This is a genomic window from Kineosporia babensis, from assembly GCF_021129305.1.
GTDB lineage: Bacteria > Actinomycetota > Actinomycetes > Actinomycetales > Kineosporiaceae > Kineosporia > Kineosporia babensis.
On record NZ_JAJOMB010000002.1, the window covers coordinates 516,779 to 574,449 of the forward strand.

The following is a 57,671-nucleotide window of genomic DNA, read 5'->3' on the forward strand; positions in this document are numbered from 1 at the left end:
GGACCGGCGCGGGGTGGCTGAGGAGGACCGCCCGCAGTTCAGCGACCGGGAGTTGACGGTTGCGGCGCTGACGGTGGCCGAACCGGGCTCCAGCATGGCCGGTCTCGCCGAGCGGGTGCTCGATCACCATCAGCCGATGACCCCCGAACCCGCAGTAGAGGCGGAATCCGTTGCGCCGGCATCCGGGACCGATCCGGCCGATCGGGGTCGCTGGCTGAACCGCTGGAACTGGGAGAGGGACTTCGCCGCGCTGGACAACCCGATGATGAGGGACGCCTGGCTCGCCGAGAACTCCCAGGAGAGCGAAGGGTCCGGTTCGGAGGCCGAGGCTGGGTCTTCAACCGCGCCGACCCCGGAGCAGATCCGGCGGCGGACGGCCGAGCGGGTGCTGGCGGCGGTAGACCTGGAGCGGTTGACCGACGAGGTGCATCAGGAGCTGGGCGAACTCGAGCAGATCGGTTTCGCCGGCGCAGATCCGGTGCCGCTGCCGAGCGTGGCGCGGGTCGCCGAGCTGATCCGTAACCGATACTGGCCCAACGATCTTCCGCTGTCGGTGGCTCTGTCCGATCTGCCGCAGTACCTGGCCCAGGCGCAGATCCAGAGCCGGCCGGAGGCCGGGCCCGCCGCCGACCCGGAAGCTGCGGGTGTAGACCTGCCTGCGGAAACACCCGACCGGATCGACCTTTCCGCTACCGGTCCGGTCCGGACGGTTGAGGTGAGCGGCTGGGTCGCCCTGCCGTTCCAGCGGGCGGTGAACGACGACTGGCTGCAGCGGGTCCTGGACGGTCAGGCCCCGGTGACCACCCAGCTGCGCCCGATCCTGACCCGGATGCTCGAAGGCCTGGCGATGCGCGAGGGCACCCTGCCGCCCACCGACCTGCGCGAGTTCACCGACACCGCACTGCGCGACGAGCTGGCCGCCCGGCTGGCCGGCAGCGACCTGAGCTGGAGCGAGCTCGCCGCCTCGGCCCGGCGGGACAACGCCGATGTCCGGATCAGTCCCGCCGCCGTTCGTGAGTACCTGGCCGAGGACGCCCCCGAGCCCAGTCACGCCCAGGAGGAGACGCTCCGGCAGCTGCTTCAGCAGGTCATGCGCTCGCAGGAGCTGCTCCAGGTGCGGGAGCGGCACGAGAGCCAGACCCTGCAGGCGAACATCGACACGCTCTGGCAGCAGTTGCTCCAGCGCCGGCTGCAGGACCCTTCCCTGACTCCGGAGACGGCGGCGCAGATCGAGCGCTGGATGCTGGTTCCGGACCTGCTGGGCACGGCCCGCGATCGGGAAGCGGCCGACGACCTGGCCCACCTCCAGGCGCTGACCCGGCTGGACCTGCGCGAGATCGACGAGCTGGACGCGGAGTACCTACGGATATTCGTCGAGACCGGGGTGAACCTGCTGGACCGGGAGATCGAGGCGGCCCGGCAGACCCGGGGCGGGTTCGTCGGCCCCCGGCCCGACCCGCTGGCGACGCTGCTCGACCAGACCGTGTTCCGGACCCGGGAACGGCAGGTCACCGCCCCGTTCCGGTTCGAGGCGCAGGTCGCCGCGGACGGCGGCCAGGTGTTGCGCCCCAGCATCGAACTGCGGGCCGGGGCCGGGGTGAGCCGCAGCCGGATCGACGGGCTCGCCGAGCGCCTGCAGGAGGCGCTGACGGGCTTCGGCTCGGCCTCGGTACGGGTCGAGCCGGTGATCTACGGCGGTTCCGGTCCGCAGCCCGAGGGCCCGGCCGGTCTGACCCTGAACGTGCTGCCGGGCCCGAACAGCGTCTGGGCAGTGGACGATCAGGTGGCCCCGGACCCGGACGAGCCGGACTCGCTGCTGCTGCAGGCCGCCCAGGACTCGACAGTCCAGGAACTGGCGGCGCTGGTGCGCCCCGCGCTCGGTCTGCCTCCGTCGGGCACCCCGGACCCGCGTTCTGATGCCGAGATCCTGGCCGACCGGACCCGGGAAGCCCTGGAGGACAGCGATTCGCGCTGGCTGCGGGAGTTCGACCTGGAACGGCTGCGGGAGCAGGCCGTCCAGCGGATCGGCCGGATGCTGCGCGATCACGGGTATCAGGACCTGCAGCTGCCGGCTCCGGATGCCGACCCCTCGTCGCACCCGCTGCTGGCCGCCCTCAGCCCGGCCGAGCTGGCCCGCAGCATCGACGACCACCAGAACCAGCAGGGCACCGGGACTCTGGTGGTGCGACTGGACGCACCCTCGGGCCGGGACCAGGATGCCGTCCACGCGCTGCTGCGGATAGAGGCCGACCAGCGGCAGGGACTGGGGGACATGCCGGCGCTGAGCGTCACGATCGGGCGCCAGGGCGACCTGACCCTGGTCCAGGCCGCGGTCGACGGCCTGGTCCCGATCGCCGAGGCCCGGAAGATCTTCTTCCCCGGCAACAGCCGGATCGAGCTCGAGCACTTCGAGCAGGACTACGACCTGGACGACGACCATCCGTCGGTGCTGAACGAGATCGAGCAGCTCGAGGCCACGGTGCGGCTGCGCGGGCTGCTCAACGACCTGATCCGGCAGCCCGGGCACGACCGTCGGGCCTGGAGCGGGATCAGCGAGGGCGGGCTGCTGATGCTGGCCCGGACCGTGAACAGCCCGGCCCGGACCCTGCCGGAGTTCGCCCGGCAGGTGCTGGAGCAGTTCGACGCCCTGACCGCACCGCAGCCCCTGCCCCTCGCCCCTGCGCCACTGCCGCAGGAAATGCGGGGCGGCACCCTGGGGATCCCCGCGGACCAACGGATGGGGTGGCTGGACCGCTGGGACTGGGAAAGGGATTTCGCCTACATCGACAACCCGATCATGCGTGACGACTGGCTCGTCCAGAGTTCTGAGTCGGACGACACGGAGTTCGACGATGCCGGAGCTGTTCCGGTGGCCGGGCCGTCGCAGACCTTGTCACCGGAACAGGCTCGCCGCCGGATCGCCGAGCGCCTGCTGGCGGCCGGTGACCTGGACGACCTGACCGACCAGGTACACCAGGAGATCGAGGCGCTCGTGAGCATCGGCCACGACGGGACCGGCGGGCTGACCCGGCCGGTGCAACTGCCTGCTGCAGAACACATCGAGGCGATGATCCGGGCCGGGCAGTGGCGGGCGGAGGTGCCTCTGCCGGGGTACCTTCTGGATCTGCCGGGATACCTGGCCCAGGTGTACCTGGCCGGATTACGGCGCAGCGAGGACGGAACGAACTGAGATGGGCGAGATGACGGTCGAACCAGGCGCGGTACCAGGCTCCGGCCGGGCACCCGGGGAATGGCACCAGCTGCTGATGCGGCTGGCCGGGCTGCTGCCCGACGACGTGATCGCCGACGCCCGGACCTGGCTGGCCGAGGGCACGATCGATGAGATGGCCGCGCTGCTGGCGTTCACCGCGCTGGGCACCCGGACCCCGGTGTGGGAGCTGGACGCTCTGGTGATCCTGGACGAGCTGGCCCGGGCCGGGCACGAGCTCGAGCCGCTGGCCGACCTGGTGGTCAGCGAGGGGGCCGAGAACGACGACGGCCGGTGGGCGTTCGCGCCGGTACGGGTGGCGGACGCCGAAGCGGCGGCGGCCGCGCCCCTCGTCCTCAATCTTGGTTCTTCGGCCGAGGAGCACGAGGACCAGCTGGATCAGGCCGCGGTCCGCTCGATCTCCACCGAACCGGACGTGATCGCGTTGTTGCGGGCCTGGCGGGCGCCGGCCGACGCCCGGGCCCGGCTGGACCCGGACTCGGCCGAGCCGCGACGGGTCTACCTGGTCACCGTCCAGGCTCCCGGTGGCGGCGAATACGCCTTGGCCGCAAGGATTCAGGACGACCTGATCGATGCGGGGGAGGAGAGCCCGCAGGTGGAGGTCTGGGTCGAGGACAGTGCGCTGCCCGGCTACCAGAATGCGGCCTGGCTGCGTTCGGCCCTGCTCTGGGCCCGGGAACCGCTCACCCCGATCCGGGTGGCCCGCTCGTTCGACAGCGTCGATCCGCAGACCGGCCCGGCCTTTGACGCCGGCCACCCCAGGATCGAGGACCCGGCCGAGATCGAGCGTCTGCTGGACTATCTCGCCGGTGCCCCGCCGGTGCTGGCCACCGACACCACGATGCCTGACGTCATGCTGCCGGACGCCGGGTACGAGGTGTCGATGACGCTGCGCACCGACGGCGTCTGGGTCTGGTCCGACACCGTGCCGTACTACCTCGAGGAGTACGGCCTCAGTCCGGACCCGGAACTGCTGGAGCACCTGGCCGACGTGGAAGAGTCCTATCCCCGGGTGTCATCGGTTGCGCTGCACCGGGTCTGGTGCTTCATGCTGGGGTCGCAGTAGCTCAGGCGCAAGGGTCCAGCTGAGGCAGGCTGGGGGTACGGGCCTCGGGGATCAGGCCCGCCGTACTGGCCCAGGCCCGGTCGTAGCTGCCGTTGCGCGCAGTCTGGCTGAGGGTCTCGGCGATGAAGGTGCAGAACTCCCGGTCACCCTTGACGATCCCGATGCCGTAGGGCTCCTCGGTGAACGGGTCGCCGACGATCTTGAACTCGCCGTCGGAGGCGCTGATCAGGCCCAGCAGGATGGCGTTGTCGGTGGTGACCGCCTGCACCTCGCCCTCGCTCAGGGCCTGGGCGCAGTCGGCGTAGCCGTCCTTGGTGACCAGCTGGCCGGGCCGGATCAGATAGCGCTCGATCGCCGCGGCCGGGGTGGAACCGGTGGTGCTGCAGACCTTCAGCGACGGGTCGTTGTGCAGGTCGTCGGGGCCGGTGATGTCGGCGTCCGCGCTGCGCACCATGATCTGCTGCCCGGCGATGTAGTAGGGCCCGGCGAACCCCACCCGGTCCTGGCGCGCCTCGTTCATCGTGTAAGTGGCGATCACCAGGTCGGCCCGGCCCTGCTCGAGCAGCTCCTCCCGGTTGGACGAGGTGGCCCGGGCCCAGGTGATGTCCTGCGGCCCCAGCCCCAGACCGCCCGCGATCAGCTTGCCGATCTCCACGTCGAAGCCCTCCGGCGGCCCGGCCTCGCTCGCCGCCCCGAAGCCCGGCTGGTCGTACTTCACCGCGATGGTGATCTTCCCCGCCCCGGACAGGTCGGCCATCGTGGTGCCGGGGGCGAAACTGGGCTCCGAGGCAGCCTTCGGCTGGCCCTGGCAGGCGGCCAGGGCCAGCACCGTGACGGCGAGCAGGATCCCCGCGCGCAGCGGGGCCGGTCGGCGGGGGATCCTCATGTTCTCAATTTTCTCAAGCTCCTGTGCAGGTCAGAGGTGAGTGGTGCGGTAGTAGTCGGTGGCCGCCGGGTGCAGGTCCATCTCTCCGGTGAGGATCGCGGTGCGCCGGTCGGTGGCCACCGCGGCCGGTACCTGCTCGGTCATCTCGTCCTGCCGGCTGAAGATGGTCTCCAGCACCAGGTTCACCATCGCCGGGTCCGCGTCGGCCCGGCTGACCAGAATGTTCGGCGAGGCCACGGTGGTGATCTGCTCGGTGCTGCCGTAGACCCCGTCCGGCACCGCAGCCGGCCGGTAGCCCGGGCCGTACTCCTGGCGCAGCTGCTCGGCCAGCGGCCCGAGCGAGAGCAGCCGCAGCGGCTCGTCCTCGTTGGCGGACTCGATCGTGCGGGTGGGCAGGCCGCCCGACCAGAACACCGCGTCCACCGAGCCGGCGTTCAGCGCCTCGATCCCGGCGTCCAGGCCCAGCCGCTTGGACTCGACCTCGACGCCGGCGGTCTGCAGCACCCGGCAGGCCATCAGCGCCGAGCCGGAACCGGTCTGGCCCACCGCCACCGGCCGGCCGGCCAGATCGGCCACCGACTCGATCGGCGCCGTCCCGCGCACCAGGACCTGCAGGAAGTCCTCGTAGATCCGGCTGACCGCGCGCAACGGCACCCGGTTCTCGTCGATCGCCCCGGCCGAGACCTGCTCGGCGCACGAGTCCGGGGTCGGCGACAGGGTGTCCGCGGTCGCGATCGCCAGGTCGGCGGTGCCGATGGTGAGCCGGCGCAGGTTCGACACGCTGCCCGAGGAGTCGACCACGCCCAGGCTGGCCCCCGAACCCTGCCGGGCGATCTCGGTGGCCAGGCTGTCGCCCCAGGCGTGGTGTTCCTCGCCGAACGGGCCGGCGCTGATCACGAAGTGCCCCTGGGCCGGGCCGGCGGTCTGCGCCGCCCCGGCGTCCGAGGCCGTGCCGAAGCAGCCGGCCAGGGTCAGGAACACCCCCGCGGACAGCAGCGATCCCCGGCCCACCCTTTGTCGCACGCTCGCACGGTGGCCGAACAGGATTGCCGGAATGCTCCGGCTATTTTTCGTCTGGGTTAAATGGCGCACGCAGGCCACCACGGTTGGACGTCAGCGCGGTCACCGAGAGCAGTTCGTCGATCTGCGCCTGGCTGAGCAGCCCGCGCTCCAGCACCAGGTCCACCACCCCGCGTCCCGAGGCCAGTGCCTCCTGGGCCACCGAGCTGGCGTTCTCGTAGCCCAGGGCCGGGCTCAGCGCGGTGACCAGGCCGATCGAGTTCCAGACCCGCTCGTGCAGCAGCTCCCGGTTGGCGGTGATCCCGCTGACGCACTTGTCCGCCAGCGTCACCGCGGCCGCGCCCAGGTGGTCCAGCGAGGCGAACAGCGAGTGCGCGATGATCGGCTCGAACGCGTTCAGCTGCAGCTGGCCGCCCTCGGCGGCCAGGGTGATGGTGACGTCGTTGCCGATCACCTCGAACGCCACCTGGTTCACCACCTCGGGGATCACCGGGTTCACCTTGCCCGGCATGATGCTCGAGCCGGCCTGCCGGGCGGGCAGGTTGATCTCGTTCAGCCCGGCCCGCGGCCCGGAGGACAGCAGCCGCAGGTCGTTGGCGGTCTTCGAGAGCTTCACGGCGACCCGCTTCAGCACCCCGGACAGCTGCACGAACACGCCGACGTCGGAGGTCGCCTCGATCAGGTCGGTGGCCGAGACCAGGGTGGCGATCCCGGTGATCGTGGCCAGCTCGGCCACCACCCGCTCGCGGTACTGCGGGTGCGCGTTCAGCCCGGTGCCGATCGCGGTGCCGCCCAGGTTCAGCTCGTGCAGCAGCAGCCGGGCCTCCTCCAGCCGGGTCTGGTCCTCGCTCAGGGTGATCGCGAAGGCGGCGAACTCCTGGCCCAGCGTCATCGGCACCGCGTCCTGCAGCTGGGTGCGGCCCATCTTGATCACATCGGCGAACTCGGTGGCCTTGGCCGCCAGGGCCAGGCGCAGCACCTCGAGGTTGTCGATCAGCTCGACGATGTGCGCGTCCAGGGCGATCTTGATCGCCGTGGGGTACACGTCGTTCGTGCTCTGCCCGCGGTTGACGTCGTTCAGCGGATGCAGGTACTGGTACTCGCCCTTGGCGTGCCCGAGCAGCTCCAGCGCCCGGTTGGTGACCACCTCGTTGGCGTTCATGTTGGTCGAGGTGCCGGCCCCGCCCTGGATCACGTCGAGGACGAACTGCTCGTGCAGCTTGCCCGCGCGGATCTCCTCGCAGGCCGCCACCACGGCGTCGGCCTGAGGGGCGGGCAGCAGGCCGAGATCGCGGTTGGCCACCGCCGCGGCCTGCTTCACCGCGGCCAGGGCGCGCACGAAGTGCGGGTAGATCGACACCGGGATGCCGCTGATCGCGAAGTTCTGCACCGCGCGCTGGGTGTGGATGCCGTAGTAGGCGTCGGCCGGGACGTCGAGGTCGCCGAGCAGGTCGTGTTCGGTCCGGGTAGCGGGATGGTGCTGATTCATCGTTGAACTGGTTCCGTTCTCGCCCGAACTGGTAGGGCAGGTCGTTCCGGTCAGGTCGGGACCAGTGGATCTGGCCCGATCGAAGGTGTTCTGTGCCGGTTCGGCCGACGTTCATCGTGCCCGTCGTCGGCGGTCGCGGCAATGCCCACCCTCACAGGCACCACGGCCGGGCGCGGGCGCAGGGTTCGCCCGCCGTCGGCGAGCGGAGTGCGGCTGAGGGCAGATCCGTTGCCGCAACGGGTGAACCCTGCGGCCCTTGTGTCCGTGAGCAGGGTGGACAACGGCCGTGTGCGCGGCCGCAGACAGTTCTTGGACCGGAGGTGGCGGTGGCCCAGCAGGAGGCGGACGTGTCGGCATGGGCGCCGCCCCAGCCGGACGCGACGTTCGGTGACGACGGCGCCGTGGACCCGCACGAGGCGGGTCTGGAGGTCTGGCACACGCTGCTGCTGCGGCTGGCCGGGGCACTGCCCGACGACCTGCTCACCCAGGCCCGTTCCTGGCTGGCCGAGGGCGGCCGGGTGGACGTGGCCCAGGCCGTAGGATTCGCCGCCGCCACCGCCCGGGTGCCGGTGCTGGCCCAGGACGCCGCGCTGATGGCGGCCGAGCTGCGGGCCGCCGGGGACGACGCCGAGATGGTCGACAGCCTGGACCGGATCGACGAGACGGTGATCCTGCCGGTGCCCTGGGCCTTCAGCGCGATCGACCCGCGCCGCGAGGACCTGACCGAGCACCACGGCCCGCTCGACCTGACCACGCTCGGCCCGGAGCACCCGGCGCTCGACGAGATGGACGCGGCGCTCCGGCAGGCGATCGAAACCGGCCCGGAGCTGGTCGCGGTCTGGCGGGCCTGGCGCACCCCGGCCGACGGTGCGCCCTGGCCGGCCCCGCGCCGGGTGTACGTGGTCCAGGCCGGGCACGAGGCCACCGGTGAGGACCTGGTCGACATCACCTCCTGGCTCCAGGAGATCCTGCTGGACGCGGGGGAGGACGCTCCGCAGGTCGAGGTCTGCGGGCCCGGCATCCCGGTGCCCGGCTACCAGAGCAGCGCCTGCGCCCACGGCGCGCTGGTCTGGGCCGACGAGCCGGCCGAGCCGGTCCGGATGGCCCGGGTCTTCGACCTGGTCGACCCGCAGGAGGGGCCGCTCTTCGACGAGGACCACCCGCTGATCGACGACCTCGGCGAGCTCACCCGGCTGCTGCGCTACCTCGGCAACGGTCTGCCGGTGCTCACCACCTCGGCGACCATGGCCGACTTCCTGGACCCCGAGCGTCCCGAAGTGGTGCCCCTGACCTTCCGCACCGACGGACGCTGGGTCTGGACCGACACGATCAGCTACTACCTGGAGCACTACGGCCTGGCTCCCGAGCCCGAGCTGCTGGACTACCTGCGCCGGACCCAGGACGAGGGTCCCGAGGTCTCGGACGTCGCCCTGCACCGCGTGCTCAGCTTCCTGCAGCACCCGGACGAGGACGAACCCGTCTGGAGCGTGCCGCAGGTGAGTGCCTGATGACGTCGCGCCCGTTGAGCACGCAGCCCCTGCGCCGGGCCCGCCGCCGCTCGCGCACCTGGCTGCTGAGCCACCCGGGCCGGGCGCTGCTGCGGGGTAGTGCGGAACTTCAGTTCGATGCTTTTGGACGTCCGCACGTCCAGTTGGGCGCGAACGGCTGGCACCTCACCCCGTCGGCCCAGATCGTCCGCTCCGGCCCGGCGGTGCGGGCCGCGATGCGCCAGACCCCGCCCGACGTGGCGACGGAACGTCTGCTGAGCGTGGGGTTCCCGACCCGGGCGGGCTGGTTCCTGGCGCCGCTGCCGGTGCCCGAGGAAGAACTGCCGGCCGCCCCCGAGTCCCACTTCGTGGTCCACATCGCGCTGGGCCGTAACGGTTTCGAGGTCGACGGCCGGACGGTGCCGATCCGCACCCTGGCCCAGGCCGTCCGCTGCCGGCCGGACTGGGCCCGCCGCCCGGTGGTGCTGGCCATCGTCGCGGGTGGTCCGAGCCCGGTGCTGTCCCGGGCGATGGCTGCGCTGGCCGCGGCGCTGGGCGTGACGGTGGTCAGCAGCTCCGGCCCGATCCTGCTGGGTCCCCGGATCATGCTCGCCGAGGCCGGATTCGTGGCGCGCTCGCCCGGCAGCGTGGAACTGGTGGGGCTGGGGCCGGTCCTGCCCACCTGGCGGCGTCCGCGGGTGCCGGTCAGCGCGAACCGCGATTCGGTGCCCTCCGCCCCGGCGTACACCTACCCGTCGCCGACCGTGAGCGCTGACGCTTTCCGCTTCAGCATGCCCGACCTGCAGGTGCCGAGCCTGGGGACGCTGCCCAGCGCGCCTGCCCCTTCGGCTGATTTCGGGGCCGCGCCGTCTACCACGTTGGACGAGGGGTCCGAGCAGACCTGGTTCCGCGACGACATCGCGGCCCTTCACGATGCGGGATCTGGCTCCACGGCCCGGGCGGCCGAGGCGGCCCATCTCGCTGAGGTCGAGCGTCTGGCCGAGGCTGAGCGCCTTGCTGATGCCGAGCGTTTGGCTGAGGTTGAGCGGCTGGCTGAGGCCGAACGTCTTGTTGAGGTCGAGCGTCGTGCTGAGGCTGAGCGTGCGGTGGAGGCCGAGCGTCTCGCCGAGGCCGAACGTCTCGTTGAGATGGAGCGTCGCGCCGAAGCTGAGCGGTTGGCCGAAGCTGAGCGTGCTGCAGAGGCTGCGCGGGTGGCGGAGGCTGAGCGTGCTGCGGAAGCTGCGCGCCAGGCCGAGCTCGAGCGACTGGAGGCTGAGCGCCGGGCCGAGGCCGAGCGTCTTGCCGAAGCTGAACGCCTCGCCGAGATCGAGCGTGCCGCCGAGATCGAGCGTGCCGCTGAGGCCGAACGTGTGGCCGAGGCCGAAAGCCAGGCCGAAGCAGCCCGGATCGCCGCAGCCGAGGAAGCCCGCCTTGAGGCTGAGCGGGTGGCCGAAGCCGAGCGCCAGGCCGAGCTCGAACGGGCTGCGCAGGCCCAGCGCCAGGCCGAAGCCGAGCGTCTGGCCGAGATCGAGCGCGTTCTGGAAGCCAAGCGAGCCGCAAAGGCCGAACGTCTCGCCGAAGCCAAGCGAGTTGCCCAAGAGGCCCGCCGAGCCGAGATCGAGCGCATCGCCGAGGCTGAGCGAGCGGCCGCCGCCGAACGCCAGGCGGAGTTCGAGCAGGCCGAGGCCGAGCGCCAGGCCGAGGCCGAAAGGCAGGCCGAGGCAGCCCGGATCGCTGAGGCCGAGCGGGTGGCCGAAGAAGCCCGCCGAGCCGAAGCCGAACTTGAGCGAAAGGCGCAGGCGCAGCGCCAGGCCGAGATCGAGCGAGCCGCAGAAGCTGCCCGTATTGCCGAGGCCGAGCAGGAGGCCGAGGAAGCTCGCCGGGCCGAGACCGAACGCACCGCCGAGGCGGAGCGGATCGCTGCGGCCGAGCGTCAGGCGGAGTTCGAGCGGGCCGAGGCAGTTCGGATCGCTGAGGCTGAGAAGGCTGCGGAGGCTGAGCGGATCGCGGAAGCTGCGCGGTTGGCGGAAGCCGAGCGTCTGGCTGAGGCCGAGCGGGTAGCGGAGGCTGAGCGTCTGGCTGCAGCGGAGCAGGCTGCGGAAGCTGAGCGTCTGGCTGAGGCCGAGCGTCTGGCTGAGGCCGAGCGTCTGGCTGAGGTTGAGCGGTTGGCGGAAGCTGAGCGTGTTGCTGAGGCTGAGCGGATCGCGGAAGCCGAGCGTGTTGCGGAAGCTGAGCGGGTTGCGGAAGCCGAGCGTCTGGCTGAGGTCGAGCGGGTAGCCGAGGCTGAGCGTCAGGCTGAGGCCGAGCGGGCTGAGGCGGTTCGGATCGCTGAGGCTGAGAAGGCTGCGGAGGCCGAGCGGGCTGCGGAGGCTGAGCGTCTGGCGGAGGCTGAGCGGATCGCGGAAGCCGAGCGTGTTGCGGAAGCTGAGCGGGTTGCGGAAGCCGAGCGTCTGGCTGAGGTCGAGCGGGTAGCCGAGGCTGAGCGTCAGGCTGAGGCCGAGCGGGCTGAGGCGGTTCGGATCGCTGAGGCTGAGAAGGCTGCGGAGGCCGAGCGCGCTGCTGAGGCTGAGCGTCTGGCTGAGGCTGAGCGTCTGGCTGAGGCTGAGGCTGAGCGGATCGCGGAAGCAGAGCGTCAGGCTGAGATCGAGCGCCTGGAGGCTGAGCGCCGGGCTGAGGCCGAGCGTCTTGCCGAAGCTGAACGCCTCGCCGAGATCGAGCGCGCCGCCGAGGCCGCGCGCCTTGCCGAGGCTGAGCGGCTTGAGGCTGAGCGGCTTGAGGCTGAACGGCTTGAGGCGGAGCGTCTGGCCGAGGCCGAGAGGCAGGCGGAAGCGGCCCGGATCGCCGAGGCCGAGAAAGCCCGCCTCGAAGCCGAACGCCTTGGCGAGGCCGAGCGCGCCGCCACCACCGCCCCGAACGCCGAAACCCCTCAGGCCGCGGACGACGAAAAGTCTGACGAGGCCGAAGGATCAGAGGGTCCGTCCAAGCCTTTGGACTGGCGTGAGGCGGTCCGGCTGTCACGCGCTCGCCGGGATCAGCGGGTCAAGCGGAATCGGGCTCCCGCGGTTTCCCATGACTCTGAGCAGGCGGCCGCCGAGCAGCCGGCAGCCGTGGCCCCAGAACTCACGGCTACCCAGCCGCCGCCGACTCGTCCGGTAGCGCTCGAAAAGGTCAACGGCGCAGACGGCTTGGCCGAGAATCCGAAGAGCTCAGGTGTGAATCCCGAGCCGACCGACGTGCCGAAGTCGGAGCCAAAGCCAAAGCCGGAGCCGGAGAACGCCGAAAGCGCAACGCGGGCCGAAGCGTCTCTCATCGGAATCGGCTCGGTGCCACCGCTGCTGGACGCGGTTCCCGAGATCGCTCTTCCGAAGGACATCGGCACGCAACCAGTTGCCGAACCCAAGCCTGAACCGAAGACCGAGCCCAAGATCGAACCGATCATCGAGACGGTGCTCGAACCGCTGTGCGCAGTCCTGGAGATCCTGGCCGATCTCGAGGTTGCGCCGGTCGTCGTTTCCGGCGGGGTTCCGGCCGAGGACACCGGCGATCTCGGTGACGTAACCGCGGCCGCCGAATCCGAAACCGAGCAGAAAGCAACGGAAGAACAGGCCGCAACGGAAGAACCGGCCCAGGAGGGCCAGAGCTCGCCGGAGAAGGCCGAGACCCGGCTGAAGAAGATGGAACTGCCGCGAGCGTCCTGGATTCAGGTCTCGGGCGAGGCTACCCGGGAAGACCGCGAGTCCGTCCGTTCGCTGCTGGGCTGGCGTTACGAGGCGCATTCCCGCGCGGTCACCGGCGTTCTCGCGTTGCAGCCGGGCCTTCGGGCGGCCGCAGGCCGGGGCGATCTGATGGTCGGGCTGGTCGCGGTGCGGGCGCATCTGGCCGGGGTCGGGTCCGTGGTCGATGCGGTGCTGCGCGGCGAAGAGATCAACAGTGACGGCGGTTTCGCGGAGATCGATCCGGCCGGAGCGGCGTTGCTGGCGAAGTGTGCGCGCTCTGGACTGAGCCGGCTGCCCGCGGTGGTCGGGCCGGTGTTCCGCGCGGGCAGCCCGGACACGACTCAGATCAAGCAGTACCGCTCGGGGGTTCGTCTGGTCGAGCCGGCCTTCACCGAGGCCCGGCTGGTCCCGACCGCACCGTCCGAAAGCACTGTCGAGTACGCCATCTGGGCCAGCAGCGCCCGCCGTACCGAGCGGGTGAGCAGCCCGGGCGACGACGGCGCCGGCCGGGTGCTGTTCTCGCCGGGAACTCAGTTCGTGGTTCTGGACGTTGTGCAGCCGAGTAACGGAGACCAGCTTCGGGTTCTGTTGCGGGAACTGCCGGCCGGCGCGACCGAGCGGGTGGACGATCCGGCCGACCAGCGGGCCGCCGAGCGTCTGCACGAGACGATCAAGACCGTGCCCGCAGCCGCTGCGCAGCGTCATGTCCCGGAACAGTGGCGCTACCCCCTGGGGATGCGTTCCGACGGAACCCTTTACGCGACCAGCCCGCAACTCGAAGGAGCCCGTTGATGACCGTCACGGTTCTGTCCGTCTCGGCCACCGACTCCGACTGCGTCACCGGGATCGGCCGGGCCCTGGCCACGGCGGCGCCCGGCTCGACCGTGGCGGTGCGGCCCGGTACCTACCGGGAGTCGCTGACCTTCCGCCAGGACGTCACCGTGGTCGCCGAGGAGGGCCCGGGCTCGGTCATCGTCGAGATCCCTTCCGGGCAGGGCATCCTGGTGACGCACGGCAAGGTCGAGCTGACCGGGCTGACCATCCGCGGCGGTCACCGGGACCTGCCCACCGTGCAGCTCACCGGCGGCCAGGTCCGGCTCACCGAGTGCACGGTCGAGGCCGAGGGAGTGGCCGGGCTGCACGTGCGCGACGGCCGGATCCGGATGCACGGCGGCTCGATCCGCAACCCGGGCGGGGCCGCGGTGGTGTTCGAGGGCGGCGTCGGCGAGTTCACCGGCGTGAAGCTGGAAGACCTCAGCAACGGCGGCCTGCTGCTGGCCGGGGAGGCCGCGCCGACGTTCAGCAAGTGCACGATCAGCAAGGTCAAGGGCAACGCGGTGGTGGCCGGTGGGGCCAGCGCCGCGGTGCTGCAGGACTGCACGGTGTCGGACGTGGACGGCGTGGGCGTGGTGGTCCAGCAGGAAAGCCGGATCCGGCTGGAGCGCGCCACCGTGAAAGACGTGAAGGTCGGCCTGTACGTGGGTGGGCACGCCGAGCCGGTGATCGAGGCGAGCACCTTCAGCCAGGCCCAGGCGCACGGGGTGGTGCTGCGCGAATCGGCTGCGCCGCAGCTGAGCAACTGCACGATCGCCGAGTCCACCGGCCACGCGCTGCACACCTCCGACGCGGCCAAAGGCCATTTCCACGAATGCACTTTCGCGGTTGCCGGGGCCGCGGCCCTGGCCATCACCGGTGAGTCGGCGCCCACCTTCGCCGGTGGATCGGTGAGCCAGGCGCAGGGTGTGGGCGTTCTGCTGCTGAACCAGAGCACCCCCACGTTCGAGGGCACCAAGCTCGAGAAGGTGGATGTCGGTGTCTCGGTCGAGGACGAGTCCCAGCCGATGCTGCGGGGTCTGAGCGTCGAGGGCGGCAACTACGGCATCCACGTCTCCGGCGGAAGCGCGACGGTGGAGGACGCGACGCTGGAAGGTGCTGCCCGGGCGGGCATCCGGGTGGCCGGGGAGAGCACCCTGATGCTCGGCAACACCCAGATCCGCAACAACCGCACCGGTATCGACCTGACCACGGGTTCCCGCTCGACCATCACGGCCACCGACATCGCCGCCTCCGAGCGCACCGGCGTCCAGATCGGAGACGGCGCGGTGGCCGAGTTCACCGGCTGCCGGGTGCGCGACTCCGGGGGCTCCGGAATGATCTGGGCGGCCGGCAGCAAGGGCGTTCTGGCCGACTCCGAAATGGTTTCCAACGCCCGCGACGGGGTGGAGGTGCACACCAACCACCCGGTCGCGATCCGCGGCTGCACGGTGCGCGGCAACGGGGGAGAAGGCGTCAGTACCGCCAACCCGGGCATCATCCTGGACAGTTCGGACCTGGACGTGGGGCACAACGGGGTCAAGCCGTCTCCCACGAAGTCGCCGGTCTTCGGCGAGCCGACCAAGGACACGGCCGGTCCCGGCCAGGGCAAGACCGGCCCGGGCCGGGAGAAGCCCAGCCTGGACGCCTACGCCAAGGCCCCGGAGAAGGACAAGCCCAAGGAGACCAAGGAGGAGGCCGACCCGATCAAGGCGCTGCTGGCCGAGCTGAACGCCCTGGTCGGCCTGGACGCGGTCAAGCGTGAGGTGGGCACCCTGGTCGGCCTGCACCAGGTGGCCAAACGCCGCTCCTCGGCCGGTCTTCAGGCCCCGCCGATGTCGCGGCACCTGGTCTTCGCCGGCCCGCCCGGTACCGGTAAGACCACGGTTTCCCGGCTCTACGGCAAGATCCTGGCCGCGCTCGGTGTGCTCAAGACCGGGCAGATGGTCGAGGTGGCCCGGGCCGACCTGGTGGCCGAGCACATCGGTGGCACCGCGGTGAAGACCACCAAAAAGGTGGAGGAGGCGCTCGGCGGGGTGCTGTTCATCGACGAGGCCTACACCCTGGCCCCGCCGGACGGCAGCAGCCAGGACTTCGGCCGCGAGGCGATCGACACCCTGGTCAAGCTGATGGAGGACCACCGCGACGAGCTGGTGGTGATCGTCGCCGGGTACGCCCCCAACATGCGGGCCTTCATGGCCCAGAACCCGGGCCTGGACTCGCGGTTCACCAAGACCGTGGAGTTCGAGAGCTACAACAGCGACGAACTGGTGACGATCGTCGAGCGTTTGTGCCGTAAGAACCACTACGCGCTGGAGTACGAGACCCAGGAGGCGCTGCGCCGGGTCTTCGAGAAGATGCCCCGGACCGAGACTTTCGGTAACGCCCGGGCGGCCCGGCTGGTCTTCGAGGAGATGCTGGGCCGGCAGGCCTACCGGCTGGCGGCCAACCCGGACGTGGCCGAGATCGAGCTCGCCCGGCTGCTTCCCGAGGACCTGAAGGACACGCCGGACGCCTCGGCCGGGGGTGCGGGCTCCACCACGGTGGTGGTGGACAACCTGATGCGCAGGCTCGAGGGGATGATCGGCCTTTCCGAGGTCAAGCGCGAGGTGGCCGACGTGGTCGACCTGATCGCCTCGGCCAAGGCCCGGGTGGAGGCCGGGCTGCCGGCTCCGTCGATGTCGCGGCACCTGGTCTTCGCCGGCCCGCCCGGTACCGGTAAGACCACGGTGGCCCGGCTCTACGGGCAGTTGCTGAACGCGATGGGGGTGCTGGACACCGGCCAGATGGTCGAGGTGGCCCGGGCCGACCTGGTCGGGCAGTATGTCGGGCACACCGCGCAGAAGACGCTGGAGGTGTTCAACCGGGCCCGCGGCGGGGTGCTGTTCATCGACGAGGCGTACACCCTGGCCCCGCCCGGCGCGGGCAACGACTTCGGCCGCGAGGCGATCGACACCCTGGTCAAGCTGATGGAGGACCACCGCGACGAGATCGTGGTGATCGTGGCCGGTTACACCGGGGACATGAAGCAGTTCCTGGACGCGAACGTGGGTCTGGCCTCGCGGTTCAGCCACCAGATCAACTTCGCCTCCTACACCCCGGACGAGCTGGTGGCGATCTTCCAGGCGCTGGCCACCTCGGGCGGTTACGAGGCCACCAACGAGACCCTGCACGTGCTGCGCCGGCACTTCGCCGGGGTGGACCGCGGGGACACGTTCGGCAACGGCCGTTACGCCCGGCAGGTGCTCGACAAGGCGATCACCCGGCAGGCCAGCCGGCTGCGCACCATCCCGAGCCCGTCGGTGCAGGACATGCAGTTGCTGACCCAGGCCGACATCGTGGCCGCGCTGGACCGGCGCTGAGCAGACGATGACGAAACTGAAGACGTGGTTGCGCCGGGCCGGGGGCCCGGCCCTGGTTCCGGTGGTCGGCTTGTTGCTGTGCCTCGGCCTGATCCCGTTCGCGGCCGGGGCCCAGGCCACCGCGCCGTCCCCGGCCCCCGTCCCGGTGGCGGCGGCGCCCGAGCCTGCGCAGACGCTGGAGCCGACGGCGGCACCTAGCAAGTGCGTGGACGACGGCAGCAGCGGCAAGCGCGTGATGGCCGTGTATGTGCACGGGGACGAGCAGCAGAGCCGGTTCACCGCCTACGAGAAACGTTTCCGGCAGTGGCTGAAGCGGATCGACACCGCCTTCATCTACTCGGCCAAGATCAACGGCGGCGGCTGGCGCAAGGTGCGCTGGGTGCTGGACGAGAAGTGCCGGCAGGTGATCCACGACGTGTCGGTCCCGCAGGCGTCGATGGAGAGCCCGGACGACATCGCCGCGACCCTGCGGACGATGGGCTACGACCGCCCCGACCGCAAGTACATCGTCTGGTACGACCAGCCGGCCTGCGGGGTGGGCTTCGGTCTGGGCGGCAACGACGTGCCGGACTGGTACAACCTGTACGACTACGGCCCGCACTTCGCCGCGATCGGGACCGACTGCTGGGGCTGGGCCCCCACCCTGCACGAACTGCTGCACACCCTGGGCGGGGTGAACTCCAGCGCCCCGCACGGTACCGAGAACGGGCACTGCTGGGACGACGCGGACGTGCTCTGCTACGACGACGAGTCGCTGCCCGAGGGCGGTCTGCGCAAGATCTGCAAGGTGCCGGCCAAGGCCAAGGACACCTCGCTCGAGGTGAACCTGATCGACTGCAACGGCGACGACTACTTCAACACCGATCCGCCTCCGGGCAGTTACCTGGACACCCACTGGAACGTGGCCGACAGCCAGTTCCTGTACTCCGAGCCGCTGTCCAAGTCAGGCTGAGCGGCGCCGCGGCTCGGCCCGAGGGTAGGAAGCGATCAGCGCCGCCCCGAGCGCGGCCCCGTACTGGGTCCCGGGCGGGATGATGACGCTGCGCCCCAGGTCCTCGGCCACCATCGTGGCCACCAGGGGGACTCGGGCGGTGCCGCCGACCAGCAGCACCGTGCCCAGGTCGCCCGGCTGCAGCCCGGCCGCTTCGATCACCCGGCGCAGCGTAGGCAGCCCGGCCTCCAGGTTGGGCCGGATCCACTGCTCCAACTGGGCCCGGCTCAGCGGGACCGGCCTGCCCAGCTCGGTCTCGATCCGTACCTCGGTGCTCTCGGACAGCTCCTCCTTGGCCCGCCGGCAGGCTTCGCGGACCCGCCGCAGCACCGCCGCGTCCTCCGGGCGCCGGGCGTCCAGCATCGAGAGTGCGCCGTCGGTGTCGGTGTCCAGATGCCGGACGATCGCCTCGTCCAGATCCACCCCGCCGAACCACTCCAGCGACTCCGGCACCCCGATCACGCCGACCGTGGGTGGCCCGGTCGGCCGCCTGCGGAAGGTCCGGACCACCGTGGCGTCGAAGGTGCTGCCGCCGACGTCGTACACCGCGATCGGCGCCGGCCCGGCCGGGGGACGGGTGCTGAGGTAGTGCGCCGCGACTGCCTCGCCCTCGGTGAGGAGCGTCACCTCGCTGCGCGGGATACCGGCGTGCCGGGCCACCTCGGCCAGCTGCTCGCGCCGGTAGGGACCCCAGGCCGCCGGGAAGGTCACCACCACCCGCCCGGGCGGGCCGCCCTGCTGGGCGGTGACCCGCTCCAGGACCGTGGAAACCAGCGTGGCCAGGAGCTCTCCGGCCGTGCAGGAGCGCGGGCCGACAGCGATCGGGGTGGAGTCGCCCAGCCGCCGGCGGAAGACGTGGGCCGGTACCTGCGCCCGCCCGGCCGCCTCGGCCGCGGGATCGCCCACGGTCAGCGAGCCGTCCGGATGCATCCCGACCAGTGACGCGAGCAGCGGGGCATTCGTTCCGAGCCGTACCATCTGCAGGGTTCCGGCCCGGCCGACGGCAGCGGCGGTGAACGCCGTACCGACGTCGATGCCCAAGCCGTACCTCAAATATTGCCCCTCTGCCTCAGAACCCGCCAACAGCGCGATTTAGAGTAATCCCGCGATAGCAGGATTTGTCTCGTCCGGCCCCGACGACCCGAAAGTTCATCGGAACGAACCATGGCACCCACATGAGAGACCCCGCCGGCCACCCGGCTGCGCTACGCGTGGCCGTGGCCGAGGACGGCGCGCTGTTCCGTGAGGGCCTGGTGCTGCTGCTGGAAGCCACCGGCCACACCGTGGTCGGCGCGGTGGACGGAGGTGACAAGCTGATGGCCCTGCTGGAACACACCCCGGTGGACGTGGCGGTGCTGGACATCCGGATGCCCCCGGAGCCGGACGGCGGCCTGACCACCGCCCGCCGGCTGCGCCAGCGCCACCCGCACACCGGCCTGCTGCTGCTGTCGCACTACGCCGAGGCGCACTACCTGATGGAGATCCTGAAGATCGGCACCGAGGCGATCGGCTACCGGCTGAAGGACCGGATCTCCAGCGCGGTCGCCCTGCGCGACACCGTCACCCGGGTCAGCACCGGGGAGATCGTGATCGAGCCGGTGGTGGCCGGGCAGCTGGTCGGTCAGCCGGCCGGGCGGCCGGACGAGCTGGGCTCGCTGACCGAGCGGGAGACCGAGGTGCTGCGGCTGATGGCCGAGGGCCGATCCAACGCCGGGATCGCCCGTGAGCTGTTCCTTTCCGCCAAGGCGGTGGAGAAGAACGTGGCCGCGATCTTCGCCAAGCTGAACCTGCCCACCGACGCCACCTCGCACCACCGGCGGGTGCTGGCGGTCCTCACCTACCTGCGTTCCCGGCGCGAGCAGTGAGCCCGCGATGACGCTGGTGATGAGCGGGACCGGGGGCCGTGACGCCCTGCTGGCCGAGGTCGCGGCGATCCGCCCGGGCCCGGGCGGCGTGCACCTCACCGCACTGTGCCGGCGCCTGCGCACGGTGCTGCGGGCCGACCGGGTCTGGCTGCGGCTGACCGACGGCAGCGAGTACGTCTGGCCCGATGCCCCGAACCCGGTCCGCGGCCGCCGGTTGCGGTGGCTGCGGCTGATCGCCGGTTCCGAGGTGGTCGGGGCGATCGGGCTGGAACAGGGCCTGCTGCCGCTCAGCCGGCGCCGCGAGCGGCTGCTCAGCGATGCGGTGGACCTGCTCGGCCCGGTACTGCACGGCGTGCAGACCCAGAACGAGCTGGACCGTTCGCTGGAGTCGGCGCGCGGGCACGCCGAGCGGGTGGCCTCGCTGCGCCGCCGGGCCTTCGGCGAGCGCGACGCCGAGCGCCAGGAGATCGAGCGGGACATCCACGACGGCGCCCAGCACCACCTGGTCTCGCTCGGGATCACCCTCGGCCTGCTCGAGGTGCACGCCCAGAACCCCGACCCGGCCCCGCTGACCAACTCGCTCGGGCGGCTGCGGGAGGGCCTGGACCTGACCGAGCGATCGCTGCTGGCGATCACCACCGGCGGCAGTGAACTGCTGGCCGAGGAGGGGGTGCTGCCCGCTCTGCTGGCCGAGTTCCGGGATGCCGGGACGCTGGTCACCCTGCGGGTGGAGGACTGGGACAGCAGCCAGCGCTACGAGACGGTGGTCGAGCTGGCGATCTACTTCATCTGCCTGGAGGCGGTGAACAACGCCCGCAAGCACGCCCCCGGCGCCGAGGTGGTGCTCTGGCTGTCCGACCACGCCGGCGGCCTGCGGTTCTCGGTCACCGACGCCGGCCCGGGCATGAGCAGCAGCATCGGCCGGGGGATGTCCGGGCTGATCAACATGCGCCGCCGGATGGTCGCCGCGGGCGGCCGGATCCAGGTTCGCACCGGCCCCGGAGCGGGCACCGCGGTGCACGGTTTCATTCCCTTCTGAGCCGGCTCACAGCTGCGCCTGTACCTCGTTCTCCAGGGCATCCAGTTCTCCCGCCCCGGAACGCAATTCGTCGAGGTCGCGCTCCAGCGCCCCCCGGCGCGGGGCCGGCGGCGGGTTCAGCCGGACCAGGTCGAGCATGGTGGCCAGCGCGGTCCGGGAGCGCAGCAGGTCGGCCCGGGCCACCACCTCGGTGGTCAGCACCTCCGGCAGCTCGGACCAGGGCCGGTCCGGGCCCAGCCGCCCGACGCCGGGCAGCACCAGCTCGAACCGCTGCGCCGGATCGGCCGCCCCGGGCCGCACCAGCACGTCGGGCACCGCATCGGCGATCCCCAGCGACAGGTCACCGTGCGCCACCGTGCTGCGATCGGGCCGGCCCCCGGGCGAGCCCGGCACGAACGGCACCAGCACCAGATTCGGCCGGGTCCGCACCGTCTCGGTGACCCGGTCCAGCCGCCGCCCGCTCTCCGGCGCGGTGAGCACCGCCACGTGCACCGGCTCGTCCAGCCGGCTCAGCAGGCGCCGGGCCCGGGCCGAGCCGGGGGCCTCGGCGTACCGGGCCACCAGGCCGAGCGCCTGCGCCCGGACCCGGGCGTGCAGCCCCGGGACCGCCACCAGCCCGGCTCGCGACACCGGCTCCAGCCGGTCCGGCACCCAGGCCACCACCCGGATCCGGTCCGCCTCGGCGTGCACGTCCACCCAGCCGCCGATCGTGCCCAGACGGTCGCTCTCGACGGTGAGCGCGGCCCGGATCTGCGCCTTACTCAGCGACGTACGCGCCTGCAACGTCACCTGTAAGCCGGCCGCGAGCGTCTCCAATCGACGGTGTTCCAGCACGATCTCCAGATCGGCGCGATCCGGCGCGAGCGCCTGCATGGCCACCGTGCTCAGGTAGTACAGCGAGGCCGCCACCTCGGGGTCGACCCGGCCCGGCACCGAACCGGTGATCCGGAACTGCCCCGGATGCCCCGCCGCCACCTCGGCCAGCGCGGCCCGCAGACCGCGTTGCGAGAGCACCTGGGGGTAGATCCCGCGCACCAGCGCCCGGAAGTCGGTGACCAGCTCGTCGAGCTGACTGCGCAACCGGTCCAGCTCGGCGATCCGCCGGCTCTGGCCGGTGCTCTCGACCAGCCGGTCGATGCCGGTCTGCAGCGGGCTCAGCCGGGTCCGGCTGAAGGTGACCACCTCGGCCGCCACCCGCCGGCGTTCCAGTTCCCGCACCCCGGCCAGCTGCCGGGTGGAGTCGAGCACCTCGCCGGCCAGCTGCATGGTGTAGCTCTGCTGGCGTTCCAGCTCGTCCTGGACCTGGTCCCGGCGCAGCAGAACCATCAGGCAGTTGGCGGTGTCGTTCAGCTCACGCCGGCGACCGCGACTCAGCCGGCGCCGGGTGCTCACCGTGAGTACGCCGTGCACCTGTTCCTCGTGGCGCAGCACGGCCCAGGCCCGGATGTCGGCGCGCTGGCGCAGGTCGGCGAGCTCGAGCCGTTCGTTCGCGTCGAATTCACCGGGCGGCCAGGCCAGCTGGGCCCGCAGCGGCCCGGAGGCACCGGATCCGGCGTAGAACCGCACGGCCTCGGCCCGGGTGATCTCGGCCAGCCGGTGCAGCAGCTGCAGCCGGGCGTCGTCGGAGGGCAGCCGGGGGTTGAGAGCGGCCAGCGCGGCATAGGCCGAACGCGCGGAGAGCACCGGGACCGAGGCCGGTGACTGGGAGGGCTGTCGGTTCGGGGCAGGTTCGGCGATCCGGCCAGACAACGTTGCCCGCTCGGTCAACAGACCCCCGTTCCCAGCCTCGGCCAACTGCTCGATCGTGCTTCAGTGCAGGTGAGACCGCTGACCGGAGCGTCAAAAACCTTAGCCTGAAGAGGCAGGCCCGCGATACCGGTGAACGTCACACCCCTACTGTCCGTGCAATAGATGTGAAGGAGAACGTTGCCGGGGCGATTCCTGAGCTTTTCGATCCGGCAGCGCTCGCGGGAACCACAAGGGCGGCAGAACTGGGGACGTCGGTGCGCCTGAGCAGCTCGGTGGACGTGGGTGGACCGGAGGGTTCGGGCGAGGTGGTCCCCGATCCGGACCCGGCGCCGGTGTCCCGGCGGGCCGCCCGGTTGCTGGCCCAGCTCAAGGCCGACCTGATCACTCCGCAGTCCCCGGCTCAGCAGGGCCCGCAGGTCCAGCAGGCCTCGCAGGCCGAGCCCGACCCGGAACTGCTCGCCTGGCTGCGTACGACCGGTCTGTGCCAGGACGGCACCGAGGCCGAGCTGACGGCTGCCCTCGGCCCCGATCTGTTCGGCGCCCGGATCCCTGAGCCCACCCGCTTCGCCGACGTCGACCAGGCCCGGCTCAAGGCTGAGGAGGTGCTGCCGTTCCTGCGCCGGATCAGCCTGAGCCGAACCACCGGCGCAGGCGCTGCGGTCACCGAGCTCACCGGCGATCTGCCCCCGGAATGGCCCGGAACCGCTGAGCTGAGCGCGATCCCGCACATCGTGCACGCGATCTGGCTGGGCGGCCCGGCCCCGGCGAACGGCTCGCTGCGGGCCAATCTGGCCGCGGCCGCCACCCGCTACGCAAGCCGGCTGACCTTCGTGGTCTGGACCGACGTCCCCCGTTCGCAGATCCGGACCGCGCACGCCGACTGGCTGGAGTGGGCCGAGACCAACGGCGTGCTGCTGGTGAACGTGGACGAGGTGTTCCACGCCGGCGCGCCGATGCTGCTGCACCCGCAGTACCGGGCCGAGCTGGCGAAACGTTTGCCCTGCGGACTGGCCGGGGCTTCGGACCTGCTGCGACTGGAGGTGCTGGCCCGGTTCGGCGGGATCTACCTGGACGGCGACCTGGTGCACGAGCCGGCCGCGCCGGAGGGCCGGAACCTGCCGCCGGGCGCCACGGTTCCGCAGGACCTTTTGGCCGTGCTGCAGGCGGTCGCGGCCGGTCCGCTGGGCCTGAGCGTGCACGTGCCGGGCCTGCGGGTGAACAACGACGCGATCGTGGCCCCGGCCCGGCATCCGGTGCTCAGGTTGTGGCAGGAACTGACCCGGCAGGCCTGTTCCCGCCCGGACGTGGTGCACTTCGACGGCCTGAGCACGATGACCGGCCTTGGCCCAGGTATGCCGAAAAGCGAAGCCTGGCGGCGTTATCCGGAGCCACGCCGGGCAGGCTGGGCGATTGCTCAGGCACTGTGGCGCAGCGGCATCGCCATGGACGACGTGCGGTTGGTCCGGTTCTACGGCGCGATCCGGTCGGTCGAGGAACATTCGTGGATCAGCACCGACGCGGCCCCTGCCCCCGCGCCGGCGGTGGCCCGCGATCTGGTGACCGCGACGCTGCGCCGGATGATCGCCCGGGGCGGTGATCTGCAGTTGACCGCGATCGCTCCGGTGGTGCAGGCCCAGCCGGATCCGGAGGCGCTGTGGATCGCGCTGCTCAGCCTGGTCGCCGAAATCGCCGGTTCGCAGGGAGTACCGGAGATCAGCTCGGTGACGGCGGTGCGGGCCGACGAGGACGGCCGGATCGTCCGGGTGCAGTTGCCCGCGGCAGCCGAGGCCCTGATCCCGCGCGAACGGTCCACGGACACCTGGCTGGGCCGCGCCGTCTCGGTGAATGATCAGCCGGTCTGGTTGCTCGGTGAGCTGGTCTGCCCGGTCGGCGTCGCCGCTGCGGCGCAGGCGGTTCAGATCGACTCGGAGCGCTCCGCCGAGCCGATCGTCGATGCCCTGCTGAGACAGGTCCGGCGTACCCGCCGTACTCCCGGGCCGCAGCCAGATCTCGGCATCGCTGAGATCGAAGGCCGTTCTGGGAAAGCGACTCTCGCCTGGCTGCGGAGCAAGCTGAACCTGCCGGTGGGCGAACCGGAACATGAGGAACGGGTCCTGGCCCACCTTGGTCCCGACCTGTTCGGCTTTCGTCGCCTGAGCCCCCAGCCCGCCTTTCTGGCCGAAGTGGACGTGGCCCGGATCCCGGCCAACCGGGTGGCCGGCTTCCTCTCTGCGATCAGCCTGACCCGGGTGAACGGTCGTTTCACCGCCCCCGAGCCGGGCGATCTGGCCTTGGACAAGCTGCCGCGAGGCCGGGTCAGCCGGGTGCGGCCCGGCGCCGACTGGGGAGTGCCCGGCGCGCCCCGCCTGCCCGGCGCAGCGGCCGTGCCGCACCTGGTGCACGGCATCTGGCTGGGCGGCCCGGCACCCGAGAACGGCGATCTGCGGTCAAATTTCGGGGCCGCGGCCGAGCACTACGCGGGCAAGGTCCGGTTCGCGGTGTGGACGGATCTGACCAGGGCCGAGGTCGCCCGGGCGATGACCACGACCCAACCGGCCGGTCGCGCGGCCGTCATCGTCTCGATGCTCGACTGGGCCCGGCAGCGCGACATCGCCGTGGTCTCGGTGAACGAGGTGTTCCACGCGGCCGCGCCGATGCGGCTGTGGGCCCAGTACGTCACCGACCTGGTGAAGCTGCTGCCGCGCGGCTACTCGGGGGCCAGCGACCGGCTGCGGCTGGAGATCATGACTCGTTTCGGCGGCGCCTACGTGGACGGCGACGACCTGTTCCTGCTGCCCGGCGACCGGCGTGAGCCGCACGAGCTCGAGGCCGTGCAGGACCTGCCCGGGGTGTTCCGGGCGGTAGCCCGCTCGGTGCCGGCCTTCACCCCGCACATGACCCCTCCGGCCCGGGTCAACTGCGACGTGATCGTGGCCCCGGCCCGGCACCCGGCCCTGCTGCTGTGGCGGGAGCTGGACCGCAGGGCCTGCTCGCTCAGCCAGTCGGGCCTGTTCGGCGCGGGCGACCTGGGCCTGCGCCGGGCCAACGCCTCCGACTACCGGCTCTGGCACCGCTACACCGTGGCCAAGCGCGCCGGTCACGTGCACTGCGAGATGATGGCCCGGCTCGGCTTCAGCCACTCCGAGCCCAGTTTCGTGCGGGTGATGGGCGCGATCCGGGAGCAGAGCGCGCGTACCTGGGCCGCCCCCAAGCCGGGGGTGCTCGCGCCGGAGGCCGAGACCGCCGTGCGCACCGCCAAGATCATCAGCTCGCTGCTGCGCCGGCTGATCGCCCGGCCCGGCAACCTGCAGCTGAGCGCGGTCGCCCCGGTGGTCCAGCAGATGCCCGACCCGGACGCGGTCTGGATCGCTGTGCTGCGGTTCTTCGCGGTGCTGGGCGAGCGGGGTTTCGGGCCGAAGGTCACCTCGGTCACCCGATTCCGCTGGCGTGACGACGGTGTGCCGGACTATCTGGGCCTGCCCGCCGAGGCCGAGGCGATGCTGCAGCCGGACCCTCAGGGGCAGGAGTGGTTCGCCCGGGAGAAGACCATCACCGGCGTGGCCTGGGTCCTCGACGAGGCGGTGGTGCCGGTGCGCCTGCTCACCCCGGCCCAGGTCCGCGAGCAGTCCGAGACGTTGCGGGTCGCGGCCAACGACGCCCTGGTCACGGTGGCCGGCTGGTTGCCGGAAGGGTTCATCGGGGTGGACCTGACCGGGCAGCTCGGGACCGCCTGGGCCCGCAACCGCCGGGTCACTCCCGAGGCACTGGCCCTGCGGCTGTCCGGGTCCGGACGGCAGGGCGGCCCGGTGCTGCTGCGGATGAGCGGCGGCCCAGAACACGGCCGCACCTGGTTCGCGGCCCGGCTGGGCGAACTGCTCGAGCGGCCGGTGCTGCTGGCCGACGGGGGCCCGGCGGTCATGGTCCAGGACCAGGCCGTGAGCTCGGCCGAGCACCTGCGGGCGCTGGCCGATGTGGCCGCCCGCGCCCGGCGCCGAGAAGCCGCAAGGCTGCTGGCCGAGCTGGACGCCGAAGATCTCGCCGACCGAAAGCCCGCCGCGTCGAAGCCCGCCGGGGAGACGCTGCGCTGGCTGCGCCGGCACACGTCCGACCAGCTTTACACCGAGGCCCAGGAAACCAGTCTGGCCGAGCACATGGGCCCGGACCCGTACCGGCGCCGGGCCCTGCCGCCGCGTCCGGCCTGGATGACGGTCGACCCGTCCACCATGCCGGTCGAGGCGCTGGCCCCGTTCCTGCGCTGGCTGGACCTGGCTCACCCGGCCAAGCCCTGCGCGCCCGATCCGGGCGAACTCGGGGTCCGGCTGATGCTGGGCGAGAGCGGAGCGGTCAGCACCGTGGCCCGGGACGCGAAGGCCCGGGCCTGGGGGCAGCCGAAGGGCACGCCCAAGCTGCCGGCCGCGGGCACGGTGCCGCACCTGGTGCACGGCATCTGGCTGGGCGGTGCGCTGCCGGCCGAGACCGGCAGCTTCCGGGCCAACTTCGGCGCGGCGGCCAAGAACTACGCCGGGAAAGCCGATTTCGTGCTCTGGACCGATCTGAGCCGGTCCGAGGTACTGGCCGCACAGACCGGTGACGCAGCCCGGGCCGGGCAGATCCGGCCGATGCTGGAGTGGGCCCGCGAGCACGGTGTGCTGGTCGTACCGATCGACGAGGTGTTCCACGACCAGGCCGAACTGGTTCTGGGCGAACAGATCCAGGCCGAGCGGGCCAAGCGCACGCCCCGGGGCTACGCGGCCGCCAGCGACCACCTGAGGATCGAGATCGTCCGGCGGTTCGGTGGACTGTACGCGGACGGTGACAACCTGGTCGGCGACGACGCCCTGCCGCAGGTCTTCGAGGACGTCCTGGCCTCGGTCCCGGGCTTCACGCTGGCGGTGCTGGACGCCCGGCAGGGCGTGAACAACGACGTGATCGTCGCCCCGGCCGGGCACCCGGCGCTGCGGCTGTGGCTGGAGATCGCCCGGCTCAGCTACCACCGCGACCAGCCCGCTCTGTACGGCGGAACAGCCTGGATGACCGGGCGTTTCGTGGGCACGCCGGACGCCCTGATGCGGTACTCGCTGGTGCGCCGCTCCGGCCGGATGCACCACTACCTGCTGCAGCGGCTGGGTCTGGCCCCGCGCAGCGAGCTGCTGGTCCGGGTGACCGCGAAGATCCACCACGCCAGCGAACTCAGCTGGGCGGCCGACCCGGTCCGGACCCCGCAACCGTCCGATCCCGCCGCCCTGATCGACGTGATCACCGTGCTGTCAAGGCAACTGGTGAACCGGTCGGGCAATCTGTACCTGTGCGAGGTGGCCCCGGTCATCGCCACCCAGCCCGACCCGGACGCCGCCTGGATCGCCGTCCTGACCAAGCTCGCCCAGTTGCGCGCCGCCAACCGGATCCCGCTGGTCACCTCGATCACCGACAACCGCTGGAACGACGCGGGCGAGATCGAGATCGTGGACCTGCCGCCCGAGGCCGAGGCGCTGCTGGTGCGTTACCCCCGGCCGCAGGGCTGGCTCGGGGCCGGGCTGAACGCCCCCGGCCAGCCGGTCTGGCTGGCGGACGAGTCGGTCGAGCCGGTCCGGTTGCGCCCGCACTCGGGGAAGATCGAGCGCTACCGGCCGATCCCGGTCAGCCGCCGGGGCAGGGTGATCGGCCTGCGTTACGACGACGGCCTCGGCCGGGAACTCACCGAGGCCGTGCCGCCGGAGGCGACGCTGGTCTGGGCCCGGCGCTGGTGTGCTCAGCCCTGGAGCGGGGCCGGCCGGATCCGGGTGCACGAGCTGGCCGCCGACCTGATCGAGGCCGGTCTGCACGAGCGGCCGGTGATGATCGTGACCCGGCCGGGGGAGCGCACCTCCGGTGGAGCCGCCGAGGCCGGTCTGGCCGGATTCGCCGCCCAGCTCAGCGCCCTGCTGGGGCAACTGGTCACGGTGGTGGACGGCGCTGTCTCGCCCACCTCAGCCCGGCAGCGTGAACCAGAACGTCGCGCCCTGGCCCGGACTCGACTCCGCCCAGATCCGCCCGCCGTGTCGCTCCACGATCCGGTGCACGGTGGCCAGGCCGATGCCGGTACCGGGGAACTCGCTCTGCTTGTGCAGCCGCTGGAACGGTGAGAACAGCCGCTGGGCCTGGCTCATGTCGAACCCGCTGCCGTTGTCCCGGACGAAGAACGCGCCGTCCGGCCCGCGTCCTACTTCGACCCGGGCGGCCTCGGCCTGACCGCTGAACTTCCAGGCGTTGCCGAGCAGATTCTCCATCACGTTGCGCAGCAGCCGGGAGTCGGCCGAGACCAGCAGGTCGGCGGCGATCACCGTCTCGACCGTGCGCTCCTGGGCGCCCACCGCCAGGTCGGCCAGGATTTCGGCGGCCATCGCGCCCAGGTCCACCGAGCGGCGGGACAGGTCGGCCCGGCCCACCCGGGACAGCTCGATCAGGTCGTCGATCATCTCGTTCATCCGCTTGACCGAGGCCTTGATCCGGGCGGCGTAGTGCTGCCCGGAGGAGTCCAGGTGCTCCTCGACCGTCTCGATCAGCATCGCGGTGAACCCGTCGATCGCCCGCAGCGGACTGCGCAGGTCGTGCGAGACCGAGTAGCTGAACGCCTCCAGCTCCTGGTTCTTGCGCTCCAGCTCCTCCACCATGGCGGCCTTGGTCAGCGCGATCTCGGCGTCGGCGCGGGCCTGGGCGGCCTCGATCTCCTTGCGCAGCAGGCTCTCCCGGATCATCCGGTGCTCGTCGGCGACCTGCTTGCGCTGCAGCTGGGCGCGGATCCGGGCGAGCAGCACCCGCGGATCGGTCGAGGCCTGCACGTAGTCGTCGGCCCCGGCCCCCAGCGCGTCGATCATGCTCTGGCGCCGGTCGTCGTCGCCGATCACGATCAGCGGCACGTCGCGCACCCCGGGCGCCGACTTCACCTTCTGGCAGACCTCCAGCCCGCCGGTACCCTCGATCAGGATGCAGTCGCACCGCTGAAAGGCCAGCAGCTCCAGGGCTTCCTCACCGGAGCGGGCCGGCACCACGTCGAAACCCTCGGCCCGCAGGTGCTCGGCGTGCTCGGACAGCACCGAGCCCCCGATCGCCACCACCTTCTTGAGCCGCTGCAGACTGGCGGTGTCCACCACCGGCCCGGGCGCCGAGGCCCCGCGCAGCGCCGCCGACAGCTTGGCCAGCACCACGTCCGCGTCCGTCCCGGCCTGCACGAAGGCATCGGCCCCGGCATCCAGCGCGGTCAGCTCGGCCCCGGCGTCGTCGGAGGCGGCCAGCAGCAGACAGGGAATCCCGCGCAGAGCCGAGTCCAGCCGGATCCGGCGGATCACGGTGGCCCCGTCGAGGTCCGGCAGGGCCGCGTCCACCAGCACCGCATCGGGGCGCCGGGCCGCCGCCGAGCGCAGCCCGGCGGTACCGGAGTCGGCCTGCACCACCTCGTAGCCGTTGTCCTGCAGCAGGGCCGCGAACCGGGCCAGCACCTCGGTGTCGTCGTCGATCACCAGCACCCGCAGCGGATGCTCGGTGTCGGGCTGGTCACGGGCGATCAGTTCCTGGGCCCGGGCCACCAGGTAGCCCGAGTCGTAGGGCTTGCCCAGGTACTCGTCGGCCCCGGTGCTGAGCCCGCGGATCCGGTCCTTCACCTCGGCCTCGGAACTGAGCATCAGCACCGGCAGCGCCTCGGTGGCCGGGTCGGTGCGCAGTTCCCGCAGCACGTCCACCCCGTTGCCGTCGGGCAGGTTCACGTCCAGCACCACGCAGTCCACCGTCTCGGCGGCCAGCTGCTCCCAGGCCGCGGCGACCGTGGCACACAGCACGGTGCGCCACCCGGCCTCCTCGAAGGCCCGGTTCAGGTCCATCCGGACGGTCAGGCTGTCGTCCAGAATCAGTACGGTGCCGATGCTTTCCGGCTGATGGTTGCTCATCGCTGCCTCACCCGCCCGGTCAGGTCCGAGGGCACGATCAGCCGGCCGAGCACCGGCCCGATCTTCTCGATCGGCAGGACGTGCTGGGCGGCCCCCAGCCGGACCGCCTCACCCGGCATGCCGAACACCGCCGAGGTGGCCTCGTCCTGCGCGATGGTCAGTCCTCCGCTCTTGTCGATCTCCAGCAGCCCGAGGGCTCCGTCCTTGCCCATCCCGGTCAGCAGGCAGGCCGCCACCCGGGGCCCGTGCGAGGCGGCCAGCGACTCGAACAGGATGTCCACACTGGGCCGGCAGGAATGTCTTTCCGGTTCGTCGGTGAGCATCAGCGTGTTCCCCCGAAGTCGCAGATGCCGGCCCGGGGGAGCCATCACCACCTCACCCGGGCGGACCAGGCTGAGCGGTTCACCGCTGGTCGCCAGCCGCACCCGGCGGTCGGTGGCCTCGCCCAGCCAGGAGGCGAACGCGTTGCCGAACGACTCGTGCACGTGCAGCACCAGCAGGATCGGCAGGGCGAAAGTCACCGGCAGAGAACGAAGGACGCTGGCCACGGCGGTCGGCCCGCCGGTGGAGGCCCCGATCGCCACCACCGAATAGGGATGCTGGGGATCGGGTTTCGGAGTACTGGCCTGGGGAACCCGGGCAGCGGGGACCGGAGCGTGATGACCGATCCGGCGGATCACCCGGATCTTGGCCACCAGCCGGCAGGTGCGCAGGAAGTCGCGGTCCCAGGCGTCGTTGCCGCCGGTGGCGTTCTGCCCCAGCGGTTTGTCCAGCACGTCCACCGCCCCGGCGTCCAGGGCGGCGATGGTGTCGATGAACCCGGCCCGGTTGTCGGCGCTGGAGATCACCAGGATCGGCGTGGGGCAGTGCTGCATCAGGTGCTCGGTGGCGGCCAGGCCGGACAGGCCCGGCAGCATCATGTCCATCGTGACCAGATCGGGCCGCAGCCGCTGGCACTCCTGGATCGCGGTGTCCCCGTCCCCGGCCTCGCCGACCACCTCGAACGCCGGATCGCTGCGCAGCGTGGCCACGATCCGGGCCCTGACGGTGCGCGAGTCCTCGACCACGAGCACCCGGATCCGCCTGCCGTCCCCGCCCATCAGGCTCCTTCCCGAACCAGCGTGGCCACCGCGTCGAGCAGGGTGCTCTGATGGAACTCGCCCTTGTCGATGTGCGCCCGGGCACCGGCCGCCCGGCCCCGCTCCCGGTCGTCCGGCCCGGCCTTGGTGGTGACCAGAATGCAGGGCATGTGCTGCAGTTCGGGCCGGCTGCGGGTCTGCCGGATGAAGGCGAACCCGTCCATCCCCGGCATCTCCACGTCCACGACGGCTACCGCGTAACGGGTTCGGGTGGCCATCGCCAGCCCTTCCTCGGCCGAGCCGGCCTCGTCCACCCGGTAGCCCGCGGCCTGCAGAATGCTGCGCTCCAGCATCCGGGTGGTCAGCGAGTCGTCGACGATCAGGATCGGGATCGGTCCGTCCCCGGAAACGACAGACGTTGTAGCCGGCGGCAGGGGGACCGGCGCGGTGGTGCGGGGGAGCCTTCGGGTGGTGGCCGCCACCGCCACCTCGGCCGGGTCCAGCACCGGCCGGGGTCGGCCGTCGATGTCGATCCAGATCCCGCACACCAGAGGGGGAACCGGCGCCAGCGGTGGCAGCGCCCGGACGGCCACCTCGGCCGTCCCGATCAGCCGCCGCACCCCGACCGCGACCAGACCCTTGCCGCCCTCCAGGAGCAGCACCGTCCGTCCGGATTCCTCGTCCGCAGCCGGTTCACCGGGCAGATCGAGGACGTCCGCCAGCGGCTGATAGGGAATCCGGCGGCCGTCGAAGCGCACCGCCATGGCTCCGGAGAAGTCCTCCGGGGAGATCCGGCGGGCCTGTCGCACCGAGCGCAGCGGCACGGCCGTCACGTCGGCGCCGTCGGTGGCCCGCACCAGCACCACCTCCTGAGCCGTCATCGAGGCCGGGGTGGTCAGATCGATCGTGGTGCCCGCGCCCGGGCTGGTGGCGATGTCGATCCGGCCGCCGATGCGCCGCACCACGTCCTGCACCACGTCCAGACCGATTCCGTGCCCGGAGATCTCGCTCACCGTGGCGGCCGTGCTGATCCCGCTGCCCATCAGCAGCTGCAGGGTCTGGGCGTCGTCGAGGTCCTCGCTCGGCGCCCGGCCGGACTGCACCAGCTTGCGCCGCACCGCGTCCAGGTCGATCCCGCTGCCGTCGTCTGTGCAGCGGAAGCGAACCCCGCCCGCACCGTGACTGATCTCCACCCGGACCAGCCCGCTCTCGTCCTTGCCGCGGGCCCGGCGTTCCTGCGGGGGCTCGATGCCGTGGGCCACCGCGTTACGCACGATCTGCCGCAGTGCGGTCTGGGCCGATGCGAGGATGGTTGCATCCAGGGCAATCTGAGCGCCGCGAACCTCCAGCCGGGCCCGCTTGCCCTGCGCGGCGTTCACGTCCCGCACCCCGCGTTCCAGGTCGGGCACGATCGTCTCGACCGGGATCAGCCGCAGCCGCTCGGCCGTGGTGTACACCTCGCGCAACTCCCGTTCGATCCGGTCCGCGCTGCCCTCCAGCGTCCGGGCCAGCGCAGCCAGTTCCTCGATCTGCAGCTCGTTCAGGCGGCCGGCCTCCTCCATCGCGGCCCGCAGCCGGCGGGCCCGCGAGGCGCCTTCGCGCACCGAGCTGAGCTGGGTACGGGTCTGGGTCACTCCGTCGATCAGGCTGTCGATCTCCAGCAGGGAGGCCCGGGCGGTCTGGACGGTGTTCGAGGCATCCTCGCTCCGGCTGGTCTCGACCGCCGCGGCGGCCGCCGGTTCGTCGGCGGAAAGAACCGGTGCTACACCACTTTCAGTCGAGTTGCGGGGCTGCGGGATGGTGGCGGTCGGCTCGGTCTCCGGCGCCCCCATCGTGTCCAGATCGGCACTCAGCCGGTCCACCAGCAGCTGCATCCGGTCCAGCTCGTCCGCCGGGATCGGCTGCTCGGCGGCACGGTAGGGCCCGAGCATCTCCTCCAGTTCGTGCACCTGGTCGGCCATCTCGGTCTGCGCCACCACCCGCGCCGCCCCCTTCAGGGTGTGCGCGTGCCGCAGCGCGATCCCGGCCGGGCCGGTCGCCGGCCCACCCCGGGCCAGCTCGGAGAGCGCCCCGCTGAGCTCGTCGATCAGCTCCCGGGCCTCGATCCGGAAATACTGGAGGAGATCGTCCATGGGTCACTCGCCCGGATTCGGGCCCGAAGAACCGGACGAACCCGATGAACCTGACGAGCCGGAGGCCGGGGAGCCGGCGTGGGCGAAACGCTCCGGGTGTGGCGCCGCGTCGAAGTCGTCCCGTTCGATCAGCCTGCGCAGCCGGGCCGACAGCTCGGCCAGCTGCGAGGCCGTGGTCAGCGTCTGGGCCGAGCCGGCCTCGCTCTCCTTGGTGGTCTGGGTGACGTTGCCGACCGCGAAGTTCACCTGCTCGACCGCGGTGCTCTGCTGCTTGGTGCTCAGCTCGATCTCCCGGGCCGCCTCGGTGGTGGTCTGCATCAGCTCCACGATCTGCTCGAACTGCGCGGCCACGGTCTCGAACTGGGCGGTCCCGGCGTCCACCGACTTGGCCCCGATCTCGGTGGCCATCACCGTGGTGTGCACCGCCCCGCGCACCACCTCGATCAGCGTGCGGATCTCCTTGGTCGACTCCGCCACCCGGTCGGCCAGCTTGCGGATCTCGTCCGCGACCACCCCGAAGCGCCGGCCCGACTCGCCCGCCCCGGCCGCCTCGATCGTCGAGTTGATCGCCAGGATGTTGGTCTGCTCGGCCAGTTCCGAGACGATGTCCAGCACCGCGCCGATCTGCTGGGACTTCTCACCCAGCTCGATCATGTGGTCGACGATCACCTGCACCTGGTGGCGGATCTCGGCCATCGACTGCTGCGCGGTGGCCAGCGTGCTGCGCCCGGAGCCGCCGGCCTGCGCGGTCTGCTCGGCCACGTCGGAGACCCGCTGCGCGCTCTCGGTGATCTGCCGGGAGGTGGCCAGCAGCTCGTTGATCGTCGTGGAGATCTCGCTCATCGCGGTGGCCTGCTCCATCGCCCCGACCGCCTGCTGGTTGGCGGTGGTCTGCAGCTCGGCCGAGGAGGTCTGGACCTGGCCCACCGCACCGCCGATCCGGGTGCGCAGCCGCCGGGTGATCACCGCCCCGATCACCGCGGTGGCCACCACCGAGCCGCCGACCACGGCCAGGATCAGGATCTGGTCGCGCCGCTGGGCCGCCTCGGCCGCCGCGATCCCGTCCTGGGCCAGCTGGTGCTCGTAGCCGGCGAACCTGGTGAGCAGGTCCTCCAGGCGCACCCGGATCGGGCTCACCTTCTCGAAGTCCTCGGCCGAGTCCTGCGCGGTGCCTTCCTGGCGCTTCTGGATCAGATCGGTGTTGGCGGCGCGGGCCTCGTCCTCGGCCTCCTTGATCTGGCTGACCAGGTTGCGGCCGTCGTCGGTGTGCACCCCGGCCTCGGCGTCCTCGATCAGGTTCTCGAAGACCTCGGTGCTCCGGTCCGCGCGTGCGCTGAATTCCGGGTCCCCGGTCAGCAGGAAGGCCCGCACGTCGGCGGCCCGGTTGGCCCGCGCGGTGAGCATCTTCTGGGCGATCAGCTCCAGCGCGGCGTCCTGCTCGATCACCTGGTCCTTGGCCCGCACCACCTCTTTCAGGCCGTAGAACGCCACCGCGCCGCCGATCAGGTTCAGCAGCAGCACCAGCGCGAACCCGAGTGCCAGGGTGCGCCCGAAGGTCCAGTTGGATCGCATCGTCAGTTCTCCGTCTTCGCACAGATCTCGCGGATGGTGCCCACCAGGTCGGCCAGGGGCAGGGTGCGCCCGGTACCGATCGAGGCGGTCTCGGTCCGGCGGAAGCCGGTGAAGTCGCGGAAGGTCAGGGCCACCCCGGGCTCCGCCGCGGGCACCAGCAGCCAGCGCGGTTCCTGGGCCGGCAGGCCGAGCAGCGAGGCCAGGTCCCAGACCGCGGCCACCGACCCCCGGCTGCTGAAGATCCCGATCATCGCCGGGTGCCGGCTGGGCACCGCGGTGATCGACGGGCCGGAGGTCACCGCGGCCACCTCGCTGAGCAGGACCGCCCGTTCCTCACCGCCCACCGTCAGCAGCAGCACGTCATCGAGCGCGGTCTCGTCACCGCCCGGCAGCTCGGCGAAGGCGGCGTCGAACTCGGCCCGCATCGCCGCGGCCCGGGTCCCGAGCTCGTCCAGGGCGGCCAGCGTGCCCAGCGGGCTCATGAGCGGCCTCCGTGCGCGATCGTCCGGCACACCGACAGCAGCGCCTCCCGGTCGAAGCCGCCGCCGAAAAGCATCACCCGGCGCTCACTCTCCAGGATCAGCAGGTCGGCGGCCCGGTCGTAGGAACGGTTCGAGCCGCTCAGGTCGCCGTGCAGCCGGTTGAGCCGGCCGATGTTGAGATGCCCCAGGGCGAAGGCCGGATCGGCGTTCACCGCGGCCTTCCAGTGCAGCAGCGCACCGCGGTCGTCCGCGGTGCTCTCGCGGCAGGTGGCCAGCACCGCATGGGCATCGGCGGCCACGTCCCCGCCCCGTCCCAGCAGCCGGTGGGCGTCCCGGCTGGCGCCACTGAGGTCCCCGGAATGGGTCAGCAGCATGGCCCGGACCAGCATCACCTCGGTCTCCCAGGGGGTGCGCGGGGGCGAGGAGGGCGTCTCGATCAGCTCGATCGCGCCGAGCGCGGCCTCGAAGCGCTCGGCCCGGACCAGATCCAGTACCTGGCCGAAGGATTCGCGTTCCTGCGGCGAAGGGCCCCGCTGGGCGGGCAGGCTCTTGGGCACCACCCGGGGCGTGGCCGCCGGATCCAGCAGCCGGTAGTAGAAGACCCCCTCGGCCTCGCACAGCCCGAAGTCGTCGGACACCCCGCGCAGCGTCTCGGCCGAGCCCAGGAACAGGTAGCCGCCCGGCAGCAGCGCGCTCTGCAGTCGCCGCACGGCCTCGGCCATCTTCTCGGGAGCGAAGTACATCAGCACGTTGCGGCAGAAGATCACGTCGAAACTCGGCCGCCAGAAAGCATGATCGGTCCCGGCCAGGTTCTGCCGCCGGAACTCCACCGCGTCCCGCAGGCCCTGGTTCACCAGGTAGTGCCCGCCGTCCTGGGTGAACCAGCGGCGCTGGGTCGGCGCCGGCACCGCCCGCATCGACCACGAGGTGTACTGCCCGGTCCGGGCTTTGGCCAGAGCCAGCGGATTCACGTCCAGGCCGGTGATCTTCGCCCCCGGGTGCCCGGCCTCGGACAGGGTGATCGCCAGCGAGTAGGCCTCTTCACCGCTCGCGCATCCGGCCGACAGCACCTGCAGCGGCAGGTTGGCGGGCCGGTCGCTGCGGGCCAGCCGTTCCGGCAGCACGGTCCTGGCCAGCGCGGCGAACTGCTCGGGCTGGCGCAGGAAGTAGGTCTCACCCACGGTCAGCGAACCGGCCAGCGCGCTCAGCTCGTCGCCCGACTTCTCCACGTACGGCAGGTAGTCCGCCGGATCAGGGGTGTGCCGGGCCAGCATCCGCTGGTGCAGTACCTGCGAGAGCCGGCCCCGGTCGCCCGGCCCGAAGGTCAGGCCGAGCCGGCGCTCGACGAGCCCGGCGAACTCCTCGATCTCGTCGTCCGGTTCGGTCCCGACGCTCCCGGCGGCACTGGTGGACCCGGCGGCACTGGTGGACCCGGCTCGGGCCTGGTGATCGGTCAGGATGACGACACCTCCGCCAGCCGGGCCCAGAGCTCGTCCGGCACCAGGTGCGAGGCCTGCAGCGCGAGCAGCAGCTGCTGGTCGCGGGTGGAGATCGCGGAGAACAGCTGCGGGCCCAGCCCGTCCAGCAGCGGCGGCATCTCGGCCAGGTCGGCGGTGGCCAGCGTGCGGATCCCCACCACCCGTTGCACCGCCAGCGCCACCTGGCGGTCGGCTCCGGCATCGAGGGTGATCCAGCGGCTCGCGAGCACCCGCTGGTCACCGGTCAGCGCCCCGGAGTCCACCACCGGCACCGACCGGCCGCGGATCCGGGCCACCCCCAGCACGAACGAGGGCATTCCCGGCACCGGGTGCGCGGTCAGCGGGCGCATGGTCTCGCGCACCGTGGTCAGCGGAACCGCGAAGGTCCGGCCGCCGGTCCCGCAGACGAGCAGGGCGACGCTGGATCCGCTGTGCTCGGCCCCCGTGTTCACCCGCCCAATGTCGGCCGATCTTGGACCGGCCTTGACCCGGTGCCCAAAACGTCAGCGGGTGAAATCCAGTCCTTCGCCGTCTACCGGGGTCATCCGCATCAGCAGTGCATCCAGCCCGTACGACGAATACGTGCGCCAAGGCCAGCGCCGCCCCTGAGTCGGGATCAGGTGCCCGGCCCGGTTGATGTACCCCGACGTCAGCGTCATCAGGGGAGTCCGGTGCGCAGTGGGCGGTGGTTTCGCCACCGCGGCCCGGTACCCGTGCGCCTGCATATGCCGAAGCACCCGCACCACGAACCGGGCGGACAGTTCGGTCTTGAGCGTCCAGGAGGCGTTGTCGTACCCGATCGAAAACGCCAGATTAGGGACGTCCGTGAGCAGCGTTCCTTTGTATGCCACCTTCTCGGCGGGGTCGACGGGAGAACCGTCCAGGTCCAGGGCGATGCCGCCCAGCAGCTTGACCCGCAACCCGGTTGCCGCCACCACCAGAGAGGCGGGCAACACGCGTCCATTGGTCAGCTCTATGCCGTTCTCGGTAAAGCTCGCGATCTCCCCGGTGACGATCTCCGCGTCCCCTGCGGATATCGCGGTGAACAGGTCAGCGTTCGGCACTACGCACAGCCGCTGGTCCCAGGGGTTGTAGCGAGGTGTGAAGTGCTGCATCGGGTAGCCCTCAGGGAGCAGAGGACGCACCTGGTCGCGTAGCCAGCGTGAGGTCAGGGAAGGCGCGAGCCGGCACAGATGCCAGAACGCCGACACGGTCGCCACCGCGCGCCGACGTCTGCGCCGGGCCGTCTTGGCCGGGACAAAAGAGGCACGGGACGAGTGACGCTGGGGTAGAGAGATCACGTAGCTGGGGGAGCGCTGCAGCATGGTCAGGCTGCGAGCCGCCGGGGCCAGCGCCGGTACTAGGGAGACGGCCGTGGCCCCGCTGCCGATCACCACCACGTCCTCGCCGGTCCAGTCCAGGTCGTCCGGCCAGAGCTGGGGGTGCACGATCCGCCCCTGGTACTGCTCCTGCCCGGGGAACTCCGGTAGATAGGGATCGGCGTAGTCGTAGTACCCGGTACTGAGGCACAGGAACCGACACCGCAAGGTGCGCGTGGAGCCGTCCTCCATTTCCGCAAGTACCGACCACAGCGCCCGCGCACTGCACCACGAGGCCGACACCACCCGATGCCGGTACCGGATCTTGGCCGACACCCCGTACTCCTGCGCACTCTGGCGCAGGTAGTGCAGCACCGAGGCACCGTCGGCGATCGAGCGCCGACTCGACCAGGGCCGGAACGAGTAGCTCAGGCTGAACATGTCCGAGTCCGAACGCACGCCCGGATACCGGAACAGGTCCCAGGTGCCCCCGCTGACCGCGCGCGACTCCAGCACCGCGTAGCTCAGTCCGGGCAGCTCCCGCTCCAGGTGGCAGGCCGTGCCGATTCCGGCCAGCCCGGCCCCGACGACCAGGACGTCCCAGTAGCTCTCGGCGGTGGCTGAGGGTGAGGGTTCCGGCACTCAGCCATCATCTCTGCCGACGGCCGATCCGGCGTGCGCACCGGCCCGCAAGATCATCAAAAGCGCTTCACAAGAACGTAACCGGAGAGTTCGAAGGTGCCCCGGATCGGCGGAACGTCCGGTGAAATCCGGTATTCGTTCAGCGCTTGTCGGAATTTTGTACCAAGTCTGTCTCAACACAGGTCCTGCATGTACAACGCACAGAGAAACTGCGTAACCTCTGCTCGCGTGGCACAGCGACGCAAGGTGGTAGCAGCAGTCAACCGGGAGCTCGAACAGCGCTTCGGGTTCCGTTTGGTGCGGATCAAGGACGAGGAAGAGGTACCCCCGCCGCCGGTGGAGGTCGTCGTCGAGGAAGAGGTCAAGCCGCGGATCCCGGTCCGCCGCCCGTCCGACCCTCGCGACCGCCTGGTGCAGCGCCCGGTCTTCCTGCTCTCCTCGGTCCGTTCCGGCTCCACCCTCTCCCGGGTCATCCTGAACAGCCACTCGCAGATCCACTCGCCGCACGAGATGCACTTCCGCCGCACCCAGGTGATCGCCTACACCACGCCGGTGCAGCAGGCCCTGGAGCACTTCGACCTGAACGAGCGCGACCTCGAGCACCTGCTGTGGGACCGGATGCTGCACCGCGAGCTCACCATGAGCGGCAAGTCGGTGCTGGTCGAGAAGACCCCGAGCAACGTCTTCGTGGCCGACCGGCTGGCCACCGCCTGGCCCAAGGCCAAGTTCATCTACCTGATCCGCCACCCCTGGTCGATCGCCCAGTCCTGGCACGAGGGCGACCCGGAGAACCGGCCGCTGAACAAGGCGATCCGGCACACCCTGAACTACATGGAGTACCTGGAGAAGGCCCGCAACAAGCGGGCCGGCCTGACCATCCGGTACGAGGACCTGACCAGCGAGCCGGTCAAGCAGACCCAGCTGATCTGCGAGTTCCTCGGCCTGGAGTGGGAGCCCGGGATGCTGGAGTACGGCAAGAAGGACCACGGCGACTTCAAGAAGGGCATCGGGGACTGGAAGGAGAAGATCAAGACCGGCACCATCCAGCCCGGTCGTCCGCTCCCGGACATCTCCGACGTCCCGGTCGAGCTGCGCCCGATGGTCGAGCGCTGGGGCTACTGACGCGCTGGGGGCTACTGACCTTCCAGAACTGACTGAGGACGACGGACCGCTCACCTACGCGGTCCGTCGTCCTCAGTACTTTGCCGGCGTTGCGGCCGAACTCAGTCGAGCGCGGTGACCCGGTTCGGGGTGGGGCCGGTGACCGGGGAGTTGGCCTTCAGGTAGCTGGTGAGGGCGTCCAGGTCGACGCCGCCGATCCGGTCGGTGCCGTCCTTCAGCACCGAGAACCCGTCGCCGCCGTCGGCCATGAATGCGTTCACCGTGACCCGGTACTGCTTGGCCGCCTCGATCACCTGGCCGTTCAGCTTGATCGAGCTCGCGGCGACCTTCGCGCCCACCGGAGCGGACTTGGACCAGCTGTAGGTGAAGCCGTCGGAGACCCCGAGGTGCAGGAACTTGGTGCTGCCGTCGGTCTCCTTGCTCCACTGCTGCTCCAGCAGCGTGTCGATCTGCCGGCCGGTCAGGGTCAGCGACATCACCAGGCCACCGAACGGCTGAACGGTGAAAGCCTCGCCGTAGGTCACCTTTCCGTCCCCCTCGCCGACGGCCGAGCCGACGTAGGTCAGGTCGGCCCGCACGCCGCCCGGGTTCATGAACGCGATCTGCGAACCGCCGTCCTGCTCGGCCGTGGTGGCCGCGAGCTGGGCGTCGGCGATCAGGTCGCCCAGGCTGGACTCGGTGTCCCGGCCCACGCTGCGCCGGATGTCACCGGTGATCTCGCCGATCACCTGGTTCGAGATCGGCGCGGCCAGCTCGTTCCACTTGGCGATCACCTTGGTCTGGTCAGCGGCCTTGGGCTGCTCCCGGTTGACCACCACGTTGTGCGAGGTGACCTGGTCCCGCAGCACGTCGCCGCTGCGGCGGTCCAGCTTCAGCCGGGTCTCGGTGACGGTCCGGCCGAACGAGGCGTCGCTGGTGACCCAGCGCGGCTGACCGTCCGGGTCCGGGATCGCGCAGTTGTAGGAGAAGTGGGTGTGCCCGGTGACCAGCAGGTCGATCGCGGGGTCGAGGTTCTTGGCGATCTCGACGATCGGGCCGGAGATGTCGGCCGCGCTGCCGGAGTTGCACTGGTAGTCGAAAGTGGCGCCCTGCGGCGGTACTCCGCCCTCGTGCAGCAGCACCACGATCGCCTCGACGCCCTTCTCACGCAGGTCCGCGGCGGCCAGGTTGGCGCTGACCACCTCGTCCTTGAAGGTGATGTCCTGGATCCCGGCCGGGGCCACCAGCTGCGGCGTGTCCTCCAGCGACATGCCGATGAAGCCGACCTTGACCCCGCCCACCTTCTTCACCTCGGTGGCCGGCAGCACGGTCCGGCCGGTCGAGGCCCTGAACCAGCGGCCGTACTTCTTCTGGCCTTCCGGCTTCTCGACTCTCACGCCGTCCTTGTACTGGGCGTTCGCGGCCAGGTAGGTGAAGTTCGCGCCGTCGAAACCGTCGTCGTCGAAGCACCCTTCGGTGGGGTGGCAGCCGCCGTACTGCATCCGCAGCAGCTCGGCCACGCCCTCGTCGAACTCGTGGTTGCCCACCCCGGAGACGTCGATGTCCATGTTGTTCAGCGTCTCGATGCTGGGCTCGTCCTTGAACAGGCCGGACAACGAGGGGGAACCGCCGATCAGGTCGCCGGCGGCCACGGTAAGACTGTTCTTCTCGCCCTTGCGCAGGTCCCGCAGGGCGGTGGTGAGGTACTCCGAGCCGCCCGCCGCGACCTGCCCGTCCCCGGTCAGCACGCTGCCGTCGCTGCCCGAGGGGGGTTCGAGGTGGCCGTGGTAGTCGTTGAAGCTCAGGATCTGCAGGTCGACGAGTTTGGGCTTCTTGGCGGCCGCGGCCGCGGCCGCGGTGGCCTGGCCGGCCGAGGCGGGGAGCGCGAACAGGGCTGCGGCGGCCGTCACTGCGATACCCGCAGTGATGCCACCTGTACGCATGGTGATCTTCATGGCAGGAGCTTGGCACCGGCCGATCCGGATTCCGCCGCAGAACACACCGCCGGATCGGCAACCCGTCAGTGAACCGGGGGCTTACGGGGACCGTGTCAAAGGTGTGATCAAACTGAAGGTACGCATTCCGTTCGCGAGCACAGTGGCCGCCACGGTCGTCCTTTCGTCTTTGCTCTTCCTGCCCGCCTCCCGGGCCCAGACCGAGGCCGTGGCGGCGACCTGCAAGATCACTCCCGGCACAGTGACTCTGGGGCAGCGCTCGCGCAACGTCGGGTTCGACGTGCCCTCGGCGCAGCAGTGGACTCTGGAGGCCGGCGCGATCGGTCTCTACCTGTACGACACCGCCACCGGCGAGGACGCGGTGGCCCAGTTCATCCCGCAGCGCTTCGCCAACCGGGACGCCGGCCGGATCGCGGTCAAGGTCAAGCGCCAGAACGGTGAGACTGTGACCAGCTGCTCCTCCAGCTTCCGCCTGCGCCGCGCCGCCGACCTCAGCATCGCCGTGGCCCGGCAGGGCAAGGACCGCAAGATCTCGGGCAAGCTGCGCCGGGTCAACTTCGGCTCGCAGGAAGCCACTTGGGCCAACCACGGCGGGCAGCCGGTCAAGGTCATGTACCGGGCGCAGAGCGGTCGCTGGATCACCGCCAAGACGGTGAAGACGGCCAAGAACGGCACCTTCAGCACCAAGCTGCGCAGCGGGGAACGGGACTGGCGGGTGGTCTACCCCGGCTCGGTCAGCACCGGCGCCAAGACCTCGCGCACGGTGACCCGCTAGGAACTACCAGGACCAGCCACGTTCGGCCAGCTGCAGCTCGCGGTGGGCCCGGAGTTCGCGCCCGGCAAGCCTTTTCGGGGTCGGCGTGGCGTAGCCGCAGACCGGGGCGGCCTCGCTGGTCTCCGGCACCCCGGCCAGCCGGCAAGCGCTGCCGAGCAGGTCGTCGTACGCCGCGGCGCTGGCCTCCAGCCGGGCCGCCCGGGCGAAGATCGTCTCGTCGTAGTGCAGCCGGTTGATCTCGTCGGCCAGGGCGTGCAGGCGCAGCTGCAGCCGCAGCGCCTCGAACGGATCGGGCTCGGCCGGCCGCCTGGCCCCCGGGAACAGGGCGTCCTTCAGCAGCGCGGGGTCGCGCCAGGGCCGCAGCACGGCCACGGTGGTGGCCGCACCGGCCAGGAGCAGTTCAGTGAGCATGCTGGTCAGCCTTGATGAGTAGTGTCGAGGCGTCCCTAAATGCGGGAAGTCCGCACCGCCGTCATCAACTGTACGTTCTGTCCCAGCAAGATCACTACGCACTTTCCTGACCTCTGGGCGCAGCAGGGGGCTGGTCGAAACGTTCCGACCAGCCCCCTTACCCGAGCTCAGGCGCCCGGCAGGGCCCAGAGTTGGGTGTCCGCGCCGGTGCAGTCAGCCAGCACGAACGGTTCGATGTAGCCCAGGCCCTTGGCGGTCAGGCAGAGCCCGGAGGCCGGGTTACGCACCGTCCCGTCGCCGGCCTGCTTCCACTCCTGGGTGGCGTCTGTGACCGAGCACTCCTTCAGATTCACACCGCTGGAGTCAGCCGCCGGGGTCATGCAGGCCTCACCCTGCAGCACCCGGCCCTCCTCAGTCAGCGTGAACTTCTGCGGCGGGGTGTCGTTGCAGTCCCACAGACCGACAACGTCATCACGGACGTCCGCGCACCAGTTCTTGCTGGCGTGCACGATCGCGCCCTCGGGCACCTCAGGTTCTTCAGGCGCCTCCGGTTCTTCAGGTTCTTCAGGGGACGGGGTGGTGGGCTCCGGGTCGGGCTCGGGGGTGCCGGTGGTGTTGGGCAGCCGCCACTTCTGGTTCTCCGAGGTGGAGCAGTCCGCCACCTCGAACGGCGTGCCGCCGTTCAGGTCCGGCGCCGTGAGGCAGCGCGCAGTCCCGGTCAGGGCCAAGGTGCCGTTGCTCTGTTGCTCCCAGGTCTTCGCCCCGGCACACTCACCCAGGACCACCTTCGAGCCGTCCACCGTCATGCACTTGTCCTGGATCTCCAAGGTGCCGCCGGCCTGCTCGGTCCACTGCTGAGTGCCCCCGTCGTTGCACCAGAACACCGCGATCGGATTGCCGTTGTCGGTCTTGCCGTACCAGTTGTCCACGCACAGGTCGGCCGGGCCGGTGATCTGCCCGTCGGTGACCTTCCAGGTGAAGGTGGCGGACTTGCTCTCCCCGCTGCGGCTGGTCGCCGTCACGCCGACCGTGCTGGTGGCCTGCGGCTTCGGCGAGGTACCGCTGATCAGGCCGGTCGAGGCGTTGATGCTCAGCCCCTCGGGCAAGCCCTCGGCGGCGTAACGGAAGGTCTGGGTGGTGTCCGAGCTGCGGGCGGTGACCCGCTTGCTGACCCGCTCACCCCGCACGGTGATCTGGTCGCCCGGGGTGTCCAGGGTGATCGTGGCGTTCATCCCGGTGGGCAGCTGCCACTGCTGGCCCGCGTGATCGGTGCAGGCCGCGGTGGTGAGCTTGGTGCCCCAGCCCGAGTTCGGCACCGAGACGCACCTACCCGAGGCCGGGTTCACCAGCTGACCGTCCCGGGCCTGCCAGACCTGGGCCGCGCTGCCGTCGCAACGCCAGGTCTCGATCCGGCCGTCCTTGTCGGTCACGCACGCCGAGGGGTTCTCGGAGAAGGTGATCGTGCCGTCGGTCGCGGCCACCCACTTGTGGTTGCACTCCCACAGCTGCAGCTGGTTGCCGTCGTCGGTGTTGGAGGACGGCGCGTCCCAGCACTCGCCGTTGATCCCCTTGATGTTGCCCATCCCGAGGACGACGTCCCAGAGCAGGGTCTGGGTGGTGGTGCCGGCCGGACCGGTGGCGGTCAGGGTGACCATCGAGCTCTTGGCCCCGGCAGCGGCCGCACCGGTGATCTTGCCGCTGGTCGCGTTCATGCTCAGACCCGAGGGCAGACCCTGGGCACCGTAACGCACGCTGTCGGCGGCGTTCTCGGGGCGAACGTCCAGGTCTACCTCCTGGCCGACGGCGGTGCTCTGCCGACCAGGGTTGGCCAACGCCGGGCCGGAGGCCTGGCAGCGTGATCCCAGCAGTTCGTTCGGCGAGCCCGGGCCCGGGTTGCCGACCTCCCCGGCCGAGCACTTCTTCAGCGCCGCGAGCACCTGGGCCGGGCTGTCCGAGGGATTGGCGGCCTGGTGCAGGGCCACCGCGCCGGCCACGATCGGCGCCGACAACGAGGTGCCGCCCGACGTGGTGGTGGAGGTGTCGCTGTCGTACGAGGCGGTCTGGATGTCCGTGCCGGGGGCGAAGATGTCCAGGCAGGAGCCGTAACTGGAGAACCCGGCGCGGTTGTCCTGCTGGTCCGAGGCGCCGACCACGATGGCTTCCTCGACCCGGGCCGGCGAGCCGGTGCAGGCGTTCTCGTTGCTGTTGCCCGCCGCGATCACGTAGGTGACCCCGGCCTTGATCGAGTTCCGGATCGCCGCGTCCAGGTCGTCCTGGCCGGAGGTGCCCCAGCTCAGGTTCACCACGGCCGGGCGCGGGGCGTTCTTGGTGATCCAGTCGATCGCCTGCAGCCCACCGGTCTTCGGGCCGGTGCCGTCGCAGTCGAGCACCCGGATGCCGTACAGAGTGGCCTGCTTGGCCACGCCGTACGTCGAGCCGGCCGCCGCGCCGCCGACCGCGGTGCCGTGACCGGCGCAGTCCTGGGCGTCCTCCGGGTTCGGGCCGGAGGGCTTGGCCCGGCCGCCGAACTCCTGGTGGCTGGTGCGAACGCCGGTGTCCAGGACGAAGATGTTCGCCCCGGCGCCGCCGCCCTCGTAGTCGTAGGTGCCGCTCAACGGCAGGCTGTTCTGGTCGAGCCGGTCCAGGTGCCAGGGCGCCGGGCTCTGCGTCTCCACGGCCAAGCTGGTCATCACCACGTCCTCGGTGACCGAGGCGACGTCCGGGTCAGCAGCCATCTGCTTGGCCTGTCCGGCCGACATCCGGGCCGAGAAACCGCGCAGCGCGGCGGTGTACACGTAGGTTGCGGTGCCGCCGAACTCGCTGGTCAGCCGGTCGGTGGCGGCCTGGATCAGCTTTGCCCTGCGCAGACCGGGCCGGTCGGCCAGACGCACCACGTAGCTGCCCGGGATCGGCGTGCCCGCCTTCTGGCCGGACAGGCCGTCGGAAAGCAGATCAGCCGGCGGGGTCTTCGACTTGTCGCTGGCGAAGTCCGCCTGGGCGGGGGCCGACTGAGCAGCGTCGTTGCTTATCGGAGACGGCACGGTCCCGCTCACCACGGCAGCCAGGCCGGCCGTCACGGCCAGCACCGCGGCCAGAGTTATCCGTCTGCGGTTGCGGCGGGGGAGGGGAGTTGAGGCGCGTCTGGGCAAAGGGGTTCCCTCGGTTGGAATCTGGTGGGAGTTGAGCGGATGCTAACAGGCGGATCCGGTCGGGTTCCGAACACAAAAGCTTCTTGTTAATCGGCTTTTGAGGTTCAGCAAGCGTCCGATGCCGGGTTTTCGATCCCAATCAGAGACGCTGTGGTCGCCTCGGTGAATATCGCCAGGTGGGCCTAGGGTCGGCGATTTCGGGCGAGGCGGCCGTTCGCCGGAGCGCCGGGGCGGTTGTGATCGAACCGTGTCCCGGACAGTCATTTTCTGGTGACCGGGAGGGCAATACCGAGTACCGCCAGCCAGTGCGGGCTGGTGGCATTGGGGATCGTCTCCTGGGGCTGCCGCTGGTGCCGGTGCCTTCGGTGGGCGGGTTGTCGGAGGTCTTGTGGTGAGCCGTGGAGCGCTGGTTCAAGATTGTCGGTGGTGGGAGATAGTCTGGTTCTAGTGACCCAGTAGATCGTGTAATCATCCGGGGGGATGGTGTTTTCGGGGTGAAGAGGTTGATGGCCGGGGTTCTCGGCCCGGCCGCCGGTGAGGGCGCCTGCGGTGGCGGCGGTGATGCTGGTGCTGGTGGTGGTCTGCGTGAGTCGTGTCTGGTGGAGGTGCGTGCGCGTCAGGCTGCTGCTGTGGCGGCTCGTGGCTGGGTGGCTCTGGTCGAGCAGGAACAAGCCCGCTCTGGCCGCTCGGGGGGCGACGACGGCGGCGATGGCAGTGGTGGTGTGGTGGTGGATCCGCCGGGTTTGAAGGCGGTTGCGGATCGGTTGGCGGTGGAGTTCGGTTTGACTCCGCAGCGTTCTACCCGGCAGGTGCGGGCCGGGTGGGTCCTGATCCAGCATCTGGGCCAGGTGTTTGCCCTGCTGGAGCAGGGGCGTCTGGACTGGGACCGGGCAGCTTTGATCGCGGGGCGGTTGAGTCACCCACCGGCATGTCTGCCGGACTTCGGTCCGGGTTCGCCGCAGTGGCGGGTGTTCGAGGCGGCGCTGGCTGCTCGCGCGCCGGGACTGGTTCTTCCTCGTCTGGACAGGCTGATCACGGAGTTGTTCATCCGGATCTCTCCTCGCGGGGTCCATGGGATGGCGCGGGAGCAGCGTCGGGTGTGGTCGCGTCCGTTGGAGGACGGGATGGCCTTCGTGGGTGCGGTCCTGGATGCGGAGGCGGCCCAGTGGATGGTCGGGGTGCTGGATGCGATGGCTGATGCCTGTCGTGACCAGGCCGAGGCCGATGGTGATCCCGACCCGCGTAGTCATGCTCAGCGGTGTGCTGATGCTTTGGCGGCGATCTTCACGATGCTGGGCACCGAGATGGACATCCCGATCGTCCCGACGCCTCCGCCCCCGGATGACAACGGGAACGACGACGCCCCGAACGACGGTTCCCGGTTCGGCGGGAACACCAACCAGGACGAGGGCTCTGGGCCGGACGAGGACTCTGATCCGGACGAGGGCTCTGGGTCGGACGAGGGCTCTGGGTCGGACGAGGGCTCTGGGTCGGACAGGGATTCCGCGTCAGGCAAGGGCCATGAGTCTGGCGAGGAGCCTGAGTCTGCCAACGGGCCAGAGCCTGCGAACGGGCCAGAGCCTGCGAACGGGCCTGAGCCGGACAAGGAGCCCGGGGCGAGTGAGGAGCCCGGCGCGGGGGAGAGCTTCTTCGATGGGCGGCGGGCTGCTCAGGAACATGAGTACGACCTGTTCGGTATCGGAGCATTTCCACGCCCTGGGAAGACGTTCGCTACCAGGGGTCTGGTTCCGGCCTGGTGGATGTTCCGTGATCTGCCCCGCAGGAAGGGTCGTGGAGTTCACCTGACCCTGACCACCACCCTGGACACCTGGACCGGCGCGTCCACCGCTCCTGGCATCCTGCGCGGTCAGGGGGCCATCACCGCCGAACATGCCCGCAGCCTCGGTATCGACGTCGAGCGGGTCACCCTCCTGGTCCTGCCCTGCTGCCAGCATCCACCCCACCATCCACCCGACCAGTCGCCACCCGGAAGCCCGCCCAGTGATCCACCTGACAGGCCGCCATCCGGAAACTCACTCGGAAGCCCACCCGGCGCAGCGTCTCCCGACACGGCCGTTCCCGGTGCAGCCGTGCCGGGTGGATCGCCGATGGCGACCGATCCAGGAACAGAAAGCCCGACAGGACTACGAGTCTCGAACCACCGTTCCCACCCTGCCGACCCTGCTGGTTCCGCTGACCCCGCCGACTCTGCTGGTCTCGCTGGCTCTGCCGCCCCTTCCGCCTTTGCCGCGCCCGCCAGCCCCACTGATCCTGTCGGCGCCACTGATGCTGCTGGTCCCGCCGGCCCTGCTGATCGTGGTTGCCTGTACGGCCTTGACCACACCACCCCTCAAGCCACCCGCTACCGCCCCGCCCAGGCCCTGCTCGACCTGCTCACCGCGATCTGGCCGCACTGTTCCTTCCCCGGCTGCGGACAACCCGTTCACCGCTGCGAGATCGATCACCTGCGCCCCTACGACCAGGGCGGAGCTACTTGCCTGTGCAACACCCACCCCGCGTGCCACCGCCACCACCAGCTAAAGACCAGCAAACAGTGGGACGCCCGCACCGCCCACCCCGACGAAGGGCACCCACCCTTCACCATCATCTGGATCAGCCCCGAGCGCACCGAGCACCCCAGCGCACCCCCACTACCCCGTAACACGCCACCACTGAACGACCTACAACCCGACCCGAACCCGCCCGCACCCATCCCGGACCGGCACCCGACCCGGCAGGACGCCCTGACCTTTGCTCAACGTACCCAGACTCGTCTGAACCGCTGGATCAAGGATCTCCACCACCAATCCCGGCGCCGGCCCCGGACCGCGCACGAAAGCGCGCCCCCTTCGCCAGCACTCACCTCGGCATGGCAGCGATTTGTCCACCGGCAACCGGCACAACCGGCACAGGGATGGGAGTCGCCAGGGCCACTGCCCTTCTGATACTGCTTCGCTTTGATCAGGCCCGGTGTATCACCGGCTGGTCGGGGCCGGCGAAGTCACCGAAGTGCTGGCTGCCCGAGGCCAGGTTGAGGGCCATGTAGTCGGCCTGCCGGGCGCTGAGCCGGAAATGGTCGGTGAAGCCCCGGTCCGCGCCGAAGTACATGGCCGCCAGCTCCGGCTTGAGCAACCGGAAGGCGTGCACCGCCAGCAGTTCGTGTGGCTCCTGCATTGCAACCCCATCGGCCACGAACACCACTTCCGGCGCAGCGTCCTCAGGCAGCCCAAATGCCACGTCCTCCCAGCGCGCCCCTGCCCAGGCCCGGTCCTCGACCAAGAACGCGTTCCCGACCGGGAGCTGCGGAAGATAAGGCGTGGCAAGACTTTCCTGGATTCGGGCCCAGGCCGCGTCGTCGCCGAAGTCGGTCCGGACCACCAGCGCCGCGAACGGATCCGATCCCGTCAGGTCGATTCCCGGCCGATCGGACTTGCGCACCTCGGTTGTCTCCCTCTGGCTCTGAGCCGTCATAATTTGACTACTCAGAGACACGGCCGAGGCCGACAAAAGGTTCAGGGGTAGACGTGAGGATTGCTTCGCTCGGGTTCCGCACCGATCTGATGGTTCGCGGGCTGGGCGGTTCGCAGATCTCCGACCGCGGCTCCCACCTGGTGGTACGCACTCCGGCGAATCCGGTCTACTGGTGGGGCAACTTCTTGCTGCTGCGCGAGCGGCCGGGCGTGGGGGATTGGCCCGGCTGGGTCGCCGAGTTCACCCGTGAGTTTCCCGCCGCCGAGCACCTGGCCCTCGGGCTGGACTCTGGTGACGGCAACGTCGAAGACACGGCCGGCCTGGAAGCACTGAGCATGGACGTCCTGGTGGACACCGTGCTGACCGCCGACTCGCTCCGCCCGCCCACCTCGCAACCGGCGGCCGAGATCCGTCCTCTGCTCAGTGATGCGGACTGGGCCCAGATCGCCCGCCTGCGGATGTCGCTGACCGAGGGCCCGCCCGACCCCCACCTGTCCCAGTTCGCCGACGTGAAGACCCGCGAGTCGCGAAGCATCGCAGAAGCCGGTCACGGTGCCTGGTTCGGTGCCTTCGTTGACGGCGAGTTGGTCTGCGGGGCAGGTCTGTTCAGCGACGGCAGCGGGCTGGCCCGGTTCCAGAACGTGGAAACCCATCCGTCGTTCCGGCGCCGAGGTCTCGCTAACGCGTTAGTTCACCAATTGGGGACGTGGGGGCTGGCCCAGCTGTCGGCCTCGCGTCTGGTGGTGGTCGCCGATCCCGGCTATCACGCGATCGACATGTACCGGAACCTGGGCTTCGAGGACGCGGAACACCAAGTCCTGCTGCAGCGCCCACCATCAGCCTGAAGTACCGGCACGCGGTACTTCAGGAGGAATCACCGCCGGGGCCGACTACGGGATGATCCGGACATGTCGACACAACGGGCCCTGGGGTTCGTCTCCGCGGCCGCGATCGCCCTGGCCGCTGCGATCAGCGCGATCCACCTGGGCCAGACCTACCAGGCCACCGGGCTCGTCCGGTTCCTGATCGTCGCCTTCGGCAGCGCACCGCTGGCCGTCGTGCTCGGCCGGCTGAGTTCCCGGCCGTTCTGGGCCTGGCTGACGGTCGCCACCGGCCTGGTGCTGTCCGTGCTCGGCGTCTGGCGATCCCTGCGGAACGACGCGCTGCACCTGATCACCATGGACTTCTCGGTGATCCAGGTGGCCATCAACGCCGCGGACGTGATGGCTCCGATCGCCCTGACCGGCCTGGGCCTGGTGCTGCTCCTGGCCGGAGCCGCCTGGCGCACCCACGACCGGCTGCTCACCGGCCTGGCCACGATCAGCGGCACCCTGCTTTCCCTGATCTACGCCGTTGCCCTGCTGGCCCACGCAGCTCGCAGCCTGCCCTACATCGGCGGCGCCGTAAGCCCCGCCCTGGTCACCGCCGCCGGAATCGTTGCCCTGGCCGCACTGCTCCTACCCGTCGTCGTGGTGAGCGGTCCCGGCGGCTCTGAAATCGCCCTCCCGTCCCGAACCACCGCCATCCGCGTCCCCGCTTCGCTGTTGGTGCTGGCCCTCCTGGCCGGCGTTGGCTACTGGACCTATGACCGCCTGGCCAACCGCACCAAGCTCGCCGAGCTCTTCCCCGACCCCGCCCTGGCCGGTTGCGTGGCCACCACCCTGGGCCTGACCGACGCCGAGCAGCCCACCTCACAACGCAAGCTGGACAGCGTCTTCAGTCTGAGCTGCAACGGCGACCAGAGCACCAGCGGCCGCATCCGGTCCCTGGCCGGCCTGGAGCACCTGCCCAACCTCGGCACCCTGGACGTCTCCACCAACGAACTGAACGACGTGATCGGCCTGGACCAGGTGCCCGGCCTGACCAGCCTGAAACTGACGAACAACCGGGTGCGCGACCTGACCCCGCTGGCCACCCTGACCGAGCTGCGTGAACTGGGCGCCTCCAACAACCGGATCGCCGACCTGACCCCGCTGCACAACCTCAAAGACCTGTCCGCCGTGGGCCTGTCCGGCAACCAGATCACCGAGGTGTCCGCACTGGCCAACCTGACCACGATCGCCGAACTGGACCTGGCCCGTAACCAGATCACCGACGTCTCAGCTTTGTCCGCTCTCGCCACCCTGGACCGACTGACCCTGCGCGAGAACAACCTTCAAGACCTGACGCCGCTGACCGGGCTCACCGCACTGACCATGCTCGACATCGCCGGCAACCAGGTCACCGACCTGAAGCCACTGACCCGGATGCCCTTGGTCGACGAACTCTGGCTCGGCGGCAACCCGGTCCAGAACCTGAAACCGCTGCGCCAGATGAAGGCACTGCAGGGCGTCGACCTGGAAGGCAGTGACCCGTACAAACTCGTGGGAGTGGACGAACTACGCGACGCCGGAGTGTATGTCGGCGGCCTGGCCTAGTTGTGAAAGCACCCTAAAGTTGGCTCTGTGGAACTTCTCGACCCGGCGCTCAGCAGCCTTCGGCAAGAACCCGTCACCCTCGGTCTGTCCCACGCCCGAGTGCTGCGCCTGCTCGACAGTGATAGCACCGCCGTAGCCTTCGCCAAGATCGTCGACCACAGCGCCCCACCCCACCTGGCCGACGATCTCGAAGGCGAGGCCGCCCGTCTCAAATGGCTTTCTGCTTTGGGCATCCCAGTGGCCAAGGTCCTGGCCGCCGGCACCGACATCACTCAATCCTGGCTGGTGACACAAGCTCTCCCCGGCCGTCCCGCCTCCGACCCTTGGCCCACCTCGGAACGCGCCGCCGTAGTCGACCTCCTCGCTGCCGCTGCCCGCAAGCTGCACGACCAACCAACGAACGACGTCCTCACCTTCGACGGTTCAATCCCTTTTCTTCTGAGTGAGATCCGAGAGCGAGTGAGCGCCGGAATCGTTGACCGAGCCTGGGCTGCCGCTGGTAAGAGCGACACCACGGCGGCCTCCGCCTTGGCGGAACTGGAGTGTTTGGCCGCGGCCATCGGCAAAGGCTCACAATCCCTCTGCCACGGCGATTTCTGCCTACCCAACGTCCTGATCGCCCCAGCCGGCATCGTCTCGTTCGTAGACGTCGGCCGGGCCTCTCTCGCCGACCCCCATTCCGACCTTGCCGACATGATCCGCAGCCTCCGCAGCCCGATGAATCCCCAGTTCGGCCCCGCCTACGCGGAGCAATTCCTGGACAGCTACGGCCGCGACCGCATCGACCCCGAACGTCTGCGCCTGCACGACCTGCTCGAAAGCTTCTTCTGGCGAGCGCCTTGACTTCTCGTGTTCCGTGGGGTGTCAGATCAGACGGGACGTGTATCCGGCGTCGACGAGTTGGCGGAAGGCCTCACGGACGTCGTCGGGCATGGGCTGCTCGATGGCGAAGCCCTTTTCGGCGTAGACCTCGATCCGCTGGGTGTCACCGACGAGCATGTTCACCACGCGATCCGGATCGCCGATGCCGGCGACGTAGTCGTCCAGGGCAAGGGGCAGCGACGCGCACTGCACGACCTCGACCTCAGGCCAGAGCTTGCGACACGTCGCGTAGGCCCGGCGCTGCTGGTAGGGGCGGGAGACCAGGGTGACCGATCTCGGTTCGACCCTGTGCTTGTGCAGCAATGCTCTTGTGAACGTGATGTTTTCGCCGGTATTACGAGCCTCGGGTTCGACCAGAATCACCTCGTCCGGCACGCCGAGGCCGAGCGCATGCTCCCGGTAGGCGACGGCCTCGCCGCGCGGGAATCGTTCGATGGTCGTCGGGGCGTTGGCACCGGTGAAAACGATGAGCGGGACGGTGCCGCCCAGATAGAGCTGGGCTGCGCGTGTAGCTACGCCCAGGTCGTGACTGCCGAGCCCGATGCCCACGTCTGTGGGCTCCAGGCGGTGGTGCAGGTCGTGGTACTCCCAGAGAACACGCACGGCCGGCCGGATCTGCGGTGGGAGCGACGAATGAGCCATCGAATGATCAGACGAGGCTCTGGGCCGGGTCGGCCTCGCCGTAGAACTTGGTCCAGAGGCTTTTCAAGTGCTCGTGCAGCTCTTCCGGGGTGTCGAACTCCCAGTCGGTCGCCTTTCGTAGTCCCGCAGGGTGATCTGCCCGTCCAGGCTCTTGGCGAAGCCCCGGCGAAAGCTTTCCTGGATTCCGTCGATGCGGAGGCCGGCCATGTCGGTGACGAATGCTTCTTCCCAGCCCGCGAAAAGGGCGTTGACGTTCATCTTGCGGCACGCGGCGGCGGTAGTCGGGGCCGAACACTTGCCTGAGGGGAACTCGATGCTGATTTCGGGTTCACCGGTGGCTGTTGCCTCACGGTCCTGGGCATTGAACTCCTGGCTGGAGCGCAGGTACTTCTCGGCTTCGACGAGGTCAGCGTCAGCGGTGAACCTGGTGGCGTTGCGACTGTACTTGTGGGTGCCTCCGTGGACGCCGTCGGTGGTGGTTCAGTCATCGGATCTTTGCCCCAGAGAGCCTGATCGGTGAGTTGCTGGTCGGTGATCTGGGCGCCGTGGCGTTGTGGGGCGTGTCCTTGGCGTCGCAGCTCTGCGATACGGGTCCGAACAGCCGCTGATGCGTCGGGCGAATCGCCTCCAGGTGCATCGCCGGCCGATTCTCAGTGGCAGTCTCGTAGCCCTGAGCCACGCCGTCCCAACCGTGCCCCCAGCTGCTGAGTGCCCGTTCCCCGGCGGTGGTCACTGAGCCGGTGACTCGAGCGTGATGCCGGTGTAGGGCCGTGGCGATCGCGGTCAGGGATCCCTCGATCTCCTTTGCCCGGTTCGCCGCCGTCCATGACTACCGGTATCAAACGGTCAGAACAAGACATCCGGCGTCGCCTGAACATGCTGGCCGGTGCTGTTCGGGCCAAGCGGGTGAGAAGCGCCTCGTTCAAGAGAGTTTCCGGGTCGGAGCGGCCGGTTGCCTCGACGATGAGGCGTTCATAGATCACAGCGAGGTCGGCAGGGGAGCCCAGGGTCGTAGGTGCGGCGGCCGGTCCAGACAAGGGCCGGGGGTAACTCGATCTGGCCGTGTTCCGGACCACAGAGCTCGGCCAGGCGCTGAGGGAGCGCGACCGGGCGTCGCCGCAGGTAACTCGCTCGCTGCTCCACCTGCCCAGGATGAAGCACGACACCAGGACCGAACGGTTCTGCGCGTAACTGTGGCCCGTCGGTGGCCCATCTGGCACGCCGGGCGATTGTCATCTCATGATGAAGGGCCAGGATCGGAGGCTGTGTGCCTCTGACCTGGCCCTTCTTGGTGGAGCGGGTGACCGGGATCGAACCGGCATGACCAGCTTGGAAGGCTGGGGCTCTACCATTGAGCTACACCCGCACGTCTCGAACGGGCACCAGTGTTCCGTAAAACCGGAAATCTGGCGAACGTCCAGGCCGTCGTGTCGTAGCCTACTGCCTGTCACCCGGTCGGCCGGACACCCGTTGCCGGTTCGAGTGGGTCGGCGGGGTGTGGCGCAGCTTGGTAGCGCGTCCGCTTTGGGAGCGGAAGGCCCCCGGTTCGAATCCGGGTACCCCGACGAGCGCAGCGATGCGCCGGCATCAGGGCTGGTCGCAGTCCTGATCCAGGTCCCCGGCCAGGAATCTGGCTAGGGTGGCCCGGGCATGTCCTGCGCGCCCTCGTGGCGCGGCTAGGATGTGCCGAAGGCCATGATGCCGTTACTGCTTCCCGGCGCGTCCGCGCAGCCGATCGCAGCGCACGGCACCTCGGCCATCGTCCTCAGTTGTCCAAGGCCAGGAGAAGTCCCCTCGTGAAGAGCGCCGTCGAGACCCTCAACCCCACCCGGGTCAAGCTCACCGTCGAGGTGCCCTTCGACGAACTCAAGCCGAGCATGGACGCGGCCTACAAGAACATCGCGTCGCAGGTCACCGTCCCCGGCTTCCGCAAGGGCAAGGTCCCGCCGCGGATCATCGACCAGCGCTTCGGCCGCGGCGTCGTGATCGAAGAAGCCGTCAACAACGCCCTGCCCGGCTTCTACACGCAGGCCGTGCAGGAGACCGAGATCCGCCCGCTCGGCCAGCCCGAGGTCGACGTCACCGCCGTGCCGGACCCGGCCGCCGGTGGCGACCTGGCCTTCACCGCCGAGGTCGACGTGCGCCCCGAGTTCGAGCTGCCCGCCCTCGACGCGGTCGAGGTCGTCGTGGAGGACGTGAAGGTCGGCGACGAGCAGGTCGAGGAGCGTCTGCAGACCCTGCGCGAGCGCTTCGGCTCCCTGGTCACCGTCGAGCGCCCGGCCGCCGACGGCGACTTCCTCAGCATCGACATCGCGGCGACCATCGGCGGCGACGAGATCGACAGCGTCAAGGGCGTCTCGTACCGGGTCGGCTCGGGCGAGATGCTCCAGGGCATGGACGACGTCCTGCCGGGCCTGTCGGCCGGCGAGACCACCACCTTCGACTCCCCGCTGGCCGGCGGCGACCGCGCCGGTGAGGAAGCCCACGTCACCGTGACCGTGCAGTCGGTCAAGGAGCGCGAGCTGCCCGAGGCGGACGACGAGTTCGCCCAGATGGCCTCCGAGTTCGACTCGATCGAGGAGCTGCGTACCAGCCTCTCGGAGCAGGCCGAGCAGGAGGCGAAGTACCAGCAGGGCATCCAGGCCCGCGAGCGTCTGCTCGAGAAGCTGCTCGAGGGCGTCGAGATCCCGGTCCCCGACGGCATCATCAAGGCCGAGGTCAAGCAGCACCTGGAGCAGGAGGGCAAGGCCGAGGACGACCCGCACGGCGAAGAGGTCGAGGTCGAGGCCCGCAAGGCGTTCAAGGCCCAGCTGCTGCTCGACGCGATCGCCGAGAAGGAAGAGGTCCAGGTCGGTCAGCAGGAGCTGATCGAGTACCTGCTGGCCTCCGCCCAGCAGTACCGGATGGACCCGAACGAGTTCATCAAGGCCGTGGACGAGGCCGGTCAGGTGCCCTCGATGGTGGCCGAGGTCGGCCGCCGCAAGGCGCTGGCCCAGGTGCTCGAGCGGGCCTCGGTGAAGGACGAGTCGGGCAACGAGATCGACCTGTCCGCCCTGTTCCCGGCCAGCCCCGAGGCTGAGGCCGAGATCGAGGACGCCGAAGAGGTCGAGGCGGACGAGGACGGCGACACGGACAAGAAGAAGTCCGACGACCCGGCCGCGCTGCCCACTCTCTGATCTCCTCAAGTCAGCCCGAACCGGCATCCCAGAACGACGAAGACTCGGCTGGGGTGCCGGTTCTGCTTTCCGCAGAAGTTCCGCCGCAGGAGATCCGTACGACCTGCCGGATCCGGCCGTGGGGCACTGGTGAAACCGGGTCCGACCCGCCGCGATTCACCCTGAGGACTCTTGCGCGCGCGGGCGTGTCGCCTGGTCAGAGCCCATCCGGGTCATGCACCGTGGGCCCTGATGCGCCCACAGCGAACAACCGCCGGTAGGGGAGGATCACCGCCAGTGGTCCGCGTTAGGGTCAATGCACCGGGTGGCCCACCCGGACGCCCCGGGTGTACCCGGGGTCAGGTGCCAACGTTTTGG

General features: G+C 70.4%; 34 protein-coding genes and 2 tRNA genes (1 of these 36 cut by a window edge). 17 read left to right on the forward strand and 19 right to left on the reverse strand.

The genetic code is table 11. The features are described from left to right. Positions 1-3,190, forward strand: partial view of a WXG100-like domain-containing protein gene (locus tag LR394_RS05330; protein WP_231439234.1) — the 3' end only. The gene continues 68,777 nt to the left of window position 1, outside the view; only the last 3,190 of its 71,967 coding nucleotides appear in the window; its start codon lies beyond the left edge, outside the window; its stop codon occupies positions 3,188-3,190. A gap of 10 nt (positions 3,191-3,200) precedes the next feature. Continuing rightward, positions 3,201-4,295, forward strand: a complete 1,095-nt coding sequence (locus LR394_RS05335) for a hypothetical protein (protein ID WP_231439235.1) — start codon at positions 3,201-3,203, stop codon at positions 4,293-4,295. A 1-nt stretch (position 4,296) separates the two neighbouring features. Here the strand turns inward: LR394_RS05335 and LR394_RS05340 are convergent, their stop codons facing one another. Genes LR394_RS05340 through LR394_RS05350 form a run of 3 tightly spaced genes read right to left on the reverse strand, consistent with a single transcriptional unit; the run spans position 4,297 to position 7,690 of the window. Beyond that, entirely contained in the window at positions 4,297-5,181 is an 885-nt protein-coding gene (locus tag LR394_RS05340; RefSeq protein ID WP_231439236.1) for a glutamate ABC transporter substrate-binding protein, read from the reverse strand. A gap of 30 nt (positions 5,182-5,211) precedes the next feature. Next, positions 5,212-6,204 (reverse strand): TAXI family TRAP transporter solute-binding subunit, encoded by a 993-nt coding sequence (locus LR394_RS05345; protein WP_231439237.1) that lies wholly within the window; start codon positions 6,202-6,204, stop codon positions 5,212-5,214. Between the two features lie 40 nt (positions 6,205-6,244). Further along, positions 6,245-7,690: an aspartate ammonia-lyase gene (locus LR394_RS05350; protein ID WP_231439238.1), complete on the reverse strand. Its 1,446-nt coding sequence runs from the start codon at positions 7,688-7,690 to the stop codon at positions 6,245-6,247. A 326-nt stretch (positions 7,691-8,016) separates the two neighbouring features. Between LR394_RS05350 and LR394_RS05355 the strand changes: the two genes are divergently transcribed. From LR394_RS05355 to LR394_RS05370, 4 genes are read left to right on the forward strand one after another with little or no spacing between them, the layout of a single operon-like run. Next, positions 8,017-9,198: a hypothetical protein gene (locus LR394_RS05355; protein WP_231439239.1), complete on the forward strand. Its 1,182-nt coding sequence runs from the start codon at positions 8,017-8,019 to the stop codon at positions 9,196-9,198. Further along, entirely contained in the window at positions 9,198-13,685 is a 4,488-nt protein-coding gene (locus tag LR394_RS05360) for a hypothetical protein (RefSeq protein ID WP_231439240.1), read from the forward strand. Before LR394_RS05355 ends, LR394_RS05360 begins: the two co-directional genes overlap by 1 nt. Further along, positions 13,685-17,068, forward strand: coding sequence for a right-handed parallel beta-helix repeat-containing protein (locus LR394_RS05365; protein ID WP_231439241.1), 3,384 nt, complete (start codon positions 13,685-13,687; stop codon positions 17,066-17,068). The genes LR394_RS05360 and LR394_RS05365 overlap by 1 nt, the downstream gene beginning before the upstream one ends. Before the next feature lie 7 nt (positions 17,069-17,075). Beyond that, a complete protein-coding gene (locus tag LR394_RS05370; protein ID WP_231439242.1) occupies positions 17,076-18,020 on the forward strand; it encodes a hypothetical protein in 945 nt (314 codons plus the stop codon). Here the strand turns inward: LR394_RS05370 and LR394_RS05375 are convergent. After that, positions 18,012-19,100, reverse strand: coding sequence for an Hsp70 family protein (locus LR394_RS05375; RefSeq protein ID WP_231439243.1), 1,089 nt, complete (start codon positions 19,098-19,100; stop codon positions 18,012-18,014). The genes LR394_RS05370 and LR394_RS05375 overlap by 9 nt on opposite strands. A gap of 134 nt (positions 19,101-19,234) precedes the next feature. Here LR394_RS05375 and LR394_RS05380 point away from each other — a divergent pair, with 134 nt between their 5' ends. Then, a complete protein-coding gene (locus LR394_RS05380; RefSeq protein WP_231439244.1) occupies positions 19,235-19,924 on the forward strand; it encodes a response regulator transcription factor in 690 nt (229 codons plus the stop codon). Positions 19,925-19,931: 7 nt separating this feature from the next. Continuing rightward, entirely contained in the window at positions 19,932-20,963 is a 1,032-nt protein-coding gene (locus LR394_RS05385) for a sensor histidine kinase (protein WP_231439245.1), read from the forward strand. Between the two features lie 6 nt (positions 20,964-20,969). On the opposite strand, the gene LR394_RS05390 is transcribed toward LR394_RS05385, so the two are convergent. Beyond that, on the reverse strand, positions 20,970-22,730 hold the full coding sequence (locus LR394_RS05390; protein WP_231439246.1) for a hypothetical protein: 1,761 nt from the start codon (positions 22,728-22,730) through the stop codon (positions 20,970-20,972). A gap of 146 nt (positions 22,731-22,876) precedes the next feature. On the opposite strand from LR394_RS05390, the gene LR394_RS05395 reads away from it, so the two are divergent. Continuing rightward, on the forward strand, positions 22,877-28,834 hold the full coding sequence (locus LR394_RS05395; protein ID WP_231439247.1) for a hypothetical protein: 5,958 nt from the start codon (positions 22,877-22,879) through the stop codon (positions 28,832-28,834). 1,793 nt (positions 28,835-30,627) lie between these two features. Here LR394_RS05395 and cheB read toward each other — a convergent pair. The 7 genes from cheB to LR394_RS05430 all read right to left on the reverse strand — a co-directional run bounded on the left by cheB (position 30,628) and on the right by LR394_RS05430 (position 39,335). After that, positions 30,628-31,731 (reverse strand): chemotaxis-specific protein-glutamate methyltransferase CheB, encoded by a 1,104-nt coding sequence (cheB, locus tag LR394_RS05400; RefSeq protein ID WP_231439248.1) that lies wholly within the window; start codon positions 31,729-31,731, stop codon positions 30,628-30,630. Then, positions 31,731-33,842, reverse strand: a complete 2,112-nt coding sequence (locus LR394_RS05405; protein ID WP_231439249.1) for a hybrid sensor histidine kinase/response regulator — start codon at positions 33,840-33,842, stop codon at positions 31,731-31,733. The genes cheB and LR394_RS05405 overlap by 1 nt, the downstream gene beginning before the upstream one ends. A 3-nt stretch (positions 33,843-33,845) precedes the next feature. Then, positions 33,846-35,414, reverse strand: coding sequence for a HAMP domain-containing methyl-accepting chemotaxis protein (locus LR394_RS05410; RefSeq protein WP_231439250.1), 1,569 nt, complete (start codon positions 35,412-35,414; stop codon positions 33,846-33,848). A 2-nt stretch (positions 35,415-35,416) separates the two neighbouring features. Continuing rightward, positions 35,417-35,896, reverse strand: a complete 480-nt coding sequence (locus LR394_RS05415) for a chemotaxis protein CheW (protein ID WP_231439251.1) — start codon at positions 35,894-35,896, stop codon at positions 35,417-35,419. Further along, positions 35,893-37,170 (reverse strand): CheR family methyltransferase, encoded by a 1,278-nt coding sequence (locus tag LR394_RS05420; RefSeq protein ID WP_231439252.1) that lies wholly within the window; start codon positions 37,168-37,170, stop codon positions 35,893-35,895. Before LR394_RS05420 ends, LR394_RS05415 begins: the two co-directional genes overlap by 4 nt. 179 nt (positions 37,171-37,349) lie before the next feature. Further along, the gene (locus LR394_RS05425; protein ID WP_231439253.1) at positions 37,350-37,826 is read right to left on the reverse strand and encodes a chemotaxis protein CheW; all 477 of its coding nucleotides are present in this window, start codon (positions 37,824-37,826) and stop codon (positions 37,350-37,352) included. Between the two features lie 51 nt (positions 37,827-37,877). After that, entirely contained in the window at positions 37,878-39,335 is a 1,458-nt protein-coding gene (locus LR394_RS05430) for a flavin-containing monooxygenase (RefSeq protein ID WP_231439254.1), read from the reverse strand. A 228-nt stretch (positions 39,336-39,563) separates the two neighbouring features. Here LR394_RS05430 and LR394_RS05435 point away from each other — a divergent pair, with 228 nt between their 5' ends. Then, positions 39,564-40,457 carry a sulfotransferase family protein gene (locus LR394_RS05435; RefSeq protein WP_231439255.1) on the forward strand — a complete coding sequence of 298 codons (894 nt, stop codon included), beginning with the start codon at positions 39,564-39,566 and terminating at the stop codon, positions 40,455-40,457. A gap of 101 nt (positions 40,458-40,558) precedes the next feature. On the opposite strand, the gene LR394_RS05440 is transcribed toward LR394_RS05435, so the two are convergent. Beyond that, positions 40,559-42,391: a bifunctional metallophosphatase/5'-nucleotidase gene (locus LR394_RS05440; protein WP_231439256.1), complete on the reverse strand. Its 1,833-nt coding sequence runs from the start codon at positions 42,389-42,391 to the stop codon at positions 40,559-40,561. A gap of 103 nt (positions 42,392-42,494) precedes the next feature. On the opposite strand from LR394_RS05440, the gene LR394_RS05445 reads away from it, so the two are divergent. Then, positions 42,495-43,166: a hypothetical protein gene (locus tag LR394_RS05445; protein WP_231439257.1), complete on the forward strand. Its 672-nt coding sequence runs from the start codon at positions 42,495-42,497 to the stop codon at positions 43,164-43,166. A gap of 3 nt (positions 43,167-43,169) precedes the next feature. Here the strand turns inward: LR394_RS05445 and LR394_RS05450 are convergent, their stop codons facing one another. Beyond that, complete coding sequence (locus LR394_RS05450) at positions 43,170-43,577, reverse strand: hypothetical protein (RefSeq protein WP_231439258.1); 408 nt, start codon at positions 43,575-43,577, stop codon at positions 43,170-43,172. A 167-nt stretch (positions 43,578-43,744) separates the two neighbouring features. Continuing rightward, complete coding sequence (locus LR394_RS05455; RefSeq protein WP_231439259.1) at positions 43,745-46,663, reverse strand: ricin-type beta-trefoil lectin domain protein; 2,919 nt, start codon at positions 46,661-46,663, stop codon at positions 43,745-43,747. Positions 46,664-47,220: 557 nt separating this feature from the next. Between LR394_RS05455 and LR394_RS05460 the strand changes: the two genes are divergently transcribed. Continuing rightward, positions 47,221-49,671 (forward strand): DUF222 domain-containing protein, encoded by a 2,451-nt coding sequence (locus tag LR394_RS05460; protein WP_231439260.1) that lies wholly within the window; start codon positions 47,221-47,223, stop codon positions 49,669-49,671. A gap of 16 nt (positions 49,672-49,687) precedes the next feature. Here LR394_RS05460 and LR394_RS05465 read toward each other — a convergent pair whose 3' ends face one another. Further along, positions 49,688-50,164 carry a DUF6924 domain-containing protein gene (locus tag LR394_RS05465; protein WP_231439261.1) on the reverse strand — a complete coding sequence of 159 codons (477 nt, stop codon included), beginning with the start codon at positions 50,162-50,164 and terminating at the stop codon, positions 49,688-49,690. Positions 50,165-50,250: 86 nt separating this feature from the next. Here LR394_RS05465 and LR394_RS42720 point away from each other — a divergent pair, with 86 nt between their 5' ends. From LR394_RS42720 to LR394_RS05480, 3 genes are all read left to right on the forward strand, one after another. Beyond that, positions 50,251-51,042, forward strand: coding sequence for a GNAT family N-acetyltransferase (locus LR394_RS42720; protein WP_231439262.1), 792 nt, complete (start codon positions 50,251-50,253; stop codon positions 51,040-51,042). 63 nt (positions 51,043-51,105) lie between these two features. Beyond that, the gene (locus LR394_RS05475) at positions 51,106-52,614 is read left to right on the forward strand and encodes a leucine-rich repeat domain-containing protein (RefSeq protein ID WP_231439263.1); all 1,509 of its coding nucleotides are present in this window, start codon (positions 51,106-51,108) and stop codon (positions 52,612-52,614) included. A gap of 27 nt (positions 52,615-52,641) precedes the next feature. Continuing rightward, positions 52,642-53,457 (forward strand): aminoglycoside 3'-phosphotransferase, encoded by an 816-nt coding sequence (locus tag LR394_RS05480; protein ID WP_231439264.1) that lies wholly within the window; start codon positions 52,642-52,644, stop codon positions 53,455-53,457. 21 nt (positions 53,458-53,478) lie between these two features. Here LR394_RS05480 and LR394_RS05485 read toward each other — a convergent pair whose 3' ends face one another. The 3 genes from LR394_RS05485 to LR394_RS05495 form a co-directional block, all read right to left on the reverse strand. After that, on the reverse strand, positions 53,479-54,138 hold the full coding sequence (locus tag LR394_RS05485) for a YdcF family protein (RefSeq protein WP_231439265.1): 660 nt from the start codon (positions 54,136-54,138) through the stop codon (positions 53,479-53,481). A gap of 63 nt (positions 54,139-54,201) precedes the next feature. Then, positions 54,202-54,396 carry a hypothetical protein gene (locus LR394_RS05490; RefSeq protein WP_231439266.1) on the reverse strand — a complete coding sequence of 65 codons (195 nt, stop codon included), beginning with the start codon at positions 54,394-54,396 and terminating at the stop codon, positions 54,202-54,204. Between the two features lie 1,034 nt (positions 54,397-55,430). After that, positions 55,431-55,504, reverse strand: a tRNA-Gly gene (locus LR394_RS05495). A gap of 125 nt (positions 55,505-55,629) precedes the next feature. Between LR394_RS05495 and LR394_RS05500 the strand changes: the two genes are divergently transcribed. Both LR394_RS05500 and tig read left to right on the forward strand, forming a co-directional pair. Continuing rightward, positions 55,630-55,703, forward strand: a tRNA-Pro gene (locus LR394_RS05500). A 231-nt stretch (positions 55,704-55,934) separates the two neighbouring features. After that, positions 55,935-57,314, forward strand: a complete 1,380-nt coding sequence (gene tig, locus LR394_RS05505; RefSeq protein WP_231439267.1) for a trigger factor — start codon at positions 55,935-55,937, stop codon at positions 57,312-57,314. Positions 57,315-57,671 lie beyond the last annotated feature (357 nt).

What these genes read in the sequence shown, in the direction of transcription:
- LR394_RS05335 (WP_231439235.1), top strand. Translation starts at nt 3,201, where the DNA reads ATGACGGTCGAACCAGGCGCGGTACCAGGCTCCGGCCGGGCACCCGGG.
- LR394_RS05340 (WP_231439236.1), bottom strand. Translation starts at nt 5,181, where the DNA reads ATGAGGATCCCCCGCCGACCGGCCCCGCTGCGCGCGGGGATCCTGCTC.
- LR394_RS05350 (WP_231439238.1), bottom strand. Translation starts at nt 7,690, where the DNA reads ATGAATCAGCACCATCCCGCTACCCGGACCGAACACGACCTGCTCGGC.
- LR394_RS05360 (WP_231439240.1), top strand. Translation starts at nt 9,198, where the DNA reads ATGACGTCGCGCCCGTTGAGCACGCAGCCCCTGCGCCGGGCCCGCCGC.
- LR394_RS05365 (WP_231439241.1), top strand. Translation starts at nt 13,685, where the DNA reads ATGACCGTCACGGTTCTGTCCGTCTCGGCCACCGACTCCGACTGCGTC.
- LR394_RS05370 (WP_231439242.1), top strand. Translation starts at nt 17,076, where the DNA reads ATGACGAAACTGAAGACGTGGTTGCGCCGGGCCGGGGGCCCGGCCCTG.
- LR394_RS05380 (WP_231439244.1), top strand. Translation starts at nt 19,235, where the DNA reads ATGAGAGACCCCGCCGGCCACCCGGCTGCGCTACGCGTGGCCGTGGCC.
- LR394_RS05385 (WP_231439245.1), top strand. Translation starts at nt 19,932, where the DNA reads ATGACGCTGGTGATGAGCGGGACCGGGGGCCGTGACGCCCTGCTGGCC.
- cheB (WP_231439248.1), bottom strand. Translation starts at nt 31,731, where the DNA reads ATGGGCGGGGACGGCAGGCGGATCCGGGTGCTCGTGGTCGAGGACTCG.
- LR394_RS05405 (WP_231439249.1), bottom strand. Translation starts at nt 33,842, where the DNA reads ATGGACGATCTCCTCCAGTATTTCCGGATCGAGGCCCGGGAGCTGATC.
- LR394_RS05410 (WP_231439250.1), bottom strand. Translation starts at nt 35,414, where the DNA reads ATGCGATCCAACTGGACCTTCGGGCGCACCCTGGCACTCGGGTTCGCG.
- LR394_RS05415 (WP_231439251.1), bottom strand. Translation starts at nt 35,896, where the DNA reads ATGAGCCCGCTGGGCACGCTGGCCGCCCTGGACGAGCTCGGGACCCGG.
- LR394_RS05420 (WP_231439252.1), bottom strand. Translation starts at nt 37,170, where the DNA reads ATGCTGGCCCGGCACACCCCTGATCCGGCGGACTACCTGCCGTACGTG.
- LR394_RS05440 (WP_231439256.1), bottom strand. Translation starts at nt 42,391, where the DNA reads ATGAAGATCACCATGCGTACAGGTGGCATCACTGCGGGTATCGCAGTG.
- LR394_RS05450 (WP_231439258.1), bottom strand. Translation starts at nt 43,577, where the DNA reads ATGCTCACTGAACTGCTCCTGGCCGGTGCGGCCACCACCGTGGCCGTG.
- LR394_RS05475 (WP_231439263.1), top strand. Translation starts at nt 51,106, where the DNA reads ATGTCGACACAACGGGCCCTGGGGTTCGTCTCCGCGGCCGCGATCGCC.
- LR394_RS05485 (WP_231439265.1), bottom strand. Translation starts at nt 54,138, where the DNA reads ATGGCTCATTCGTCGCTCCCACCGCAGATCCGGCCGGCCGTGCGTGTT.
- LR394_RS05490 (WP_231439266.1), bottom strand. Translation starts at nt 54,396, where the DNA reads ATGAACGTCAACGCCCTTTTCGCGGGCTGGGAAGAAGCATTCGTCACC.